Source organism: Nonomuraea solani (genome assembly GCF_900108335.1).
Taxonomy (GTDB): domain Bacteria; phylum Actinomycetota; class Actinomycetes; order Streptosporangiales; family Streptosporangiaceae; genus Nonomuraea; species Nonomuraea solani.
In genome coordinates, this window is record NZ_FNVT01000028.1 from 1 (window position 1) to 57671 (window position 57671).

Consider the following 57671-nt stretch of genomic DNA (forward strand, 5'->3'; position numbering starts at 1 on the left):
GAACTGACCGGCCGCGCCATCCAGGGCGTGGGAGCCGCACTGATCGCCCCATCCGCACTCACCCTGCTGATGATGCTGTTCGGCCACGACCCCAAAGAACTGACCAAGGCCCTGGCCCTGTACGGCGCCGCCGCACCCGCGGGCGGCACCGCCGGCGTGTTCCTCGGCGGCCTCATCACCGAATACCTGAGCTGGCCCTGGATCTTCCACATCAACATCCCCATCGCACTCGCCGCACTCCTGGCCACCGGCCCGCTGATGCCCGCCGGCCGATCCCAGCGCGGCCCCATCGACGTACTCGGCACCCTGACCGTCACCCTCGGCCTCGGCACCGCCGTCTACGCCATCGTCCGCGCACCCGAGACCGGCTGGGCATCGGCCCAGACATGGACCACCCTCGCCATCGCCCTGACCCTGCTCACCGCGTTCCTCGCCATCCAAGCCCGCCACCGCGAACCACTGATGCGCCTGTCCATCTTCCACACCCCCAACCTCGCCGCCGCCAACCTGACCCAACTCCTGCTCGGCGGCGCGTGGATCCCCATGTGGTTCTTCCTCAACCTCTACCTGCAGCAGGTCCTCGGCTACAGCGCCTTCCCCAGCGGCGCCGCGCTGCTCCCGATGACCGTCCTCATCATGATCGGCATGATCACCCTGGCACCCCAGGCCATCAACCGCCTCGGCCCCAAACCGACCACGATCACCGGCCTGCTCCTACTCACCGCCGCAATGGCCTGGCTATCCCAGATCAGCCCCAACGGCGACTTCACCACCGACGTCCTGCCCGCCAGCCTCCTCGCCGCCCTCGGCATGTCACTGGCCTTCATCCCCTCCCTCGGCACCGCCATCTCCTCCGCCCGCCCCGAGGAAGGCGGCCTCGCCTCAGGCATCGTCAACACCAGCTACCAAGTAGGCTCCGCACTCGGCCTGGCCGCCATGACCGCCCTAGCCGCCGCCAACGGCTCCAGCCGGACCGGCGACCTGCCCGCACTGACCAACGGCTTCTCGGCCGCCTTCATCGGCGCCGCCGGCATCGCCCTCACAGGGGCCCTGATCGCCGCGGCGACCCTGCGTACCCGCACCACCGCCCCGGCCGATGCGGCCGGTGGCTGACCCGCAGGATCGTGACCGTGCCCCGGCTCTGGGTGAGAGCCGGGGCACGGTCACGTCACGAGTCCACGGCGCCGCAGCCGGCGGCCGCGAACGCCTCCTTGATGAGCTCCTGGTCCAGGCGGCCGTCGGCGAGCACGCTCACCCGGGAGCGCGCGGGCGTGACGTCCACGCCCACGACGCCCGGGACCTGGATGAGCTCGGACCTGACGGCCGCCAGGCAGTGCTCGCACGTCTCCGGGGTCAGGCTGCTGACGTCGTACGCGACCAGACTGTACGCGGTGGTGATCAACCGGATTCCTCCTTCAGCACGGGACGCCGATGGGATCTCGCGCCCTCAGTCGGGATCGTGCCGCACAACGGGAGGCCGGAGGGGCCGCGGAGGCTTCCGGGAGACGCCATGGCGGAAACCGGAAGCGGCTCAGCGTGATGTCTCAGGCGCCCTGGTCGCGCGCGTTCAAGGGGAGGGACGGGAAGCGCAGGACCCAGCGGCGTTGCCATGGGGTCTCGATGGCCCGGTGATGGTGGTGGGCGCGTGTCCAGGTGACGGCGTCGGCCGGGGCGAGGCCGGCCAGGATGGCGAGGCAGGCGACGACCGTACCGGTGCGGCCGATGCCGCCCCCGCAGGCGACCTCCACCGCGGCGCCCGCCCGCGCCCGCTCGTACAGCGCGTGGATTCGCCGCACGGCGAGATCGCGGTCGCGGGGCAGCAGGAAGTCGGGCCACTCGATCCACTCGTGCGACCAGCGCAGCTCACCCTCGTGGTGGCGGCGGAGCCGGTCGGAGCCGAGGTACAGCCCGAAGGCGGGGGTCGGCCCCTCGGGCAGCGGATGGCGCAGGCCACGGCCCCGGATCCAGGTTCCGTCCGGGAGTTGGAGGGCGCCGGTGAGCGGCGGCGTCGCGCTGTCTCTTGGGTTCCGCATCAGTTCTCCCGTCACTGTGACTTTCACTCGGTGAGGCTGCCCAGCCGGTTCCGTGCGCGGTGGTTGGCGACATTGAGCCGGTTGCCGCACAGGTCGGGCGTGCAGTAGACGCGGCGTCCTCCGCGGCTGGTGTCGACGAACACGCCGCGGCAGCCCGGGGCGACGCAGGCGCGGAACCGGCCGTGGCCGAGGGCGCGAACGGCGCCGAGCAGGCCGACGCCGATGACCGCGGCCAGTTCCCCGGCGATCGACGCGCCCCGCGCGGTCGGGACGTACCACTGCCACTGACCTGCGGGATCGCGGTCCAGCACCGGGCTGAGGCCGGCCCGCCCGGCCAGGACGGCGGCACCCGCGACGGCCTGGTCCTCCGTCTCGGTCTCCACGACGCCACGCGCCTCGCGGCGCAGCAGGTGCACCTCGCGGACGTCGTCGCCGGTCGGCGGCCGCCCGTCCGCCAGGGCATCGAGCCGCAGGCCGTGCCCGTCGAGAAAGCGGATCAGCGCCTCCGGGGTCGGCAGGGCGTCCCCTGTGGCGGTCTGCACGGTGGGAGAGGTGTTGGCCAGGTCACCGGCCACCGTCGCCCCCACCGCATAGTCGGTGATGGAGATCCGCATGCCTCACCACCTTCCGTGTAACCGAATAAAAGCGAATATACCCCTTACGTCCTGCTGCGCGGAACTACCGCGAGCGTCTGAGGAAGGTTCAACCTCAGGGTTGACGACATGGGAAGCGGCGCCCAGCACTCTTGACGGGTCGAACCTTGAACCTCCTGATGTCGATGGAGAGCTGAGCTGTGGTGAGAGTCCCGGACGAGAGCGACGAGAGCGGACGGGCTCGGTCGCTCATGGAACGGGTGCATCTCGGGGAGTGCGACCACGCGGCCGACGCCCTGGCCGCCGAGCGCGAGGCCATCGCCATCTACCGGCGGCTGGCCGCGGCCTCCCCCGAGCCCTACCTGTACGAGCTCGTCATCTGCCTGATGACACTCGGCGTGACCCTCTCCGAGCTCGACCGGCACGACGAGGCGTTACACGCCGAGCAGGAGGCGATAGCCCTCTACCGGCGACTGGCCGCAGTCTCCCCCGGCCGCCACCTGGCCGACCTCGCCGACGCGCTCATCAACCTCGGCACGACCCTGACCGCGCTGGACCGGCCGGCCGAAGCCCTGAGCGCCGGGCAGGAGGCGATCGCCATCTACCGGCGACTGGCCGCGACCTCCCCCGACCGCTACCTGGCCGACCTCGCGGAGGCGCTCGTCGACCTCAGCCTGATCCTCACCGAACGCGGCCAGGCGGCCGAAGCGCTGCCCCTGGCGGAAGAGGCGGTGAGCATTCGCCGGCGGCTGGCCGCGGACTGCCCCGAACGCCGCCACATCGACCTCGCCCACTCCCTGACCGGCCTCGACATCGTCCGCTCGGCGCTCGGCCACGACCGGGAAACACACTAGCCTCGGCTGCGGGACCCGTACCGGCTCGCGCTCCAGGACGCGCTCGGCGAGCCGGAGCACCGGGTCCTGTTCTTCATCGACGTCATCGTCGGAACGCTGCTCCACCGGATGGGCATGACCGGCGAACCGATGGCCGACGCCGACGTGCCCGCGCTCGTCGAAAGGGTGCTGTCACACTTCGCCGAACGGCGGGTTTCGTGATGACGGGCATTTCCGGCTTCGAGCCGGACTTCCTCGTCGGGCTCGAAGCAGTCCGCGAGGCGCACGGGCCCGGTCTGGCCGCGCTTGAGGGGCGGCGGCTGACCGGGTTCGCCGTCGTGCGTTTCGCCGAGGACGGGGATCGGTACGCCGACTGCCCGGTCGTCCTGGACTTCGACGGTGTCCAGGTGGAGATCTGCCACTCGAAGCTCGATGAGCTGTCGATCGGCTGGAACAGCAGCGACACGACGGCCGCGATCAGTGGCTGGGAGTGGTACGAACCGACGCCGGTGTGGTCCGGCGCGGACGAGCGGCTTGAGCCGTTGGCCGGCCGGGAGCTCCGCGAAGTCGCGCTGCTCGAGTGGCGGCCATCAGGTCTCGACCTGGCGGAGGGCACCGGCGCCGTGGAGTTCGTCTTCGACGTGGGCCGTTTTCACCTCGGTAACGGCCTCGACGAGAACGTCATCGATGTCGGCGAGCCCCATCCAGATTTCGTACGACACCGGCCGGGCGCGGCCTGACCAGACCGGCCGCCCGGGGCGCGGGTCATTTCCGGAGCCAGGTCTGCGAAGCGCTAGCCTTGCAGGACCACTGGATCGCGGCCTTGCCCTTGCGCTTCTCGCCGTTCCCGATGGCCAGGCACATCTTCGTGGCCTCGTTCTTCAGGTGCGTACCGGTGTAGTTCCACACCTGCGCCAGCCCGCCGTCGGTGCACGGCCACTGGATCGCGACCTTGCCCTGCTTCTTCTCACCGCGCCCGATGGCCAGGCACATCCCGGTCTTGACGTTCACGAGCCGGCCGCCCCGGTAAATCCAGCGCTGCGACTTGCTCCCGATGCACGGCCACTGGATCACCTGCTTGCCCGCCCTGGCCTCTCCCCTGCCGACGGCCAGGCACATGCCGGTCGCGCCATTGACGTACGCCCGGCCGGCCGCGGCCGCGGCCGTGGTGGCCGTGGTGGCCGTGGTGGCCGTGGCGGACGTGGCGGACGTGGCGGGCGCCAGGGACAGCAGGGTCAGGGCGGTCACGGCCACGGCGGCGGCCTTGGAACTCGTACGCATGGATGTCCTTTCGAGGGTGATCGATTCGGTCGCCGGCTTCGGTCAGCGAGCAGGCCGGGACAGGGCCACGCGTCCGTGTGCCGGCCCCCGCGATTGCGGCGGCATACGGTTCCGTGGCCGCGGCACCATCACGCCGACCAGCCTTCCCCGTCGCGCATCGCTCCCCCACCGGGAACGAGACGACATTCCGCCAACGTACAGATCGGCGAGCGGCGTGAAATCAACCCGGCGATGGACATCGGAGTCAACTTTGGCGGTAGTGAGGCGTCCTGGCCCACGGGTGACATGGCGGGCGCCGGGGAGGCACACTACGAAGCATGCGGACCCCTGCCGTGGTGATGTTGTCGGTCCTGATCCTTACGGCATCGGTGGCGTGCGCGCCCGCCGCGCCGACACCCTCCGGGGCGGCTCCTCAAGGGGTTCTCCGGCAGACGGAGGACCAGATCGCCCGTACGGCGGCCAGCCTGCGCCGGCTGGACGACATGCCGCTGTTCGAGATGACCTACCACGGCGGCTACGACGTCGAGGCACCGCTCACCGACGCGGAGCTGGCCAGGAAGGGCGACGGCTGGGCGTGCTCGCTGTTCCACCGTCCCGGCGAGTTCGGCAGGAACTTCGACTGGGACCCCAACCCGGCCATGGTCATCCACTCCCGCCCGCCGGACGGCTACGCCTCGCTCTCCCTGGCCGACGTCTCCTACTTGTTCCCGCCGGGGGCCCGGCCGGATCTGAGCGCCGCCCAGGACCGGCGGCGGCTGGCGCACGCGGTGCTGACGCCGTTCGACGGCATGAACGAGAAGGGGCTCGCCGTCGGCCTGGCCCAGGCGCCCGACGCGCGGTTACCCGCGCGCACTCAGGGACGCACCGTCGTGAGCGGCGTACGGATCATCCGGCTGATGCTCGACCGGGCCGCCACCGTGCCTGAGGCGATCGACCTGATGCGCCGCTACGACCTCGACTTCACCGGCGGCCCGCAGCTCCACTACCTGATCGCGGACCGGGCCGGCAGGGCCGCGGTCGTCGAGTACGCCGACGGCCGCATGAACGTCATCGACGACCGCTACCTCACCAACATCACGATGTACGGCGCCGACCGCGCCACCAAGCTGGCCGACCGCCGCTACCGCCTCCTCACCGAGGGTGGCGGCACGGAGGCGATGGAGTTGCTCAAGAGGGTCGCTCAGCACCACACGCGGTGGTCGATCGTGTACGACCTGGAGAACGCGACCGCCAAAATCGTCACGGCGCAACGGTGGTCCCGTGTGCACGATCTACGCCTTTCCGCGGACGGTTAACGCGTACGCGCATTCCCTGGGCGATTAACTTATTCGGCGGGCCACCGGGCGTGGCCCCCGAGAAATCAATTCGAGAATTCTTTTCCCGGTGAATAAATGCACAATCCGTTCACCGGGCCTGGACCGCGCCTGAGTGGCGGCTCAATCTTGCACGTCGAGCCGGAGTTTCGGCATGTCCCAAGCCCGGATTAGGGCGGCAGGACAATCGGACCGGCCAATATTTGAAAGATTCATTGCCACTTGACAAGGCGGGCGACAAACGAGTCCGGAGGCGTGTGTACGTCCTGCAAGGCACCGGCGATCTCGAGCACCCGAAGGGCCTTCTCGCACGGCCCTATTGGCGCGGCGCCGCACTTCGACAGGGACATGCCGTCCTTCGAGAGGCCTGCGACAAACACCCCAAACCGGATAGAACCCATCAAACATATCGAAACTTCGTTCGGATGAGGTTTCGGTCGCCCAAATCGTATTTACGGTCATTTTGGGATGCGAACCGCACATATCATCGCAGGTCCAGCGATGCAAGAGGCATTTGGGGGCGGACTTTACTTACCTTCCAACCGGCCGCAAGCACCGCTAATCGCGCCGTTGACTCCACCCGGCAAACATCGATATAAGAGTTAATGTCGTGCAACGGCGTGAGATCACACGCCATGTCAGACAGTTCGCACAGCTCCCTATTTCGATGTTGTTACGAGGAAATTGTCGAGGAGCGCCGTAACATGGCGGTTGACGACCTCTGTATTCAGCGACGAATCCCCCAATCCGCATCCTTCCCCCGGCCGCGCGCGCCGCGTACGGCGACTCCCCGCAGGGGAGGTGCTGGGCGATCAGCGGCCAGCTAGCCGCGGCAGTGCAGGATTCCCACCCCATGGATCCACGCCCTGTCCGCACGATGTTCTGCCTGCCCTACGCCGGAGGAGGCGCCGGCGCCTACACCGGACTCCTCCGCGAGCTCGCCGATCTCACCGTGGTCCCCGTCCAGCTTCCCGGCCGGGAGAACCGCATCGCCGAACCGCCGGCCTTCACGATCGCCGAGGTCGCCGACGAGGTGGCGGCCGCCACGGACGAGCCGTACGCCCTGTACGGCCACAGCATGGGCGCCCGGCTGGCCTTCGAGGTGGTTCGCGAGCTGCGCCGGCGCGGTCTGCCGGCGCCGTCGAGGCTGTACGTCGGCGGGGCGCATCCACCGGACCGCCGGGTGCCGCTGGCGGCCGCCGTGGACCTGCCCGACGACGCCTTCATCGACCAGCTCATCCGCAGGTCGGGGGCGCTGTCGGAGCTCAAGCACGTGGCTGAGCTGCGGGAGCTGATGATGCCGGTGCTGCGGTCGGACTTCGCCTGGATCAAGAACTACGTGTTCGCTCCCGAGCCTGCGATCGGCTGTCCCATCGTGGCCTTCACCGGGGTGGACGACGGGGAGGTCGGCGCGGCGGAGATGCTCGGCTGGGCCAGGCACACCAACGCCGGTTTCCGCCTGCGTACGTTGCGCGGCGGCCATCTGTTCGTCAAGGACCGGCCCGCCGAACTGGCGGCGCTCATCGCCGCTGATCTGGCGGGCAAGCGCCCTCTGCCCGAACCGGACGAACTCCACCTCTGGCTGGGCCGGCCCGCCGACCACACCACAGTCCTGCGCCACTACACCGGCCGGGCCACGGTCGCCACAAGCCACACGAACGACCTGACCCTGCTGGCCGCCATCGCCCCTAGCCACGCGGACGGTCCTGGTCACGCGGAGGGTCCTGGTCACGCGGAGGGCCCAGACGATGCGGACAACCCGGGTCACACGAACGGCCCGACCCACCAGAACGGCCCTGGTCACACGGATGGCCCGACCCACGCGAACGGCCCGATCCACGCGAACGACCCCAGCCGCCGGGACGGCGCGAGCCATGCGAACGGCCTCGGTCTTGCGAACGGCGCGGGCCCGGCGGTGGGTGCCGGGCATGAGGCCGGAGCAGGAGCCAGGGTCAGGGTCGGGGTGTCCATTCTGCGTGGGCTGGATCTCGAGGGGCCGGATGGCGGACTGGCCGAGTTGAGCGAGGACGAACGCGAGCAGATCGAGGACGCCGCCGAGGAGGACCGGCGGTGGCTGGCGGTGCGCGCCGTCGCCGCGAAACGGGCGTTGATGGCCGCCGACGGCCGGCGGACCGATCCAGCGGTGGTCGGCTTTCCCGACCTCACCGATCCCGGCCCCTGGCATGCCCAGTGCGGGCCGGAGCTGGATCGGCTGGCCCGGTGGCAGGTCGTACACCTGCCGTTGCACACCTCACGGGGAGAAGCGTTGGGAGCAGTCGCGGTGCCGCACGACAGGGTGCGGCTGAGATTCGACATACCGGCAGAACAGGCAGGGTAACGGGGGGACAGGGTGACCAACGGGGCGCTTCTTCATGACCTCGTCCTGGCTCAGGCCGGGCGCACTCCGGACGCGACGGCCGTGTCGCAAGGAGACCACGGGCTGACCTATCGCGAGCTGGTGTCCGCGTCGGCGGCGCTGGCCCAGCGGCTGCGCGACCTCGGGGCCGGGCCCGAGGTCCGGATCGGCATCTGCCACCGCCGCACTCCTGACCTGCTGGTCTGCGTGCTCGGCGTCCTCATGTCGGGAGGCGCGTACGTACCGCTGGATCCCTCACACCCGCGCCGGCGGCTCGAAGCGATCATCGAGGACGCCGGGATCACCACGTGCGTCGCCGACGAGACGGGCATCGGCCTGCTGGCCGGGCTCCCCGTCCGACTGGAAACGGCGCGCCGGCCGAACAACGGCAAGCCACCCGCGCCCATCCCACCCACGGGCCAGGCCACGCCCGTCACATCCACCGGCCGGCCCATGCCTGCCACACTCACCGGCCAGAACGTGCAGGTCACGCCCTCCGGCCTGGCACATGCGCACGTCGACGTCGCGACCAAGCCGCCCACGCATGTCACGGGGGCGGGCGCGGCCGAACCGACCGTACGTGCCATCCCTCCGGGCACAGTCGATCCGCGTGTGACACCACCGGACAGCACAGTCGATCCGACCGCGCGTGCCACACCACCAGGCACAGCCGATCCGACCGCGCGTGTGACACCCCTGGGCATGGTCGAGTCGCCGTTGCGTCCCACACCATCGAACGCGGCCGCGCCACCCCCGGGCGTCACCCTGCCCGATGCGGCGGCCTATGTGCTCTTCACCTCCGGCTCGACGGGGCGGCCCAAGGGGGTGGTGGTGAGTCATGCCGCGGCGGTGTCGTTCGTGACCATGGCGGGCGAGGTGTTCGGGCTGGACGCCGGGTGCCGGTCCATCGGGTTCGCGGCGCTCGGGTTCGACGTGTCGGTGCTGGACGTCTTCGCCCCGCTGGCACGAGGCGGGTCCGTGATGTTCATCCCCGACGAGGACCGCGTCGACCCCACCCGGCTCCAGCGCTTCCTGGAACGGCACCAGGTGACCTGGGGCACGATCCCACCCGCCCTGCTCCCGCTGCTGGAGCCGGACCGGCTGCCCTGGCTGCGCGACCTGCTCACTGCGGGCGAGCCGGCCGGGCCCGAGCAGGTGGCCCGCTGGGCGACGGGCGGGCGGCGCTTCCACAACTGGTACGGCCCCACCGAGACCACGGTCTGCGTGGTCGGCACCGAACTGACGGGCGTCTGGGACAGGCCACTGCCCATCGGGTACGCGCTGCCGGGCTGCCACGCGTACATCCTCGACGACCTGCTCCGGCCCTGCCCGCCCGGCACCCCAGGGGAGCTGTGCATCGGCGGCCCGCAACTGGCGCGCGGTTACCTGGACCGGCCGGGGCTGTCGGCCGAACGGTTCGTGCCGAACCCGTACGGCGGGCCGGGGGCTCGGATGTACCGGACCGGGGACCAGGTCGTGCTGGAGGACGACGGCCGCATCGGTTTCCTCGGCCGGCTGGACCGGCAGGTGAAGGTCCAGGGCCAGCGCGTCGAGATCGGCGAGGTCGAGGCGGTGCTGCGCGCGCATCCCGGGGTACGGCAGGCGGTGGCGGACGTGACGGCCGGCCCGGCGGGCCTGAAGGAGCTGACCGCCTATCTGGCGCCGGAGGACGCGCCCGGCATCGATGGCGTGCGGGCCCACTGCCTGGAGAGCATGCCCGCGTACATGGTGCCGACCAGGGTGATACGGCTGGCCGTGCTGCCGCTGACTGTGGCCGGCAAGATCGACATGGCGGCCCTACGCGCCCACCGCGCCGCGTCCCTCGCGAACGGTGCGCCGAGCACGAGCACGGACTCCGGGACACGCGGCACGCACCCACCGCAGGAGGCCGGACCGGACCGGCACGCAACAAGCGAAACCAGGCCAAAGCGGCCCGCAGTCAGGGAGCCCGGACCGGACCAGCTTGCCGCGAGCGAGAGCGGTCCAGAGCCGCTCGCCGCGAACGAGACCAGGCCGGAGCGGCCCGCGGCAAGAGAGATCGGGCCGGCGCGGTCCGGGGATGAGGCGGCGGGCGAGATTGAGCGTCGTGTCGCGGCGGCCTGGGCTGAGGCGTTCGGGACCGGGGAGCCGGGGCCGGATGACGACTTCCTGGCGTCCGGTGGGCACTCGCTGGTGGCGATGCGGCTGACCGCGCTGCTGCGTACCGGGCTCGGCAGGGAGATCGAGGTCGGCGACGTGCTCGCGGGCCGTACCGTGGCCGGCATCGCCCGCCTCGCCGAGCAGGCCCCGCCAGTGCGGGACGAGCCGCTCGCCGTGGCGCCGGCCGCGCTGTCGGCGGTGCAGCGGCGGATGTGGTTCGTGGAACGGCTGGCGCCCGGGACGCCCGCGCACAACATCGCGATGGCGCAACGTCTGTCCGGGCCGCTGGACGTCGCCGCCCTGCGCGCCGCCCTGGCGGTGGTGGCCGAGCGGCATGAGGTGCTGAGGTGGCGCGTCCCGCAGTCGGACGGGGTGCCGGCCGTCGCCGTGTCGCCGCCCGGCCCCGTACCGCTGCCGGTGGAGGACGTGACCGAGGCGGAGGTGGGCGAGCGGCTGGAGGCCGAGGCCCGGCTCGCCTTCGACCTGGCGACGGGGCCGCTGTGGCGGGCCAGGCTCCTGCGCGTCACCGACAAGAAGGCCGGCGAGGGGACCGACGAGAGGGGCGGGGAGAGGGCCGAGGAGGGCATCAACGAGAGGGCCGGCGATGGGGCCGATGGAGGGGTCGGTGGAGAGGCCGATGAGGGCGTCGGCGGAAGGGCTGGCGAGGAGTATGTGCTGGCCATCACGGCGCATCACCTGGTGTTCGATGGCTGGTCGCAGCAGGTGCTCTATGACGATCTCGGCCGCGCCTACCGCCGCGCGGCGCTCACGCCGCTGCGTACGTCCTTCGGCGGGTACGTGGCCTACCTCGACGGGCGGGACAAGGAAGCGAACCTGGAGTGGTGGCGGGACCATCTGGAGGGCGCGCCCACCGTACTCGACCTGCCGCGCGACCATCCGCGCCCGGCCGTGCAGACGTTCGAGGGGGCCGGCGCCACCGCCGAGGCCGATGCCTCCGTCAGCGCCGGGGTCCGCACGCTGGCCGCGCGCTTGGGTGGCACGCCGTACGCGGTGATGCTGGCGGCGTTCGCGCAGGTGCTGCGGCGGCTCACCGGGCAGCGGGACCTGATCGTCGGGGCGCCGGTCGCCGATCGGCGCGATCCGGCCTTCCATCCGCTGGCCGGGTGTCTGGTGCAGGTGCTGCCGGTACGGCTGCGGGTCGAGGACGGCGAGACCTTCGAGGCGCATGTGACGCGCAGCCAGGAGGCGTTGTCCGGTGCGCTGGCGCATCTCGACGTACACCTGGAGCGGCTGGTCGACCGGCTCGGGCCCGGCCGTGACCTGTCCAGGAATCCGCTGGTCCAAGTGCTGTTCAACATGTACGACTTCACCGAGCCACGGCTGGAACTCCCCGGTGTCACGGCCGTCCCGCTGCCGCCTGGGCTGCCGGGGGCGTTGTTCGACCTGACCCTGTACGTCGGGGAACGGGACGGGCGGTATGTGCTGCAGGCCGTGTACAACCCGCGGCTGTTCCGGAGGGAGCGGATCGAGGAGCTGCTCGCGGGTTACCTCGGGATTCTCGGTGACCTGGTGGCCGTTCCTGAGCGGGCGGTCCGGCGCGCGTCCCTTCGCAGCGGACCGAGCGGGATGACGCTGCCGGACGGGACCGGTCCGCTCCCCGGCTGGGACGGCCCCGGGGTTGTGGAACGCGTCCTCGCACAGGCCGCCGGGCTGCCTCCTTTACGGGGCGTCCTCACACGGACGGACGGTGACCAGGCGCGGGACGCTCTCGGGCGGGCCGACGGTGTTCAAGCGCAGGACACTCCAGGGCAGGCCGGTGGTGATCGGGTGGCGGTCGCCGGTGAGAGTGGCGAGCTGACCTATGCCGAGCTGGTTCGCCTTGCGGTGGCGACCGGCGACGCCGTGTCCGCGACGGTGCGGCCGGGCGAGACGGTGGCGATCCTGGCCGCTCGCACGTGCGAGTTGCCCGCTCTGATGCTCGGCGTCCTGGGCGCCGGTGCCCGCTGGGCCGTGCTCGACTCCGCCCTGCCGCCCGCCCGCCTCGCGGCCCAGGCCCGCTCCGCCGACGCCCGCGCGCTGATCGCCTGCCCCGGCGTACCCGTCCCCTCCGAGCTGACCTGGCTCCCCCAACCAGCCGGACGTTCCGAGCCGGCCGAACCAGCCAAGACGGCCGGGTGGCGCGAAGTGGCTGGTCTGTTGGGGGCGGCCGGAACCGCTGGCGAGGTGGGGTTTCCGGTGCCGTTCGGAGGGCGGGGGTATCTGGCGTTCACGTCCGGCACCACCGGTGAACCCAAGCCGGTCCGGGCCGCGGAACGCCCGCTGGCCCGCTTCCTCTCCTGGTACGCCACCGAGTACGACCTGACCGCCGACGACCGGTTCGCGCTGCTGGCCGGGCTGGCGCACGACCCGCTCCTACGGGACGTCTGGACGCCGCTCACCCTGGGGGCGACGCTGCACGTGCCGGGCCAGGACCGGGTGCGGGACCCGGCCCGGCTGGCGTCATGGCTGCGCCAGAAGGGCATCACGGTCGCGCACCTGACCCCGCAGCTCGCCACCCTGATAGCCGCGGCCGGGATGGAGCTGCCCGATCTGCGGCTGGTGCTGTTCGGCGGGGACCGGCTGACGTACGCGGAGGTGGCGCGGTTCGCGGCGGTGGCGCCGAAGGCGCGGCTGGTCAACACGTACGGCACCACCGAAACGCCCCAGGCGCAGGCCGTGCACGAGATCATCGGCCAGGTGACGGGCAGCGACCCGGTGCCCGTCGGCCACGGCGTGGACGGGGCGGAGTTGCTCGTGCTGGACGCCGCCGGCGCCCCGGCCGCCGTCGGGGAACTGGGTGAGGTGGTGATCAGGAGCCGCCGTCTGGCGGAGGCGTACCTGGACGAAGAGCTCACCCGGCAACGATTCGCCCGCGAGCCGGACGGCGAGACGGCCCGCTACCGCACCGGCGACCTCGGCCGCCACGACCCGGACGGCCGGGTCATGATCGCCGGACGAGCCGATGGGCAGGTGAAGATCCGGGGCTACCGGGTCGAACTGGGCGAGGTCGAGGCCGTGCTGGCCGCGCACCCCGGCGTCCGGGCCGCCGCCGTGCGGGTGGCGGAGCAGCCGGCCGGCCGGGTGCTGCACGCGTACGCGGTGCCGGAGAGCGCGGCCGTCCAGGCGGGCGAGCTGCGCCGGCACCTCGCGGCCGGCCTGCCCGACTACGCGGTCCCGGCCGAGCTGGTGCTGCTGCCGGCGCTGCCGCTGACGCCGAACGGCAAGGTGGACCGGGCCGCCCTGCCCGCCCCGCCCCCGAAGGCCGCGGCGGGGCACGGACAGGAGCCCGCCACCGCGACGGAGCGCCTCGTCGCCGGCATCTGGCGGGAGGTCCTCGGCCTGCCGCGGGTCTCCGCCGACGCGAACTTCTTCGAGATCGGCGGGCACTCGCTCGCCACCGCTCAGGTCCAGGCCCGCCTCGCCGCCTCACTCGGGCGCGAGGTGCCGATCGTGGACCTGTTCCGCTTCCCGACCGTACGAACACTCGCGGCCCACCTCGACGGCGAGCGGCGCACCGCGGGAACGGAGCGCGCGGCCCGGCGGGTCGCGGCGCGCCGGGCACGACCCACAATTCGGCCCCACCGGGCCAGACGGGAGAACGAAGAATGACCGCTGCGCTGAACCACGAGGAAGAGGGGCCCGGCGTCGAGCCGATCGCGGTCGTCGGTCTGGCCTGCCGTCTGCCCGGCGCCGAGGACGTGTCCGCCTACTGGCGCAACCTGACCGGGGGCGTCGAGTCGGTGCGTTTCTACACGCGCGCGGAGCAGGAGGCGCTCGGCGTACCCGACTATCTGCTGGACGATCCGACGTTCGTCCCGGCGTGCTCCATCGCGGACGACTACGGCGCCCTCGACGCCGCGTTCTTCGGCATGTCGCCGCGCGAGGCGGAGTTGCGCGACCCGCAGCAGCGGATGTTCCTGGAGCTGGCCAGCACCGCGCTGGACGACGCGGGCTACGATCCCGCCCGCTACGCCGGCGAGATCGGGGTGTACGGGGCCATCGGGTCGGATGAGTACCAATGGCTGTACATCCGGCCGAACAAGAAGGTGTTCTCCTCCGTCGGGAACCTCGCCGTCTACACCGGTAACCACCCCGACTACCTGGCCACGATGGTGTCGTACAAGCTGGACCTGCGCGGCCCCAGCATCACCCTGCACACCGCCTGCTCCTCCTCGCTCGTCGCCCTGCACGTGGCGTGCGAGGCGCTGCGCACCGGCGAGTGCGACATGGCGCTGACCGGCGGAGCCTCCCTGGAACTGCCCGCCGAGTGGGGGTACCAGTTCCACCAGGACGGCATCTACGCCCCCGACGGGCACTGCCGGGCGTTCGACGCCGCCGCGGCCGGCACGATCTGGGGCGGGGGCGGCGGCATGGCCGTGCTGAAGCGGCTGTCCGACGCCATCGCCGACGGCGACCACATCCGCGCGGTGGTGATCGGCAACGCGATCAACAACGACGGCGCGACCAAGATGGGCTTCTCCGCGCCGAGCTCCGAGGGCCAGGCGGCGGCGGTCTCCCAGGCGATGGGGGTCGCGCAGATCGACCCGCGTACCGTCACCTACGTCGAGGCGCACGGCACCGGCACCTCGCTGGGCGACCCGATCGAGGTCGCGGCCCTGTCCAGCGTGCTCGGCGCCGGCACGGACGAGGCGGGCTGGTGCGGCATCGGCTCGGTCAAGACCAACATCGGCCATCTCGGCCCGGCGGCCGGCATCGCGGGCTTCATCAAGACCGTGCTCGCGCTGGAACACGGCATGATCCCGCCCAGCCTCAACTTCGAGACGCCGAACCCGCGCATCGACTTCGGCACCAACCCCTTCCGGGTCGTCTCGACGCTGACCAAATGGGAGACGAACGGCTTCCCGCGCCGGGCGGGCGTCAGTTCCTTCGGCATCGGCGGCACCAACGCGCACGTGCTCGTCGAGCAGGCGCCGCCCGCGCCGCTGCCGACCGCCCCGCCGCGCCCCGCCCACCTGCTGCTGCTGTCGGCCCGCACGCCGGCCGCGCTGGACGCCGCCGTCGCCCGGCTGGCCGGGCACCTCGAAGGGCGGGAGACCGATCTGGCCGACGTGGCGCACACGCTGCGTGCGGGCCGGCGGCGGTACGCGCACCGGGCCGCGGTGGTGGCCGCCGACGCCGCCGACGCGGTCACGGCGCTGACCACGCCGCGCCGGCTGGTCAAGGGCAAGGCGGGCACGGCCAAGGTGGCCTGGCTGTTCTCGGGTCAGGGCGCGCAGTACGCGGGCATGGGTGCCGGGCTCTACCGTACGGAGCCGGTGTTCGCCGCCGCGGTGGACGAGTGCACGGCGATCCTGCGCGAGGAGCTCGGCCTGGACCTGCGTACCCTGCTCTTCCCGGCCGAGGACGAGCGGGAGGCCGCCGACGAGCGGCTGCGGCAGACGGCGCTCACGCAGCCCGCGCTGTTCACGGTGGAGTGGGCGCTGGCCGCTCTGTGGCGCTCGTGGGGCGTGGAGCCGGCCGCGATGATCGGGCACAGCATCGGCGAGTACGTCGCCGCGACCGTCGCGGGCGTCTTCTCCCTGCCCGACGCGCTGCGCCTGGTGGCCGCCCGGGGCCGGCTCATGCAGAGCATGCCGCCCGGCGCGATGCTCGCCGTGCGCCTCGACCACGAGGAGGTGCGCCGGGACCTGCCGGAGGGCCTGTCGATCGCCACCGTCAACGGCCCCGGCACGTGCGTCGTCGCCGGCCCAGGCGAGCTGATCGCCGCCTACGCGGCCCGGCTCGGTGAGAGCGGCGTCGAGCACACCACGCTGCGCACCTCGCACGCCTTCCACTCCGGCATGATGGACCCGATTCTCGGCGACTTCCACGAGGCCGTCGCCGCCGCGGCCCGGCACGCGCCCGGCCTGCCCTTCCTGTCGAACGTGACCGGCACCTGGATCACCGCCGAGCAGGCCACGGACCCCGCCTACTGGACGAGCCACCTGCGTGAGGCGATCCGGTTCGGCGACTGCGTGGCGACGCTCGCCGCCGAGGGCGAGTGGCGGCTGGTGGAGTGCGGTCCCGGACGCCAGCTCGCCGGTCTGGCCAGGACCCAGTTGCCCGCGAACGCCCCGCGGCCGCTGACCAGCCTGCCCGGCCCCGCCGACGCCAAGTCCGACCTGGAGGTCCTCTACGCGACGGCCGGCGCCCTGTGGACGGCGGGCGTCCCGCTGGACACCGACGCGCTGGCCGAGCCCGCCCGCCGCGTCCCGCTGCCGACCTATCCGTACGAGCGCACGAACCACTGGGTGCACACCGACTTCGACCCGGAGCTCGTCTTCACCCGGCCGCCGAACACGGGCGCGCTGCCGCTGGAGGAGTGGTTCTCGGCGCCGGCCTGGCGCCAGGCGCCCGTGGCCCCGGCGGGGACCGCCGCGCTCGCCGGCCTGCGCTGCCTGGTGTTCGCGGGCCCTGCCGCCGAGCCGCTGCTGGACGGGCTGCGCGCGGCCGGCGCCGACGCCGTCCGGGTGGTGCCCGGCAGCGCGTACGGCACCGCCCCCGACGGCACGATCACCATCCGCCCGGCCGAACGCGACGACTATGAGGCGCTGATCGCCGAGACCGGGGTGCCGGCCCGCGTCATCCACGCCTGGACGCTGGACGGCACCCCGGCGACCACCCCCGAGCAGGCCACCGCCGCCCAGGATGTCGGCTTCCACAGCCTGCTGGCTTTGGTGCAGGCGCTGGCCGGCGCCGAGCGCGAGGCGGGGGTCCGGCTCGACATCCTGACCGCCGGCACGCAGGGCGTCACCGGCCAGGACGTCCACCGGCCCGAGCACGCCACGGTCGCCGGCATCACCGGCGTCGTCCCGCTGGAGGCCCGCTGGCTGACGGCCCGCCATCTCGACCTGGAGCCGGGGCCGTACGACGTGGGCAAGGTGCTGGCCGAGCTGGCCGCCGCGCCCGCCGAACCGGCGGAGGGCGAGCCGCCGTCCCCCATCGCGCTGCGGGCGGGTCACCGCTGGCTGCGCGGCTTCGAGCCGGTGCCGCTGCCGCCGCAGGACGACCCGCTGCGCCGGAACGGCGTGTACGTCATCACCGGCGGGCTCGGCGGCATCGGCCTCACCCTGGCCGGGGACCTGGCCGAGCGCGTCCAGGCCAGGCTGGTCCTGCTCGGCCGCTCCGGGCTGCCGCCCCGGGCCGACTGGGACGCGCTCGACGGGGCGCCGGAGCGGGTGCGGCGGGCCGTCGCCGCCGTCCGCCGCATGGAGCGGGCGGGCGCCGAGGTGATCGTGCTCGCCGCCGACGTGACCGACCCCGGGTCGCTGCGCCTGGCCAGGGACGAGGCGCTCGCCAGGTTCGGCCGCGTCGACGGGGTCGTGCACGCGGCCGGGGTTCCGGGCGGCGGCATGGCCGAGGTCAAGGAGCGCCGGGCCGCCGACGACGTCATGGCGCCCAAGATCGCCGGCACGCTGGCGCTGCGCGAGGTGTTCGGCGACCTGCCGCTCGACTTCGTGCTGCTCTGCTCCTCGGTGACCGCCGTCGCGGGCGGCTTCGGCCAGGTCGACTACTGCGCGGCCAACAATTTCATGGACGCGTACGCGCACGTCTGGCCCGGCCGGGTCCTGTCGGTGAACTGGGGAGCCTGGCTGGAGGTCGGCATGGCCGCCGAGGTGGCCGCGCCGGTGGCGTTCCGCGCCCTGCAGCGCGGCGACCGGGTGACCCGGCTGGACCACCCGGTGCTCAGCCACCGGCACGAGAGCGCCGGCCGCCAGCCCTGGTACGCCGCGACCCTGTCGGCCGGCACGCACTGGATCCTGGACGAGCACCGCGTGGCCGGAGTGCCCGTGATGCCCGGCACCGGCTACCTGGAGACCGCTCGGGCCGCGTTCGAGGCGGCTGTGCCGTGCCCCGGGCCCGGCCACGCGATCGAGCTGCGCGACGTCGCCTTCGTCGCGCCGCTGCCGGTCGCCGAGGGGGCCAGCGCGGAGTTGCGGGTGCTGCTCACCCCCACCGGCGACGGCGTGGACTTCGAGGTGGTCAGCGTCACCGGCGGTGACCCGATCCAGCACGCCCGCGGCTCGGCCGCCTGGGTGGCAACCGAGGAATCCGCCGAAAGCCTCGCCGAAGCGCGGGCCCGCTGCACCCACGACACCGGCGGGGCCAACCCGTTCGCCTCGGCGTCGGGGCTGGTCACGTTCGGGCCGCGGTGGAACAGCCTGCGCGCCGTACGGCTCGGCCAGAACGAGCAGCTCGCCCACCTGACGGCCGGTCCTGACGTCGCCGCCGAGCTGGCCGTCCTGCCGCTGCACCCGGCGCTGCTGGACGAGGCGACCGCGTTCATCGCCGTCTCCGGTGAGCACAGCTACCTGCCGCTCGGCTACGGCCGGATCACCGTGCACGCCCCGCTCCCGGCCGCGCTGTGGAGCCACGCCCGGCTCCGCGACACCGGCGGCGGCGAGGTGCTGGCCGCCGATCTCACCCTGTACGACGACGCCGGCGAGCGGGTGGTGAGCGTCTCCGACTTCGTGCTCAGGCGCATCGACCCGCAGGCGATGACCCGAACCGTCGGCGAAGGGGCCAGGCACGCGGCCGAGGACGTGACGGTGAAGGAGGAGTCCGCGGCCGCGGGCGTCGCCCTGGACCTCGACGGGGCCAGGCGCGGCATCCCGCCGGCGGACGGCGCCGAGGCCTTCCGCCGCCTGCTCGCCACGGACCTGGGCACCCAGGTCGTGGTGAACGCCACCGCGCTGCCCGAGTTCGTGGCCGGGGTACGCGAGCTGACCCAGGACACCGTGGCCGACGAGCTGGCCGCCGCCTCCGCCGCCGGCGACGCCGAGGCGGTCTCCGACGATCATGTCGCCCCCCGCAACGACCTGGAGAGCATGCTCGCCGGGCTGGTGGGCGAGGTGCTCGGCGCCCGGCGCGTCAGCGTCGAGCAGGACTTCTTCGACATGGGCGGCAACTCGCTGGTGGCGGTCCAGCTCATCGCCCTCATCAGGAAGCAGATCGGCGTCCGGCTGCCGATGCGCAGCCTCTTCCAGGTGCCCACCGTGGCCGGCATGGCCGCGCTGGTGGAGGAGCTGCGCGGCCAGGGCGCCCAGAAACCGGCAACGACGATCACCCGGCTCCCCCGAGAGGAAAGGCGCTGACATGCGGGACGGCCAGTACAAGGTCGTGGTCAACGACGAGGAGCAGTACTCCATCTGGTTCGCCGAGCGTCCCCTGCCGCAGGGGTGGCGGGAGGCCGGCTTCGAAGGGGAGAAGCAGAGCTGCCTCGACCACATCGAGCAAGTTTGGACGGATATGCGCCCGCGCAGCCTGCGCGAGGCCATGGAGCCCCGGTGAGCGGCACGTACGCCCTTCCCGCCTCTTTCGCCCAGGAACGGATGTGGTTCCTGGCCAGGCTCGATCCCGGCGCGCCCGCGTACCACGTCAATGCCGTGATCGAGCTGCCCGAGCGGGACGATCCGGACCGGTGCGAGCGCATGCTGGGCGAGCTGGTCCGGCGGCACGAGACGCTGCGCACCGCCCTGGCGGTCGAGGACGGGGGCCTCGTCCAGATCGTCCAGGTCGAGCTGCCGGTCACCCTGCCCCGGACCGACCTGCGCGACCTGCCGCCGGAACGGGCCGAGCGCGAGTTCCGCGCGCTGGCCCTGGCGGCGGCGCGGCGGCCGTTCGCGCTGGATCGGGCGCCGCTGTGGCGGGCGCACCTGGTGCGGATGCCGGGCGGCGGGCAGCGGCTGGTGTTGGTGGTGCACCACGCCGTGTTCGACGCCCGCTCAGGCACCAACCTCGCGGAAGAGCTCCGGGAGCTGAGCGACGCCTTCGACGAGGGCCGCCCGGCGCGGCTGCCCGATCTGCCCGTCCAGTACGCCGACTACGCCGCCTGGCAGCGCGAGCAGCTCGGCCAGGGGCTGCTCGCCGACCGGCTCGGCCACTGGCGGGACCGGCTGGCGGGCCTGCCGCCCGACCTCGGGCTGCCCGCCGACCGGCCCAGGCCGGCCGTCCGGGGGCACGCGGGGGCCGAGCATCACCTGGCGCTGCCCGCCGGCCTGGTCGACGAGCTCGAAGCGCTGGCCAGGCGGCGCGGCGCGACCCTGTTCATGGTGCTGCTGGCCGGGCTGAAGGCGCTGCTCTCCCGGTACGCGGACCAGCGGGACGTCGCGGTGGGCACGCCGGTGGCCGGGCGCGACCTGCCCGAGTTCGAGCCGCTGATCGGCATGTTCATCAACACCCTGGTGCTGCGTACCGACCTGGGCGGCGACCCGTCGTTCGGCGAGCTGCTCGACCGGGTGCGGGAGACCGTCCTCGACGCGCTGGACCACGCCGAGGTGCCGTTCGACCGGCTGGTCGAGGCGCTCCAGCCGGTCCGCGACACCAGCCGCACGCCGCTCTACCAGGTGGGCTTCAACCTGCTGCCGACGGAGTCGCGCGCGCAGTTCCCGAACGGCACCGCCCAGCTCGACCTGAACCTGGACGTCGTCAGGACCGCCGAAGGCGCCGGCGTCTACCTCGAATACAGCACCGACCTGTTCGACGCCGCCACCATCGCGCGGCTGGCCGACGCCTACCGGCTGGTCCTGGAGGCCGCCGCAGCCGATCCAGAGACGCGGTTGTCCGAGCTGCCGTTGATGACGGTGGCGCGGCAGCGGGAGGTGCTGACCGGCTGGAACGACACCGACGCGCCCTACCCGGAGCGGACCCTGCACGAGCTCGTCGCCGAGCAGGCGGCGCGCACCCCCGGCGCGGTCGCGGTCCGCGCCCCGGACGGCGAGGAGCTCACCTACGCCGAACTCGACGCCCGCACCGAGGCGCTGGCCCGGCGGCTGGTGGCCGAAGGCGTGCGGGCCGAGACGTGCGTGGCACTGTGCCTGCCGCGCGGCGTGCACCAGATCGTCGCGCTGCTCGCGGTGCTGCGGGCGGGCGGGTGCTATCTGCCGCTGGACGCGGCGTACCCGGCGGAGCGGCTGGCCTACCTGCTGGCCGACTCGGGGGCCGCCCTGCTGCTGACGGACTCCGCCCACCGCGACCGGCTGCCGGCGGAGTGTCCTCCGGAGCTGCTGCTGGACCGGCCTTTTGATGAACCAGAGGTGCGGCTGCCGTCGGTGGGGCCCGACAACCTGGCCTACCTCATCTACACCTCCGGCTCCACCGGCCGGCCCAAAGGGGTGCAGGTGCCCCATCGCGGCGTGGTCAACCTGGTCACCGATGTCGTCAGGCGGCTGAGCGGCGGGAGCGCGCTGTTCATGACCTCGCTGTCGTTCGACATCGCGGCTCTGGAGATCTTCACGCCGCTGCTGTCCGGCGGCACCCTGGTGATCGCCCCCGAGGACGCCGCCCGCACGCCCAAGGAGATCCGCCGGGCCGCCGAGGACGCGGACCTGGTCCAGCTCACCCCGTCGGTCGCGAGCGTGGCGCTCGACCATCTGCCGTCCGGGCTGCCGCGCGTGATCCTCGGTGGCGAGCCGTTGCCGCTCGACCTGGCCGCGCGACTGCTCACGGTCACGGACGAGCTGTGGAACTTCTACGGGCCCACGGAGACGACGATCTGGTCGACCGCCTACCGGGTGCCGCACTCCCCCGCCACGATGCTCATCGGCCAGCCGGTGGCGAACACGACCGCTTACGTCGTGGACCACGACCTGCGGCCGGTGCCGGTGGGGGTGCCGGGCGAACTGCTGCTCGGCGGGGCCGGGGTCACCCGGGGCTACCACGGCCGGGCTGGGCTGACGGCCGAGCGTTTCGTGCCGGACCCCTTCGGTTCGCCGGGTGGACGCCTCTATCGCACCGGCGACCTGGCCCGATGGCATTCCGACGGCACCCTGGAGTGCCTGGGCCGGCTGGACGACCAGGTCAAGGTGCGCGGCGTCCGGATCGAACCCGACGAAGTCGCCGCCGTTCTCGGCGAACACCCCTCGGTGCAGCGAGCGGTGGTGGCCGTCCGCGACGACGCCCCGGGTGGACGCGGACTGGTCGCCTACGTCATCACCACCGCCGAGGAAGGCGAGCTGCGGGCACACCTGCGCGCCCACCTGCCCGAAGCCATGATCCCGGCCGCCTTCGTGTCGGTCCCGGACTTCCCCGTGCTGCCCAGCGGCAAGCTCGACCGCGCGGCGCTCCCACCACCCGCCGGTGCCACGACCGCCGCGTACGTGCCGCCGCGTACCCCGATGGAGGAGACCCTCGCCGCCATCTGGGCCGACCTGCTCGGCCGGGAGCGCGTCGGGGTGAGCGACGACTTCTTCGCCCTGGGCGGCCACTCGCTGCTGGTGGTCCGGCTCATCGGCCGGATCGACGACGAGTTCGGCGTGGAGCTGCCGCTGCGCCGCTGCTTCGACGCCACGACCGTGGAGGAGCAGGCGCTGGCGGTGCTCGAAGAGGGATTGACGGATGCGGATCTGCTGGAACTTCTGGAGGAGGAGCGGTGAGCGACGGGAACGCGGTACGCGCGCGGCTGGCCCGGCTCAGCCCGGAACAGCGCGCCGCGCTGGAGGCCCGCCTCCCGCGTGGGAAGAAGCACGAGTCCTTCCCGCGCGGCCCGGCCCAGGACGCCGTGGGGCTGTCCGCCGCGCAGCGCCGCCTCTGGGTCGTCGACCAGCTCGACCCGGGCAACCCGGCCTACACGTTGTCGTGGGCGTACCGGATCACGGGTGACCTGGACGCCGCCGCGCTGGCCACGGCGTTCGACGCGCTCGTGGACCGGCATCCGATCCTCGGGTACGTGGTCGAGACCCGCGACGGCGAGCCCCGCCAGACCCCCGGCCGGGTCCGGCCCGCGCTGCGCGTCGAGACGATGTCCGCCGACGAGGCCGACGCCGTCGCCCGTGAGGAGGCCCGGTTCGCCTTCGACCTGAGCGCCGGCCCGCTGACCAGGGCCCGCCTGGTGCGCGTGGCGCCCGGGGAGCACCGGCTGATCCTGACCCTGCACCACATCCTGGCCGACCGCTGGTCGGTGGCGATCCTGTTCGGGGATCTCTTCCGGCTCTACGCCGGTGAAGCTCTGCCCGCGCGGCCGGTGTCGTACGCCGACTACGTGGCGTGGCAGCAGGACAGGCCGCCACGGGAGCGCGACCTGGACCACTGGCGCAAGGCCCTCGACGGCCTGCCCGACGTGCTCGACCTGCCCGCCGACCGGCCGCGCCCGCCCATGCAGTCGAACCGGGGCCGCCGGCTGCTGTTCGAGCTGGACGACGAACTCACCGCCGGGCTCCGCGACCTGGCCGCCGGCGAACGCGCCACCCCGTTCATGGTCCTCGTCACCGCCCTGCAGGCGCTGCTCGCCCGCTACACCGGGCAGCCCGACATCCCGATCGGCACACCGATGTCCGCCCGGCCGCATCCCGCCCTGGACCAGACCGTCGGCCTGTTCCTCAACACGGTGGTGCTGCGCGGCGACCTGTCCGGCGACCCGTCCTTCACCGAGCTGGTACGGCGTACGAGGGAGCGGACGCTGGCCGCGTTCGACCATGCGGGCCTGCCCTTCGAGACGCTGGTGGAGGAGCTGTCCAGCGGCCGGGACCTGTCCCGCAACCCGTTCTTCCAGGTCATGCTCGCCTACCAGAACACCCCCGACCTGCCGGGCGACCCGCGCGGCCTGCGGCTGGAACGCCTGGACGTGCGCCCCGGCACGGCCATGTTCGACCTGGACCTCATCGTGGAGGAGCGCCAGGACGGGTCGCTGCTGTGCGTGCTCGACTACGCCACCGACCTGTTCGACGACGACCGCGCGCAGCGCCTGGCCGCGCACCTGCGTACGCTGCTGGGCGCCGCTGTCGCCACCCCGGACCTGCGGCTCTCCGAGCTGCCGCTCATGGACCCGGCTGAGCTCCACGACACCCTGCGCGCCTGGAACGACACGGCGGCCCCGTACCCCTCTCGTGGCCTCCACCACCTGGTCGCCGAGCAGGCGGCGCGCACCCCCGGCGCGGTGGCGGTCCGCGCCCCGGACGGCGAGGAGCTCACCTACGCCGAGCTCGACGCCCGCACCGGAGCGCTGGCCAGGCGGCTGGTGGCCGAAGGCGTGCGGGCCGAGACGTGCGTGGCACTGTGCCTGCCGCGCGGCGTGCACCAGATCGTCGCGCTGCTCGCGGTGCTGCGGGCGGGCGGGTGCTATCTGCCGCTGGACGCGGCGTACCCGGCGGAGCGGCTGGCCTACCTGCTGGCCGACTCCGGCGCCGCCCTGCTGCTGACGGACTCCGCCCACCGCGACCGGCTGCCGGCGGAGCGTCCTCCGGAACTGCTGCTGGACCGGATCGGCCCCGGACCGGAAGGACCGCTGCCGTCGGTGGGGCCCGACAACCTGGCCTACCTCATCTACACCTCCGGCTCCACCGGCCGCCCCAAAGGGGTGCAGGTGCCGCACCGCGGCGTGGTCAACCTGGTCACCGATGTCATCAGACGGCTGGGCGGCGGCAACACGCTGCTCATGACCTCGCTCTCCTTCGACATCGCGGCCCTGGAGATCTTCACACCGCTGCTGTCCGGCGGCACCCTCCTGATCGCCCCCGAGGACACCGCCCACACCCCCAGCCGGGCTGCCAAGGACGCCGACCTGATCCAGCTCACCCCATCGGTCGCCGGCCTGGCGGTCGAGCACCTGCCGCCCGGCCTGCCCCGCGCCATCCTCGGCGGCGAACCGCTACCCCTCGACCTCGCCACTCGGCTGCTCACGGTCACCGACGAACTGTGGAACTTCTACGGACCCACCGAAACGACGATCTGGTCCACCGCCTACCGAGTGCCGCACTCCCCCGCCACGATGCTCATCGGCCGGCCGGTGGCGAACACGACCGCGTACGTCGTGGACCACGACCTGCGGCCGGTCCCGGTGGGCGTGCCGGGCGAACTGCTGCTCGGCGGGGCCGGAGTCACCCGGGGCTACCACGGCCGGGCCGCACTGACGGCCGACCGCTTCGTACCGGACCCCTTCGGCTCGCCGGGCGGACGCCTCTACCGCACCGGCGACCTGGCCCGATGGCACCCCGACGGCACCCTGGAATGCCTGGGCCGCCTCGACGACCAGGTCAAGGTACGCGGCGTCCGCATCGAACCCGACGAAATCGCCGCCGTCCTCGGCGAACACCCCGCCGTCCAACGAGCCGTAGTGGCCGTCCGCGACGACGCCCCCGGCGGACGCGGCCTAGTCGCCTACGTCACCACCACCGCCGAGGAACGCGAACTACGGGCACACCTACGCGCCCACCTGCCCGAAACCATGATCCCAGCCGCCTTCGTCACCGTTACCGACTTCCCCGTACTGCCCAGCGGCAAGCTCGACCGCGCCGCCCTCCCCCCGCCGCGGGCCGGGGCCCCGACCACCGCGTACGTGCCGCCGCGTACGCCCGCCGAACGCGTCCTCCACGCGATCTGGGCCGAGCTGCTCGAACGCGACGACATCGGGGTCGAGGACGACTTCTTCACCCTGGGCGGCCACTCCCTGCTGGCCATGCGCCTGGTGGTCAGGCTCAGGGAGACCCACGGCGCCGAGGTGACGCTGCGCCGCTGCTTCGCGACCCCGACCATCGCGGGCCTCGCCCCGCTTCTCTCCGGCACGGGGGACCTGGCCGCGATCCCGTCATCGTCCGGCGAGCCGGTGCCCTCCCACGCGCAGGCCCGTCTCTGGTTCCTCGACCAGCTCGACCCCGGCAACCCCGCCTACAACGTCGCCTGGGCGGAGCGGCTGACCGGCCCGCTCGACGTGGCCGCGCTGACCGCCGCGTTCGACGACCTCGTGGACCGGCACGAAGCCCTGCGGCTGGTCATCGTGGCCGACGACGGCGAACCCGCGCTGCGGGAAGGCGCTCACAGGGCGCGGCTGGCCGTGCGCTCAGGCCCTGACGTGGGACTGGAGGAGGCGCGGCACCGGTTCGACCTGGCGGCCGGGCCGCTGGTACGGGCCGCCCTGGTACGGCGTGGCGAGACGGAACACGAGCTGTACCTCACTCTCCACCACGTCATCACCGACCGGTGGAGCCTGTCGATCCTGCTGCGCGACCTGATGGAGCTCTACCGGGCACGGGTCACCGGCGCCCCGGCCGAGCTGCCCGCGCTCTCCATCGGCTACCGCGACTTCGCCGCCTGGCATCGGACGCGGGTGTCCGAGCGGACGGCCGACCTGGCGTACTGGAAGGACACGCTCGCCGATCTGCCCGCCACCCTGGACCTGCCCGCGGACCGGCACCGCCAGGGACCGGCGAGCATGGCCGGGCGGCGGCTGACGTTCCCGATCGACGCCGGGACGATGGCGGCGGTGCGCTCGCTCGCGCTGGAGCGGCAGGTGACGCCGTTCATGGTGCTGCTGGCCGCGTTCCAGGCGGTGCTGGCCCGCTACACGGGGCGTACCGACATCCCCGTCGGCACTCCGATCTCCGGCCGGGCCCACCCGGACGTGGAGGAGATGGCCGGGCTCTTCCTGAACACGCTCGTGCTGCGCGGCGACCTGTCCGGCGAGCCGAGCTTCGCCGGTCTGCTGTCGCGCACCCGCGAACGCGTCCTGGACGGGCACGATCACGCCGAGCTGCCGTTCGAAGTGCTGGTGCAGGAGCTGGCCCAGGAGCGTGACCTGGGCCGCAACCCGCTGTTCCAGGTGATGCTCGCCTACCAGAACGTGCCGCCGGCGCCGCCGGACGTCGCGGGGATCTCTCTGCGGACCCTCGACATCGACCCGGGGGTGGCGCAGGCGGACCTGCACCTGGTGATCGAGGAGGCCGGCGACCGGCTCACGGGGGTGCTGCACTACGCGAAGGACGTGTTCGAGCACGACCGGATGGAGCGCTTCGCCGACCACTTCCGGGCGTTCCTGGCGGCGGCCGTGGCCGAGCCGGAGCGGCCGGTCGCCGACCTGCCGCTGCTCACGGCGGCCGAGCTGGACCTCATCCAGCGGGCCAACGACACGGACGCGCCCGCCGCCGACGCCACCCTTCCCGCGCTGGTCGCCGAACAGGCCGCCCGTACGCCGTCCGCGCCCGCGCTGAGCTTCGAGGCCGGGCCCTGGCTGACCTACGCGGAGTTCGCCGGACGGGTGAATCGCCTGGCCAGGCGACTGCGCGCGCTTGGGGCCGGCCCCGGCCAGGTCGTCGGGGTGTGCCTGGAGCGCGGCGCGGACCTGGTCATCGCCGTCCACGCGGTCGTCGCCGCCGGCGCGGCGTACCTGCCGCTGGAGCCCGACCATCCGGCCGAGCGCCTGGCGGGCATGATGGCCGACGCGGGCGCCCGCCTGGCCATCTCGATCGAACGCCACGCCGACCGGCTGGGCGGCGTTGAGACGGTGCCGCTCGATCGCGATGCCGAGGTCGTCGCCGCTGAGGACGGCGGGCCGCTCGGGGTCCGGCCGCATCCCGACTCCCTCGCGTACGTGATCTTCACGTCGGGTTCCACCGGCCGCCCCAAGGGCGTCGGGGTCTCGCACCGGGCGATCGTGAACCGGCTGCGCTGGATGCAGGACGCCTTCCGGCTGACCGGGGACGATCGGGTGCTGCACAAGACGCCGTTCTCGTTCGACGTGTCGGTGTGGGAGCTGTTCTGGCCGCTGATGACCGGGGCCGGGCTGGTCGTCGCCCGGCCCGGCGGGCACGCCGACCCCGCCCACCTGGCCGGCCTGATGGCGAGCGAGTCGATCACCACCGCGCACTTCGTCCCGTCCATGCTGGACGCCTTCCTGGCCGAGCCCGGGCTGCGGCTCGGCGCGCTGCGTACCGTGGTCTGCTCGGGGGAGGCGCTCGGCGCCGACCTGGCCGCGCGGTTCGCCGCCGCGCTGCCCGGGGCGGGCCTGCACAACCTGTACGGGCCGACCGAGGCGGCGGTGGACGTGTCGTGGCACGCGTGCCGGGCGGGTGACGGCACGATCCCGATCGGGCGGCCGGTGGCGAACACCCGGCTGGAGATCCTCGACGACCGGATGAACCGCGTCCCCGTCGGCGTGCCGGGCGGCCTGTGGATCGGCGGCGTGCAACTCGCCCAGGGGTACGCGGCCCGTCCCGCGCTGACGGCCGAGCGCTTCGTCCCCGACCCGTACGGTCCGCCGGGCGGACGGCTGTACGACACCGGTGACCTGGCCCGATGGCGGCCCGATGGCGAGATCGAGTATCTCGGCCGGTCCGACCACCAGGTCAAGATCCGTGGCATGCGGGTGGAACCGGGCGAGATCGAGGCGGCCCTGGCCGCCCTGCCGGGCGTCCGCGCCGCCGCCGTCCGCGCCATCGAGGACGGCGCCGGCCTGCGGCTGGCCGGCTACGTGGTGCCCGCCACGGCCGAACAGGCGGGCGACTGGGAGCGGATGCTGCGCGACACGTTGCCCGACCACATGATCCCCAAGGTCTGGACCGTACTCGGCGAGCTGCCCCTCAACCGCAGCGGCAAGCTCGACAGGAACGCCCTCCCCGACCCGCGCACCCCTTCGGCCGTCCGCCACGCCGAGCCCGAGGGGGTGGCCGAGCTGGCCGTCGCCGCCGCCTGGCAGGGGGTGCTCGGGCTGGAGCGGGTCTCGGCCCACGACAACTTCTTCGCCGTCGGCGGCGACTCGATCCGCAGCCTCAAGGTGGTCGCCCGGCTGCGGGCGGCCGGTTACGCGATCCGGCTGGAGCAGCTCTTCAGCCACCAGACCGTCAGGGAGCTGGCCGCACGGCTCCTGCCCGCGGCGGCGGCCGGGCCACCCGAGGTGCCGGAGACGCCGTTCGGCCTGCTCAATCCCGAGGACCTGGCACGACTGCTGGAAGGCGAGACGCGATGACGGTGACGACGGGGGCCGCGCGTGGCCTGGAGGACGCCTATCCTCTGGCCGCGCTGCAGGCGGGGATGCTCTACCACAGCGCGTACGAGCCGGATTCGGCCACCTACCACGACCTGACCACGATCACCTTGCGCGGCCGGTTCGACGCGGGGGCGTTCGAGGCGGCGCTGGCCGAGGTGACGGCCCGGCATCCCGTGCTGCGCACCTCGATCGACCTGACCGGGTTCAGCGAGCCGCTGCAGCTCGTCCACCGTGCGGCCACGCTGCCGCTGGAGGTGACGGACCTTTCGGGCGATCCGGCGGCCGCGCACCGGCTGGCCGCATGGTCGGAGGCGGAGAAACGGCGGCCGTTCGACTGGGCGTCGCCGCCGCTGGCGCGGGCGCACGTGCATGTGCTGTCCGGGGAGCTGTTCGCGTTCAGCCTGAGCTTCCACCACGCCATCCTGGACGGGTGGAGCGTGGCGTCCCTGGTCACCGAGCTGTTGCAGCGCTACCACGGGCACCTGACCGGCGACCGGGTGCCGGTCGCCCGTCCCGGCGCGGCCTTCCGCGAACTGGTGGCCGCCGAACGCGCCGCCGTGGCCGCACCGGAGACCCGCGACTTCTGGCACGCCCAGGTGTCCGACGCCCCCGACACCCGGCTCCCCCGCCTGCCGGGGAAGCTCGACCGGGGGCAGCACGACCCGGGGCCGCACGACCCGGGCCCGCACGACTCGGGGCAGCACAGCGAGGCGGGGGCCGAGGTGCTGCGATTGCCGTTGGCGGCGGAGGTGGTGGACCGGCTCGGTGCGGTGGCCAGGGAGCTGGCGGTGCCGTTGCGCACCGTGCTGCTGGCCGTTCACCTGCGGGTGCTCGCCCTGGTCACCGGCGAGAGCGAGGTGATGACCGGCCTGGTCACGCACAGCCGGCCGGAGAGCGAGGCCGGCGAGGAGGTGCTCGGCCTGTTCCTGAACACCGTGCCGCTGCGCCTGGACACGACCGCTCCGACCTGGGCGGCGCTGGCGCGCAGGGTGTTCGAGGCGGAGGTGGCGCTGCTGCCGCACCGGCGCTATCCGCTGTTCGAGATCCAGCGGGCGGCCGGTCGCTCTCCGCTGCTGGACGTGCTGTTCGACTTCCGCGACTTCCACGTCTACCGTGGCCTGCCCGGCGTCGAGATCGTGGACCAGGACTTCTTCGAGGAGACCGACGTGCCGTTCGCGGCCGCGTTCAGCCGTTCGCGGGAGCACGGCGGCTTCGATCTGACCCTCACCTACGACCGGGCCCAGTTCGGTGCCGGCCAGGTCGGCCGGATCGGCGAGCTCTACCTGACCGCGCTCCGCCAGGCCGCCGATCCCGGCTCCGACCCGCGTCCGGCCGATCCGTACCTGGCTCGCGACGCCGCCGCGATCGACGGCTGGAACGCCACCGCCCGGCCGTACCCGAGCGCGGCGCTGCACGACCTGATCGGCGAGCAGGCCGCGCGCACGCCCGCCGCTCCCGCCGTCTGCTACGACGGGATCTGGATCACCTACCGGGAGCTGACCGCGCGGGCCGGTGACGTCACCGCCCGGCTGCTGGCCGCCGGCACCCGGCCGGGCGATGTCGTCGGTGTCTGCCTCGAACGCGGCCCCGACCTGCTGCCCGCCCTGCTCGGCGTGCTCGGCGCCGGGGCCGCCTACCTGCCGCTGGAGCCCGGTCTGCCGGCGGAGCGGCTGGCGTACATGATCGAGGACGCCCGGGCCCGGACGGTGCTGACCGATCCGGCGGTAACGGCGGCGCTGCCGGACGGCGTCGCGCTCCCCCTGACCGGCCCCATCCCCGACGCCACCGCCGCGCCGCCGCGCGTGCATCCCGACGCGCTGGCGTACGTGATCTTCACCTCGGGTTCCACCGGCCGCCCCAAGGGGGTCGGTGTCTCGCATCGGGCGATCGTCAACCGGCTGCGGTGGATGCAGGAGACGTTCGGGCTGAGCGCGGGCGAGCGGGTGCTGCAGAAGACGCCGCTGTCGTTCGACGTGTCGGTGTGGGAGCTGTTCTGGCCGCTCATGGTCGGCGCCGGGCTGGTCGTGGCCGAGCCGGACAGCCACCGCGACGGTGCCAGGCTGGCCGCCCTCGCTTCGGGCCACAACGTCACCACCATGCACTTCGTACCGTCCATGCTGGAGCTCTTCCTCGACGAGCCCGGCCTGCCGGCGCTGCGCCGGATCATCTGCTCCGGCGAGGCGCTGGGCGCCGAGCTGGCCGCCCGCTGCCACGACCGCCTCCCGGACACCGAGCTGCACAACCTGTACGGCCCCACGGAGGCGGCCGTGGACGTCACTTGGCACCCCTGCGAACCGGGCGAGCGGCTGATACCCATCGGCCGGCCCGTCGCCAACACCCGCCTGGAGGTCCTCGGCGCCGACGGGCAGCGGGTTCCCGTCGGCACCCCGGGCGAGCTCTGCCTGGGCGGTGTCCAGCTCGCCCGCGGGTACGTCAACCGGCCGGAGCTCACCGCCGAGCGCTTCGTGCCCGACCCGTACGGCCCGCCCGGCGCCCGCCTCTACCGCACCGGCGACGTGGCGCGCTGGCTGCCCTCCGGCGAGGTCCAGTACCTCGGCAGGACCGACTTCCAGGTCAAGATCCGTGGCCAGCGGGTGGAGCTCGGCGAGATCGAGACGCTGCTGACCGCCGACCCGGCGGTCCGCGCCGCCGTCGTGGTGCTGCGCGGCGAACGGCTCGTCGGCTACGTCGTCCCCGAGGGTGACGACCTGCCCGATCTGGCCGCCGCGCTGCGCAAGCGGCTGCCCGACCACATGGTCCCGTCCGCCTGGGTGCGCCTCGACGCGCTGCCCGTCACCGCCAACGGCAAGCTCGACCGCGCCGCCCTGCCGGATCCCGGGGACGCCGGGCGCGCGCCGTACCTGCCGCCCCGCGACCCGTTCGAGGCCAGGCTGGCCACGCTGTGGGAGGAGACGCTCGGCGTCGACGCGGTCGGCGTGCACGACGACTTCTTCGCCCTCGGCGGCCACTCCCTGCTGGCCCTGCGCCTCACCATGCGGCTGCGCAAGGAGCTGGGCCGCGACGTGCCGCTGTCGAGCGTCCTCACCGCCCCGACCGTCGCGCAGCTCGCCGCCGAGCTGCGCCGCCCCCAGGACAACGACGGCGCCCCGCAACGGATCGTGCCGCTGCGGGGCACCGGCGACCGCGACCCGGTCTTCCTGTTCCACGCGCTCGGCGGCCAGGTCTTCCGCTACCTGCCGCTGACCCGCCACCTCGGCTCCGACCAGCCCGTCTACGCCATCCAGGCGGCCGGTCTCGCGCCGGGTGAGGAGCCGCACGCCACGCTGGCGGAGATGGTGGACGACTACACCGCCCACCTGCGCAAGATCCGCCCGCACGGCCCGTACGTGCTGGGCGGCTACTGCATCGGCGGCAACATCGCCCTGGAGACCGCCCGCCGGCTGCGCGAGCTGGGCGAGAAGGTGCCGCTCGTCGTCCTGTTGTACTCCGACGCGAACGAACCGGTGCTGCGCGCCTCGCTGGAGGACGACGCCGTCCTGCTCACCCACGCCCTGGCCGGCGGCAAGGTCCAGGTCGACCTGGACGACCTGCACCGGATGAGCCCGGACGAGCGGCTGCTGGCCGTGATCGACGCCGCGGCCCGCGCCGACACCCTGCAGCCCGACACCGCCGACCTGCGCCAGGCCCGCCGTTTCGTGGACGTCTTCCGCGCCAACGCGCACGCCGTCGGCCACTACCGGCACGACCCGTACGACGGGGACGTCCTGCTGTTCTCGCCCGCCGCCGAGGGCGTCCCGCCCGACGACATGGGCTGGCGGGACGTCATCACCGGCCGCCTGCGCATCTCGCCCATCCACGGCGAGCGTTTCACCGTCATGTACGAGCCCCGGGTCGCCCTCGCGGCCGCCGAGTTGAGGAGCAGCATCGACCATGGCCTCACCCCCCGCGACTGATCCCCCCACGGCGGAGCCCGCCACGCTGTGGAAGAACCGCGACTTCCTCAAGCTGTGGAGCGGCGAGAGCCTGTCACTGGTCGGCTCCCAGGTGACCGTGCTCGCCATGCCGATCGTCGCGTACCTGTGGCTGCACGCCTCCGTCGCCGAGATGGGCGTGCTCGGCGCGCTGGCCAGGCTGCCCATGGTGCTGTTCTTCGTCGTGGGCGTCTGGGTGGACCGGATGAGGCGCCGGCCCGTGCTCGTCTGGAGCGACGTCATCCGCGCGTTCATGCTGGCCACCGTGCCGCTGCTGTTCGTCATGGACCTGCTGACGCTGTGGTGGCTGTACGTGGTCGTGTTCGTGATGGGCGTCTTCGGGGTGCTGTTCGAGATCGCCTACCGGTCGTACCTGCCGGTGCTGGTGGCCCCCGAGCACCTCGGTGACGGCAACAGCAAGCTGCAGCTCAGCGACTCGATCTCCAAGGCGGTCGGGCCCAGCCTGGCCGGGTTCCTCATCGCCACCCGCTCGGCGCCGCTGGTCATTCTGGTGGACGCGGTCAGCTACGTGCTGTCGGCGCTCTTCCTGGTCTCCATCCGCAAGCGTGAGGACCCGCCGCCGCCCGACAGCGGCGGCACCATGATCGCGGCGATCCGCGCGGGCTTCGGCTGGGTGATGGGCCACCCGGTGGTCCGCCCGCTGGCCATCGCCAGTGCCGTCTACTCCTTCTTCGACATCGGCATCCTGCAGACCCTCTACATCCCGTACGTCATCGACGGCGCCGGCGTGCCGGCCGGCTGGGTCGGGGCCGTGCTGGCGGTCGGCGGGGTCGGCGCCGTGGCCGGCGCGTGGCTGTCGGTGCGGCTCATGAAGGGGGTGGGGCCGGGGCCCACCATGTTCTGGTCCACGGTCGTCGGCAACAGCGCGCTCATCCTGGTGCCGCTGGCCGGCGGGCCGCTCTGGCTGGCGATCGGCATGCTGGCCCTGTCGCAGCTCCTGGTCGGCCTGTGCGCGCAGGTGTTCGTGGTCAACAACATCACCGTGCTGCAGTCGGCGACGCCGCGCGAGCTCGTCGGCCGGGTCATCGCCACCATCTGGGCGATGGGGCTGGTGCCCGCGCCGCTCGGCGCCCTGGTGGCCGGGCTGCTCGGCCAGGCCGTGGGCATGTGGCCGGTGGTCCTGGTGGCGGCGGTGATCGGCGCGGTCGTACCGATGATCGTGCTCGCGCTGTCGCCGATCCCCCGCATGCGCGAAATCCCCCAGGCCCCGGCCACGACCTGAGCCCGGCCGGGCTCAGGTTCACGCGTTGAGTTCGGCCAGCCAGCCGAGCTGCTCGGCGCGGTCCTCCGCGGTGGGCGCGTTCAGGCCGACGATCAGCCTGGTCGCGCCCGCCTTGCGGTACGCCTCCAGCCGCTCACGCACCCGCGCCGGCGTACCGCACAGGGCCAGGGCGTCGACCAGCTCGTCGGGCACCTCCTCCATCGCCTCCCCCAGGTCGCCGTCGAAGTAGGCGTCCTGGACACGCGCCGCCGCCGGCCCGAACCCGAGCCGGTGCGCGAGCCGGTTGTAGAAGTTGACCCCCCGTGTGCCCATGCCGCCCAGGTAGAGCGCCAGCATCGGCCGGATCAGGTCACGCGCGTAGTCGGCGTCGTCGTCCACCATGGCCATGACCATCGGTGAGACCTCGACCCGGGACGCGTCGCGCCCGGCCAGGGCCGCCCCGGCCCGCAGGTGCTCCATCGACTCGGCGAGGTGCTCGGGCGGGAAGTGGATCGGCAGCCACCCGTCGGCGATCTCCCCGGCCAGCGCCACCGCCTTCGGACCCATGGCCGCCAGGTGGATGGGCAGCGGCTGCCGTACCGGCGAGACCGTCATGCTCAGCGCCTTGCCGCGGCTGTCGGGCAACGGCAGCACGATCTCGGGGCCGGGGTGCTCGACCGGGCGGCCGTCCAGCGCGGTGCGTACCACGGCCACGTAGTCGCGCAGGTGGGCCAGCGGCCGCGCGTACCTCTGCCCGTGCCACCCCTCGGCCACCTGCGGGCCGGACGCGCCCAGCCCGAGCAGGAACCGGCCGCCGGACACCCGGTCGATCGTGGTCGCGGCCATCGCCGCCGAGATCGCGGTGCGGCCGGTCACCTGGATCACGCCGCTGCCCAGGCCGATCCGCTCGGTGCCGGCCGCCAGCCAGGCCAGCGTGGTCGCCGGATCGACCCCGTAGCCCTCCGACGCCCACACCGAGTCGTAACCGAGCCGCTCCGCCTCGCGTACCAGCGTCAACTGGGCTTCATGCGTGGCCGCCACGGGGCCAAGGGTGCCGATGCTGAATCCGAGCCGCACAGCCGCCTCCTCATAGGCCGATCTTGCTCCACTCTCCCGCAGAAGCCGCGCGGAGACCAGAGGCCGGCCGTCAGAGCAGCGGCTCGATGGACTCCCAGGCCGGAGGCTCGGGCCAGTCGTCCCCGGCGGCCTCCAGGCCGATGACCGCGCAGGCCAGCAGGTGCTCGCCGGGCGCGAGCTCGCCCTTCAGCGTGGGGATCGTGGTGTGCGGGACGAGGACGTTGGTGCCGGGCAGCGCCGTGATGAGGGCTCCCTCGCGCCGGCCGGACAGGTCCTCGATCACGCACAGGCCGCCCGGCGAGTCGAGCCGCGCCCGGCCGGGCCCGAGGTCGACCCGGTTCGGCGGCAGGTCCCGGTCGACCGCGAAGCCGCCCTCGGCCGTGTGCAGCGCCCGCCCGGTCCTGATCCGGTGCACCCGCACGTGCCACGGGGACCGGGCCACCAGCCAGGTCTCGATCTCCACGTCGTCCCAGGGCGTCCAGCGCGCGTGCAGCACGCCGTCGGAAGCGGAGACGGCGTCCGGCAGCTCGCACGGCCGCCAGCGCAGGCCGTCCTCACTGAGCGCCAGCGTGCTGTCGAAGGCGCCCTGTTCGAGCATGAGCGTTCCGGCGGGCACGCTGAAGCCGAACCGCGTGGAGTAGGCGAACTTGGCGTATTTGGCCGCGCCGTGCCGGGCCCACTGGTTGCGCTGTCCCGCGCTCAGCAGCACCACGTGCCGTCCCTCCTCGCAGCGCATGAGCGCCACGCCGGCCTGCGGCTGGGTGCTGACCTCGGGCAGAGGGGGCGCCTCGGCCTCTTTCGCGGTCCAGAACGGGTGCTCGGCGGGCAGGGCGAGCGGCAGGAACGCCTTCATGGCCCAGTAGGGCGAGCCGGGCGCGTTGTACTGCTCGGCCATGTGCGGCTGGGGGTAGCCGTAGCCGATGGTCAGCAGCCCGGCGGCGTCACGGATCGGCCGGCTCTCCCACCAGCGCAAATTGCGCAGCAGATGCCCCTTGGTGACCTCCCACGGCAGCGCCTCGACGTCGGCGAAGGCCAGCGCGCCCCAGAACGCCGACTGGGCGAAGCGGTAGGTCAGGCTCCTGCCGAACGGGACGGCGACGCCCTCGCTGGTGAACCAGTGCTGGAAGTCCTGGGCGAACGCCGCCGCCCGATCACGGAAGCGCCCGGCCCTGGCCTGGTCGGCGCCGAGCGCGGCGTAGATGAGGCCGTAGTAGTGCATGGCGAACGGGATGTAATAGTCGCGCTGCCACGTGGGCCCGTCGGAATACCACCCGCGCCCCAGGTCGAACGCCTCCAGCCGGTCGAGCCTGGCCGTGTTGGCGTCGTGGTCGTGGGCGACCCCGACGCGGTCGAGGCCGAGCCCCACCAGGACCGGGAAGAACAGCCAGTTGTTGTTGTTCGGCTCCACGGTGACCGCGTGCCGCAGCCAGGCGGCCACGGTGTCGCGCTGGCGGCCGGTCAGCGGGTCCCAGACGTGCTCGGGGGCCAGGGCGAGCGCCAGGCCGATGGCGGCGGTCTCGACCAGCCGCTGGTTGCGGTCGAAGACGGCGCCCCAGTGGTCGGGGTGGTCGGGGTCGGTCCCGGCGGCGAGCCCGTCGCGCCAGAGCTCCCAGTGCTCGAAGTCCATGCCGCCGGCCGCCAGCGGCGCGAGCCCCCACAGCGGGCGGGCGTACGCCTCCAGCTCGGAGGCCGCCTGGTCGTAGTGCGCGGTGTTGAACCCCAGTCGCAGCCGCCCGCCACCAGGGCTGAACCGGGAGGTCAGCGGCGCGACCAGGTCCAGGACCTGACGTCCCAGGTCGTCTCGATCGTTGTTGATAGGCCGTCCTGTGCGGTCGTCGGTGCTCAAAGGCCCTCTTTCATCCGTTCTGTACGGGCGGTGCGGTGCTTTCGCGTACGTGCAGCTCCATCGACAGGTACACCGGCTCCCCGTCGTGCCCCTCGGTCATGAGGCTCTCCAGCATCTCGGCCGCCTGCTTACCGAGCTGCCCCCTGGGCACCGACACCGTGGTCAGGCTGGTGTGCGCCACGTGGTCCAGCTCGATGTCGTCGAACCCGACCACCGACAGCTCCTCGGGCACCCGCACCCCGAGCTCGCGCATCCGGGTCACCGCCCCCAGTGCCACGAGATCGTTGTACGTGGTGAGCGCGGTGGCCCCGGTGCCGGCCACCCCGGCGGCGGCCTCGTACCCATGGCGGCTGGACGACCCGCACGGCAGGATCGTGACCGAGAGGCCGAACGCCTTGGCCGCCTCCAGCGCCCTGATCCGCTCGGCGTTGGCCCAGGACACCTCGGGCCCGCTCAGGTAGGCGACCCGGGTGTGGCCGAGCTGCGCCAGGTGGCCGCAGATCAGCATCATGCCCCCGAAGAAGTCGGCGGAGACGGCCGGCGCGGCGATGCCGGGGACGATCCGGTCGAGCAGGACGAGCGGATGGTCCCGTGCGGACAGGACGGCGAGGTCCGAGCGGTCCATGCGGGAGGAGCAGAGCAGCACCCCGTCGCAACTGCGCATCAGGTCCTCGACCAGGTCGTGCTCGATCGAGGGGTCGTCGTTCGACTCCATGACCATCACGCGCCGCCCGTGGGTACGGGCGACGGCCGAGACGGCCTTGAGCACGTCGGGGAAGTAGGGGTTGGCCAGGTTGGGGACCAGCACGCCGATGGTGCCCTTCTCGCCTCGGGCGAGCCCCTGCGCCGCGGCGTTGGGCCGGTAGCCCAGCTCCCTGACCGCGTCGTGAACGCGCGCCGCCAGCGCGGGATCGACCTTCGCCGTGCCGTTGAGCACGCGGGAGACCGTCGAGGCCGACACTCCCGCGGCCTCCCCGACGTCGCTGATCGTCACCCTGGCCGGGCGGCCCTGCCGCACGTTACGCACCTGCTCCTCCTGCCTCCGTGGACCCTCCGTCAGCCGAGCAGGCCGCGCAGGTGGTCCATGTCCCGCCGTAATGCCGCCGCCGGGTCGGCCGCCGGGTAGTGGACGTGCAGCGACAGCGGCCCGGTGTAGCCGCGTGCGCGCAGCCCGGGGATGATCTCCGGCCAGGGGACCACTCCCCCGTCGGTGAACGGCCCCCACTCGCACACCCAGCCGTCCGCGGCGGCGCGCCACACGGCGTTCTTCACTCCCATGCAGGCCATCCGGTCGCCGAACAGGTCGGCGTTGAGCGCCCATGCCTCGCTGCCCTCCTTGGCCTGGTTGCCGGGGTCGGCGTAGAAGCGCACATCGGGCAGGTCGCCCGCGAGTGCGAGGGCGAGCGAGGCGGACGGATGGATCGTACCGTGATGCAACTGCAGTGCCAGGCGCACGCCGTGCCGGGCGGCGAGGCCGGCCAGGCGGCCCAGCGCGGCCCTGGCCTCCTCCACCTGGCGGCGGTATCCGATGGCGGGGTCGTAGCGGTAGAAACCGACCCGCATGAGGGGGACGCCGCTGCCGGCGCAGGCGGCGATGATCCGTTCGGCGTCCGGGCCGGCGTCGAGCAGGTCGGTGGTGACGACGTCGAGGGTGAGGTCGCGGCGCTTGAGCTCCGCGGCGACGTCGGCGATGCGGCCGGGGTCGGCGGGGGCGACCGTCTGTCCCTCGCGTACGAGGAGGTCGGCCCCGTCGGCGCCCACCGAGGCCAGGGCCTCGGCCAGCGGGGCGACGTCGATGGGGCCGAAGGGTTTGGTGAAGGCGAGCAGGCGCACACATACTCCCAAAAGTTCAGAAAGCGCTTGTCGTGCTTCGCTGAAATAGCCGACCACAGCAACCTTGCTCCCTGAAACCGCTTTCTCACAAGTCTTGAATCGGCCTGTGACCCGCGTTACAGTCGTCCCACTCTCGGGTAAGCGCTTACCCGCTTCCTGGCACCCCTCTGGCCTCCGCCTCTACGGGAGGACCCCCGAATGAACCTTCATCGGCGTGGCACCACCGCGATGATCACCATGGCCCTGGCGTCACTGCTCGTGGCGGCCTGCGGCACATCGCCCGACGGCAGCAGAAGCGGCGGTGGTGGCTCTCAGACCACGCTGCAGATCTGGGACTTCTCCGCCGAACAGGTGAAGTTCCACAAGGACGTCGCCGCCCAGTTCAACAAGGAACATCCCAACATCAAGGTCGAGTGGCGTTCGATCACCCAGGCCGACTACATGAAGACCCTGCCTCTGGCCTTCCAGAGCAACCAGGCGCCCGACATGTTCTACTGGAACGCGACCGGGCTGGCCCAGCTCATGGACCAGAAGTGGATCCGCCCGCTCAGCCCGGACGGCACCGTCCCCGCCGACTTCACCAAGCGCTGGCCGGACGGGTCCTTCCTCGAAGGCATCAACATGCAGGACGGGAAGACCTACGGCTTCCCGTTCTCGGAGAACCTCTACTGGGGCTCCGGCTACATGTTCCTCAACAAGGAGGTCTTCCAGCAGGCCGGGCTCGACGTCAACAACCCGCCCAAGACCTGGACCGACCTCAAGAACGCCTGCGCGCAGATCAAGTCCAAGACGAAGGCCGAGTGCATCGCCGCCCCCACCAAGGGCGTGGACATGCAGCGGATCTGGTTCGGGCTGATCAGCAGCGTCTCGACGGACGAGTTCTTCGACTTCAAGACGGGCAAGTTCGACCTGACCGAGCCCAGCCAGGTCAAGACGTTCGGCTTCATCCAGGAGCTGAAGAAGGCCGGTTATCTGGCGCCGGGCACCAACGACAAGAACTTCTCCCGCCAGCAGTTCGCCGCGAACCAGGCCGGCATCTTCTTCGACGGCACCTGGATGCCGAGCGTGTGGGCCAGCCAGGGCTTCAGCAGCGACAAGTACGTGGTGGCCCCGCGCGTCGACCCGGACGAGGGCCGGACCGGCGCGGCCGGCCGCGGCTACGACGACAACAAGTACTGGGTCAGCTCTCAGACCAAGAACGCCGACGCGGCCTGGACGTTCATCCAGTGGATGACCGACCCTGACGGCTACTTCGTCCAGCAGTACTACAAGAACGCCTTCGGCACGCTCTCGTACGTCGACAACCAGAAGATGGTCAGCGACCCGGCGCTCAAGCAGATCATGAAGATCGGCGGGGCGCCCGGCTACCGGGTCCAGCTTCCCGTGCCGCTGCTCAAGTGCCCCGACATCGCCAAGTCCAAGGCGTACGTCAACGCGATGGCGCGCAACCCGGAAGGCGAATGGGAGGCGATGAGCGAGGCGCTGGTCAGCGGCCAGTCCCTGGCGACCACCGGCGCCGCCATCGTCAAGCAGCGGCAGGCCGCCCTGGAGGAGGAGCTCAAGAAGGAGGCGGCGGCCGGGCTGAAGGTGTCGATGGACTGCTACACCTTCCCCGACTGGGAGTACACCAAGGACTACACCTCCGACATGTACAAAGGCTGACCGGAGAGGACCTCCATGACTACCACCGACACCGCCCCCGCCCCCGGCGGGGAGAAGGTGACGGACAGGCCCCGGTCACCGGCCGCGCGAGCGCCCGAACGCGCCGATCACTCCCGTGAGCGCGTTCGCGGCCTCGACAGGATCTGGCTGATCGTCTTCCTGGCCCCCTTCCTGCTGCTCTACCTCGGCTTCACCCTCTGGCCGCTGGCCGCGACGATCTACTACTCCTTCTTCGACTGGTCGGGCCTCGGCCCGGTCGAGGACTTCGTCGGAGCCGGCAACTACGGCACGATCCTGGCCGACCCGCTCTTCTGGGTGTCGGTGGTCAACACGCTGATCTTCGCCCTGCTGACGACCGTCATCAAGCTGCCGATCTCGCTGGTCGCGGCGATCGTGCTCACCCGCAAGTGGCTGCGCGGCAAGCGGTTCTTCCGGACCATGTTCTTCGCGCCGCTCATCATCCCCGTCGCCATGGCGGGGCTGGTCTTCACCTACCTGCTCAACCCGTCCAACGGCGCGCTGAACGCGATCCTGCGCGACCTCGGCCTCGTCGACCAGGGCTTCGACGTGTTCGCCAACCGGTGGAGCGCGCTGCTGGTGCTGGTGCTCGTGTCCATCTGGCAGATCTTCGGCCAGTACATGATCTATTGGATCGCGGCGCTGCAGAACGTGCCGGAGGAGGTCTACGAGGCGGCCGCCATCGACGGTGCGAGCGAGTGGAAGAAGCTCACCCGCATCACGCTGCCGATGATCAAACCCGTCGCGGTGATCATCACCCTGCTCGGCCTCGTGAACGCCATGCACGTCTTCGGCCTTGTGGTCACGCTCACCGCGGGCGGGCCGGGCACCAGCACGTACATGATGTCCTACTACATCTACCAGAACGCCTTCGGCTCGGTGCCGTTCGCCTACGGCTACGCCTCGGCCGCGGCCCTGCTGTTCTCCGTCATCGCGTTCGTCCTGGTCTCCGCCCAGGGCATCGCGGTCCGGCGGGCGCAGCGGCTCAGGAAGGAGTACGGCGTCTGATGACGACGATCGTCACACCCGTCAAGCCCGCTCGCCGGAGCCACGCCGTCCGCGCCAACCTGATCGCGTTGCCGATTCTGCTGGTCATCGGGCTCGTGTGGGTCTATCCCTTCCTCTGGACGATCTCGGCCGCGTTCAAGACGCAGGCCGGGATGTTCACCAGCGGCGCGAGCCTGGTGCCCGACCAGTGGAGCTTCGAGAACTTCACCCGGGCGTGGGTCAACGCCGGGTTCTCCGGCTATTTCTTCAACACGGTGCTGTATTCGGCCGCCTCGACCCTCATCGAGCTGGTCAAGGCCGCCCTGTGCGGCTATGTGCTGGCCAGGTACGAGTTCCCCGGCCGCACCCTGCTCTACCGGATGATCGTGGGGACCCTGTTCATCCCGGTCGCCTCGATCATCGTCCCGCAGTTCGTGCTGATCGAGAACCTCGGCCTGCTGAACACGCGGGCCGGGGTCATCCTGGCCATGTCCGGCGGCGCGGGAGCGCTCTACGTCCTGCTGTTCGTCGGGTTCTTCTCCAGCGTCCCCTCCGACCTGTTCGAGGCGGCCAAGCTCGACGGGGCCGGTTTCCTCAAGACCTTCCGCCTCATCCTGCCGCTGGCCAAGCCGGTCATCGCGGTGGTGGTCATCTTCCAGTTCATCAGTAGCTGGAACGAGTTCAACGTCCCGCTGGTGTTCACGCTCGGCCAGCCCGACCTGCAGAACCTGGCCGTCGGGATGCTGTCCTTCCAGGGCGAGCACGCCACGGACTGGACCGGGTTCGCCGCGGGAATGACGATCTCGTTCCTGCCGATGTTGATGATCTTCCTTTTCTTCCAGAACTACTTCACGCGCGGCCTGGCCGGCGCGACCAAGGGGTGATGGTGAGGCACGGTACGTTCGCCTACACCTGGGACATCGTGGGCGATCCCGCGGCGGCCGAACGCATCGCCGGGCTCGGCGTGAGCACGGTGACCCTGCAGGCCGCCTACCACTCGGTCCGGGCCACCACCCCGTGGCATCCCCGGCACCGTGTCGTGCAGGCGGACCACGCGGCGGCCTACTTCCGGCTCCGTCCCGAGCGCTGGCGTGGGCGGCTCCGGCCGTACCCGCCGGGCTGGGGGGTGCCCGACGAGGACAGGTTCGGCACGGCGCTGGCCGCGCTGACCGAGGCCGGGCTGCGCGCCGAAGCCTGGCTGGTGCTCACGCACTCGTCGGTGCTGGGCCGCGACGCGCCCGACCTGACGGTCAGGAACGCCTACGGCGAGTCCTACCCCTACGCGCTCTGCCCCGCCCAGCCCGCCGTCCACGACTACGCGCTCACCGTCGTGCGCGAGGTGTGCGAGCAGTACGACGTGCCCGCGCTGATGCTGGAGGCGTGCGGCTGGCTCGGCATGGACCACGTCGGCCACCACGAGAAGACCTCCGGCGCGGGCCTGTCCGCCTGCGGCCGGGCGCTGATGTCCCTCTGCCTGTGCCCGGCCTGCCGCACCGCGCTGGCCGGGCGCGGCGTGGACACCGGCGAGCTGGCCCGCGACGTGCGCGCCGCCGTGGACGGCGAGCTCCAGCGGGACGTCCCGGCCGGGACGAGCCTGGACGAGGCACTCGGCCGCGAGCGCGCCCAGGCCGTGTACGACCACCGCGACCAGGTCATCTCCGGCCTGGTCCGCGCCGTGGCGGAGCTGGCCGGCGGCCGCGAGCTGCTGCTCATGGCCACCGACGACCCGCAGGTCACCGGCCCCGACGTGGGGATCGACCTGGCCGGCTTCGACGCGCCGGTGGACGCGTACGTGCTCAAGTGCTGGGGCTCGGAGGAGGCGGCGCTGGCCCAGGTGAAGGCCGCGGCGAGCCGTACCGAGATCCCCCTTGTCGCCAACCTCACCGTGCTGGAGGACGGGCACGCCCGGATTCCGGCTCTGGCCGCCGACCTCGTCGCCGAGGGCGCGCGGCAACTGCGTTACTACCACGCCGGGCTCGGCTCACCCGCCCGCCTGGCCAGTGTCCGGGCGGCGGCCCGCATGAAGGAGAGAGAATGCTGAACGGCCTGTACGTGATGGACCCCAACCGCTTCGACGACGTCTACGGCCCGGAGGCCAGGGCGGCGATCGAGCGGCACCTGACCATCACCTCGCCCCCGCTCACCGCCGACCGGCTCACCCCCGACGTCCTGGAGAACCTCGATGTGCTGGTGACCGGCTGGGGCGCGCCCAAGCTGGACGCCGAGCTGCTCGCCGCCGCACCCAAGCTCTCCCTCGTCCTGTACGGCGCGGGCTCCATCCGCCCGATGGTCACGCCGGAGTCGTGGGCCAGGGGCGTGCGCGTCACGTCGGCGGCCACCGCCAACGCCACCCCCGTCGCCGAGTTCGCGCTCTCCCAGATCCTCTACGCGCTCAAGCACGGCTGGCGCTACGTGCTGACCGCGCGCGCCAACGCCGCCACGGCCCCGCGCGGGAACGAGATCGGCGTCTACGGCGCGGTGGTCGGGCTGCTCTCGCTCGGCGCGACCGGCCTGGCCACGGCGCGGCTGCTCGCCCACCACAATCTCGTCGTGCAGGCCCACGACCCGTACGCCGACCCGGAGAAGGCCGCTCAGGCGGGGGTGCGGCTCGTCGGCCTGGAAGAGCTGTTCGCCACCTCCGACGTGGTCAGCCTGCACGCGCCGCTCACCCCCGAGACACACGGCATCGTCGGCGCCACGCTGCTGGAGTCGATGAAGCACGACGCCACCCTGATCAACACGGCGCGCGGCACCCTCGTCGACGAGGCCGCGCTCGTGGACGTGCTGAGCCGGCGGACCGACCTGTTCGCCGTCCTCGACGTCACCGACCCGGAACCGCCGGTCGCGGGGTCGCCGCTGTTCACGATGCCCAACATCGTGGTCACCCCGCACGTCGCGGGCAGCCTGGGCCACGAGCGGCGGCGTCACGGCGAGGCGATGGCCGAGGAGCTCGCCCGTTACGTCGCCGGTGAGCCGCTGCTCTACGAGATCAGCGAGTCCGGCCTGGCGAGGAGGGCGTGAGCGGTAGCACCCTGGTGCTGCTGCCGCCGCACGAGCCGGAGGTCGCGGGCTGGCGGGAGCGGCTGGAGCAGGAGGTGCCCGGCCTCGTCGTGCTCCAGCCGGAGACCCGGGAGGAGGCGGCGCACGCGCTGGCGGAGGCCGACGCCGCCTACGGCACGCTGCCCGCGGACCTGCTGGAGCGCGCCGGGCGGCTGCGCTGGCTGCAGGCCCCGCAGGCCGGGCCGCCTCCGGGGTTCTACCATCCGGCGCTGGTCGAGCACCCCGTCCAGGTCACCAACATGCGCGACACCTACACCGACCACGTGGCCGCGCACACGCTGGCGCTGGTGCTCGCGCTGGCCAGGGGCCTGCCCCGCTACGCCCGCGACCAGGCCGGCGCCCACTGGGCTCCCGACTGGGACCCCGGCGCCGTGCTCGCCCTGAACGAGGCCACCGCCCTGGTGGTGGGGGTGGGCGCGATCGGAGCCGAGGTCGGCAGGCTGCTGGCCGCGTTCGGCACCACGGTCGTGGGCATCGACGCCCGGCGGGACGGCCCCGTGCCGGGCTTCGCCGAGGTGCTGCCGGCCGGCGCCCTCGACCGGCGGCTGCCCGGGGCGGACCTGATCATCCTGACGGTCCCGCACACCCCGGCCACCGAGGGCCTGCTGGACGCGCGCCGGTTCGCGCTGGCCAAGCCCGGCGCGTACGTCGTCAACGTCGGACGCGGGCCCATCCTCCGGCTCGACGACCTGACCGCCGCCCTGACCGCCGGACGGCTGGGCGGCGCGGCCCTGGACGTGTTCGAGACCGAGCCGCTGCCCGCCGGCCATCCGCTCTGGCGGCGGCCCGACGTGCTCATCACGCCGCACGTCGGCGGCGTGGGGCCGCACAACGAGGAGCGGCGCTTCGCCGTCCTGCTGGAGAACGCCCGGCGTTTCGTGGCCGGGCGGGAACTCATCAACCTGGTCGACAAATCCGAATGGTACTGATGAACCGGATAGCACGTGTAGAGACCTTCACCGTGGCCCTGCCCTCGCTACGCGACTTCGCCGTCGCGGGCGGGTCCGTCGTCCAGGGGGGCCGCCCGGCCATCCGGGTGCTGGTCAAGGTCACCGCCGACGACGGCACCACCGGCTGGGGCGAAGCCACCCCGATTCCCTCCTGGACGTACGAGACCACCGAGTCCATCGTCTCCACCATCGACGGCTACCTGGCACCGGCGGCCGTCGGGCGCCCGCTGTGGGACCTGGACGGGCTCTGCCGCGCCTTCGACCGCACGATCAGCAAGGGCTTCTCGATCGGCATGCCGCTGGCCCGCGCGGCGGTGGACGTGGCCTGCCACGACGCCTACGCCCGCAGCCTGGGCGTGTCACTCGGCGAGCTGTGGGGCCGGCGCAGGCGTGACACCATCGACCTGGCCTGGATCGTGGCCCCCGGCTCCGCGGCCGAGGCCACCGACTCGGTGGCCGAGGGCCGCGCGCACGGCTACCGCCACGTCAAGGTCAAACTCGGCCTGCACACCGAGGACGAGGACGTGGCCATCGTGACCGCCGTGCGCGCCGCCGCGCCCGACGCCGTGCTCTGGGTGGACGCCAACCAGGGCTACACGGCCGCCGCCGCGCTCCGGGTGGCCGGGCGGCTGGCCGATCTGAACGTCGCCGTCTTCGAGCAGCCCCTGCCGTCCAACGACATCGCGGGACTGCGCCGTCTGCGGGACGCCAGCCCCATCCCGGTGGCCGTGGACGAGAGCCTGCGCCACCCGAGCGACCTGGCGACCTTCGTCCGGCTCGACGCCATCGACGTCGCGGTCGCCAAGGTGCAGCGGTGCGGCGGGCTGACCCTGGCGCTGCGCCAGTGCCAGCTCGCCGAGGACAGCGGTCTGGAGATCATGGGCTCGGGGCTCACCGAGTCCGACATCGGGCTGGCCGCCTCGCTCCACCTGTTCGCCGCGTTCGGTGTGGCGACGCCGGTCGACCTCAACGGCCGGCAGTTCATCACCAGCCCCTACGCCACGGATCCGGTCATCACCGTCACCGACGGCGTCGCCCACGTGCCCGACGGGCCCGGTCTGGGGATCGGCGTGGACGAGGAGGCGGTCAGAGCGCTCACCGTCTAGAAATATTCCTTGACACGAATATTCGTTGCCGTGAATACTTCTCGGCATGGACGCACTCCTCGCCGCGCTGGCCGACCCGGCCCGCTGGCGGCTCGTGGGGCTGCTGGCCGAGCGGCCCCGGCCGGTCGGTGTGCTCGCCCGGCTCGCCGAGGCCCGCCAGCCTCAGACGACCAAGCATCTGCAGGCCCTTGAGCGGGCCGGCGTCGTCACCTCCCAGCGCTCCGGCCAGCGCCGCGTCTACGCGCTCCGGGCCGCACCGCTGCGGGAGCTGGCGGCCGCGCTCACCCGGCTGGCCGACACCGCAGACCAGGCCGGTGGCTCGCACGAGACCTTCGACCGCTACGGGCTCAGCCTCGAAGCGGAGCGGCCGGCCGCCAAGGAGCCGGGGTGGGCCGACGGCCGTTCGTTCAGGTTCCTCCGGTCGCTGGCGGCGCGGCCGGAGGAGGTCTGGCGTCACCTGACCGAGGCCGCCCTGCTCGCCCACTGGTGGACGCCCGACGACCTGCGCGTCTCCGAGCTCGTCTTCGAGGCGCGGCCGGGCGGGCGGATCGTCCACGAATACCGCGACGCCGAGGACACCGACGGCTCCGACCTGGTCGCCGGGCGCGCGCTCGGAGCCGTCGAGGACGTACGACCCGGTGAGCGGCTGACGTACCGGCTGTCCCCGCTGCTCGCCGACGGCGGCACCGCCTTCACCGCCCACCTGGAGCTGGACCTCCGGCCCACCGGCACCGGCACGGAACTCGACGTGCACTTCGGGATCACCGGCAGCACGGTCGAGTCCGCCGACTTCATCGCGGGCATCGAGATCGGCTTCGGCCAGAGCCTCGACAAGCTCGCGGCCACCCTTTCCCCCACGAGGAGCACGAAATGACCAGCCGCAAAGTGACCGCGAACCTGAGCCTCACCCTCGACGGGCGTTACCACGGCCCCGGCGGGCCCGGCGACTTCGCGCCGTTCGTCCCCTATGTGACCACCGACGTCGCACGCGACCACATGAACCGCATCTGGGAGAACGCCACGACCGCACTGCTCGGCCGGATCAACGCCGAGGGGTTCCTGGGCTACTGGCCGTCGGTCGCCGAGGACGACAACGCCGACCCGCGTGATCGCGGATACGCCAAGTGGCTGGTCGACACGGAGAAGGTGGTCCTGTCGACCACCTTGACCGACTCCCCGTGGGGCCGTACCCGCGTGGTGAACGCCCCCGCCGCCGACGTCGTCGCCGACCTCAAGGCCACGGGCGCGGGCGACATCCTGGTCAACAGCAGCGCCAGCATCATCAAGCCGCTGCTGGCGGCCGACCTGCTCGACCGGCTCTACCTCATGATCTTCCCCGAGATCGCCGGAGGTGGAGGGCGGCTGTTCGACGACGGCCTGCCGGCCACCAAGTGGACGCTCACCCACCAGGAGACCGGCGCTCTGGGAGAAATGGCCATGGTCTACGACCGGGCCCGCTGAACCGGGCCGGTCAGCGCACCAGGTCCAGCAGCCGGGGCGACTCCTCGTCAAGGGCCATCGCCGTGGCGTGGGCGCGGATCAGGGCGTGGAACCGATACCGTCCCGCGATCGGCTCCTGCAGGAGGTGCACCTCCTGCAACCGGTCGAGGAGCACCGAGGCCCGATCCGCGGTGGTCGCCAGCAGCGCGGCGGCCGCGTCCGGAGCGAAGTCCGGCGCGGTGCGCAGGCCCAGCACCCGGTAGGCCCGCCGCTCGTCGGCGCCGAGCCTCCAGTACGACGTGTCCAGCGCGGCGGTGACGCTTCGCTCCCCGGCACGCAGTTCGCTCAGCAGCCGCCGGTGCTCGTCCAGCCGCTCCAGCAGATGGCTCACACTCCACGCCGGATGGGCTGTCAACCGGGCCGCGGCCAGGCGGATCGCCAGCGGCAACAGGCCGCACCGCCGTACCACGCCGGCCAGCACCTCCCATGGCACCCCCGCGACCCGCCCCTTCCCGGCGGCGCCGATGAACAGCCCGATCGCGTCCGCGAGCGGCAGCACGTCCACCGACACCGTGCGGACGCCGTCCAGGCCGGCCAGCCGCCGCCGGCTGGTGACGAGCGTCGGACAGCCGCCCGCGCCGGGCAGCAGCGGCCGTACCTGCTCCTCGTCGGCGGCGTCGTCCAGGACGATCACCATGCGGCGGCCGGCCAGCACGCTGCGGTAGAGCGCCGCCCGGTCATCGAGATGCCGCGGAATCGACTCGCCCGGCACACCCAGGACCTCCAGCAGCCGGGCGAGCGTGTCGGACGAGTCGGCCGCCGCCCTGCCCTGGGTGTGACCGTGCAGGTCGACGTACAGGTCCCCGTCGGGAAAGCGCGAAACCAGCCGATGAGCGGCATGGACGGCCAGCGCGGTCTTTCCCGCCCCCGCCATGCCGTCGATGACGGTGATCGTCCCCGCGATCTCTCCCAGAACGGCGAGTTCCCGCGTCCGGCCGACGAACGCCGCCACATCGGCGGGCAACTGCCGCGGCGTCGTGCGTACCGGGCTCGAGATCTCAGGCACGGTGATCGCGGCGCTCAGCAGCATCGACAGCTCCGCGCCACCCAGGCCCAGCGCCGTGGCCACCGACCGCATCGACGTGCCGCGGGGGCGCCCCAGCCGACCGGCCTCCCACCGGCGGACGGTCCTGACGTTCAGGCCCGCCCGCGCCGCGAGCTGGTCCTGGGTCAGCAGCGCCCGTTCACGCCACGACCGCAGCAGCTCGCCCAGATCCGGCTTGCCGTTCTCGACGACCCGGTCGGTCATGATCGCACCTCCTTCGGGGGCTCAGCCGTAGGCTTCGATCTCGGCCAGCTGCATGTGGAAGGCACCGAGCGGGTCGCTGCCGAGCTTCGTCCCGGTCACCTTGACGTAGCGGGCCTCCACCGCCGGGAAGGAGAACGTCTGCGCGCCGGCCCCCGGGCGGGGCTGGTTCGTACGGGAGGCCACCGTGCTCCACGAGGTGCCGTCGGCCGACACCTGCACGGTGAAATCGACGGGGAACCCCAGGCCGGTGTTCGCGCCGTCGGAGCGCGGGAACAGATCGACGCGACTGAGCGACCGCTTCGACTGCAGGTCCACGCTGATCCACTCGGTACGGTCGGCGGACGTGCCGGCCGCGCTGGTCCAGCCCAGCGAGAGCGGAGTCGACGACTGGATCCCGTCCACGGCCGCCGTCGCATGCCAGCCGTCCGCGGAATAGCTGCTGGAGGTGGTGACGGGCCTGCCGTCGGCCAGGTTGTCGTCCGGGTTGGCGGTGAAGTTGTCGAACCGGACGCTGGCCCCGCCGGTCACCAGGGCGAGATGTCCCGCCGGGAAGGCGTTGTCGGTGACGCTGACGACGGGCTGCGGATTGTTGCCGAGGAAGGCGCTGATCTTGTTTCCGAACGCCATGACCCGCAGCCGGGTATAGGTGCCCGGCCGGTAGTTTCCGGCCACCGCCTTGGCCAGCGTCTGGCCGGAGCGGTAGATGAAGACCTCGCCGTTGTTGCGCACGGCCACGAGGTAGCCCGTGTCCATGTCGGTGGCGTTGGAGCCGCGGACCACGAGGCCGGCCCAGTTCGCGTTGCCGCCTTCGGCCGTGTTGACCGAATCGATCTTCAGGTCGACGGAGGCGACCACGTCGCCGTACGAGCTGGATTTCGGGGTGGAGGTGAAGTCCCAGCGGGACTTGTCGGTCTGGAGGTACTCACCGGTCGGCGCCACCGACCAGGAGCCCTTGCCGGGCTGCCAGTTGGTGTGGCCCGCGCTGAAGTTGTCGGTGTAGGGGAAGCGCCGGTCCGGGCCGTTGTCCACGAGGAGTTCGAGCAGCATCTTGTGGCGGTCGTCCACGAGGGCGCCGGAGCGGGTGTAGGTGACCGTGTCCGTGATCAGGCTCGACGCGACCAGCCGGGCCAGGAGGGGCTTGGTCTTGGCGAGCAGGTTCAGCAGCTCGTAGTCCTCAAGGCCGTCGAGTTGCGTCTCGCTGCGCAGGCTGTCGTAGATGTCGTATTTGTCGCTGTTCGGCCGGACCAGCCAGGCGTCACCGGTCTGCCGGACGTCGAAGGTGTTGACGATGGTGTCCGGGTTCTTGGCGTCGTGCCAGTAGTTCCAGCCCCAGTGCAGATAGCCGGTGCCGCCGATCTTCCAGGTCAGCCACGGGGTGAGCCGGGTCTTGGCCAGGTGGTAGCTGATGAACCTGTTCATCTGCGAGCCCTCGGGGACGATGCAGTTGTACAGCCACAGCTCGGTGCCGTTGGCGCGCAGGTTCTGGTAGTAGCCGATGTTCTGGTCGTAGTGGCCCAGCACCGGCGTGATCGTGGTGAGGTCGCCGGCGAGGCCGGCCAGGACGGTGTCGTGCGCCTCGTTGGTCCGATGGGCCGGGAAATACTTGCGGTACTTGCCGTACAACCAGTTCGCGTCCTGCGCCTGCTCCTGGGTCTCCGGCTCGTCCACCGCGCTCATGTAGAACCGGTCGGTCCATCCCTTGAGGTCAAGGTGCGCCTTGAGAGCGGGGAACACCTTGTCGTAATAGGCGTTGGCCTCCGCGCTCTCCGGCTCGACCAGCACCCGCTGGACCACGCCGCCGACGTTGCGCAGGATCTCCGCCTTGACCGGGTCGGCCGAAGCCGGCCTGGGGTTCTCCAGCAGGGTCGGCGTGTAGATGTACTGCAGGGCTTTCGCGGTCTCGAACGTCTCGATGAACCGGTCGAAAACGTCCCAGCCGAACTGCAGCTCGCCGCCGGGGCCGACCTTGCTGCCGGGGATCAGCAGGGCCTGGAAGTCCGCGTAGATGACGTTGTTGCGGTGCCGTTCGTGGTTTCTGGCGATGCTCTCGATCACCTTCCACCAGTTGTCGCTGTACATCTCCGCGTTTCTGTACTGCTGCGGGATCGCCCTGATGGTGCCGGTGTAGTCCCAGCCGGCGGAGGTGAACCAGTTGTTCATCTTGAACGTGGACTCGTTCGGCTCCGGCAGGGTCACGTCGTAGACCACGACCCGCACGTTCACCGTGGCCGTGCCGGCGTTGCGCGTGCTCACGGCCACGGTCCCGGTGTAGACGCCGGGCGTCTGCCCCTTCGGCACGGTGACGCTGTAGTGGTAGGGCTGGGTGACTCCGCCGTCCAGGGTGAGCGGGCGGTCCGCCTCCACCAGGGCGTCGGGGTAGATCGTGCCCCCGCCGGGCGGCTGCTCGACGTCGCCCCTCATCACCACGACGTCCCGATGGTGGTACGCCCGCCGTAGCAGAATGTCCGACGTCGGGATGCTCGCCCCGCCGGGTCCCGTGAGCGCGCTCACGGTCAGCAGCACATCGCCGAGCGCCTCACTCGTGGACGACCGGACCGCGATCTGGGCGGCCTCCTGCTCGCCTCGGGCCGAGTACAGGTCGATCGAAGTCGGTGCCGACGACGGCGGTGGCGAGGTGGAGAACACCCGGTCCGCCGCGCTGGCCGTCCATATCCGTAACCCGGCCGCCGCGTGGGCCGGGGCGACGGCGATCAGTTCGAGCAGAACGAGCACGGCCACACATAACGGTAGTAAGCCCCTGCGTGGCGTTCTTCTCTGTGGCACTACTGCGCTCCTTAGTCGACGCGGTCCACGGTTTCGTCGATCTTGTAGGGCCGGACCGCCTCCGTCGTGATGGCGATCGCTTCCCTGGTCTGTTCGAACGTTCGTTGCGCGATGGCGATGTACAGCACGTCCAGGACGGCCAGTTGAGCGTGGCGGGCGAGGATGTTCTCGGTGTCGGAGCTGCCCATCTCGTACACCGCGGTCGCCAGCGCGAGTTCGGCCCGGCGGGCGACGGGGGAGGCCAGGTCGTTGGTGACGGCGATCGTCCGGGCGCCGTGCGAGCGGGCTTCGTCGGTGAGGTCGCAGACCTCGCGGGTGCGTCCGTTGTGGGAGACGACGACCAGCACGTCGCCGCGGGTCATCAGGGCGGCGCCGGCCAACGCCACGTGAGTGTCGGTGTCGAACCAGGCGGGCACGCCGATCTGGTAGAGCCGTTGCTGGAACCCCAGGGCCGTCGTCGCGCTGCCGCTGACCCCGTAGACCATCACCCGCCGCGCGGCGGCCAGCAGGCTCGCCGCACGATCCACGGCGGCCAGGTCGAGGTTGCCGATCGCCTCGGCGACGACGCGTCCGATGTTGGCCGAGATGACGTTGGCGACCCGCCGGATGTCGTCGCCCTCGGTCACGTCCGTTCCGATGTGCGCCGCCCAGGTGCCCCCGCCGATCCGCCCGCTGTCGGAGGCGAGCGCGATCCGCAGCGCGGCGTACCCGTTCATCCCCAGGGCCCGGCAGAACCTGGTGATGGTGCCGGTGGACACCCCGCACCGCTCCGCCAGCTCCACGATGGTCATCCGGGCCACGGCCGCGGGATCGCCGAGCACGAGCTCGGCCAGCGACCGCTGGGCGTCCGGCATCGTGGGCAGCAGCCCGCGGATGCGCTCGATGATGCCGCTCGACGGCTGGTAGGTCGACATTCCAACTCCTCACTCCTGGAGGGAAATTATTCTTCATAACTGGGGTCGTCAACGCTATAGAGCGAAAAATTTTTGTCCATGCAAGTGTCCGCCAAACGTCCGGTCACCGCCCTGGTCACCCCGGGCGCGAAGCGAGAGAGTGCCTTGACATGGAGACGGAACCGTCGGCGGCGCTCATGTCAGCGATCGTGACCGAGCATTTCGTGCTGCAGTCGGGGGCCGGCACGACGGTCAGCGAGGCACTCGGGCGTTCGTCGTTGTATCTGTCGGCGCTGTCCAGCAGCCTGATCGCGCTGGGGTTCGCCGCGCAGACGCCGGGCCTGCTGCTGCCGTTCGCCGCCGCCGCGCTGCCGACGGTCTTCGTGCTGGGCGTTTTCACCATGGTCCGGCTCGTCGGCACCGGCGTGCAGAACATGCTGTACCTGAGCGGCATCTCTCGCATCCGGGGCTACTATCGCACGCTCGACCCGGAGGCGGCGCGCTACTTCGCCCGGTGGGGCGCGGGCGACGGGGAGACCGACGACGCGCTCGGCTCACTGGCGGTCAGAGGAGGTCCGATGGCCGGGCTCTTCACCGCCGCGAGCATGATCGCCGTCATCAACGGCGTCCTGGCGGGCGTGGGACTGGCCCTGCTGACCTACTACGTGGTGACAGATCACCACCTGCCGGCCGCTCTGGCCGTCGGGCTCGTCGCCATGACCGCCGGCCTCGCGATGTTCTTCCGCTACCAGCACCGCTGCTACCTGAGGGTCCAGCGCTGACCGGACAGGAGATCACCCATCAGACAGCGAATGAGCGTCATCACTCTCGGCGTCGCCGACGTCGCGCGGTCCACCGCCTTCTACCGGTCGATGGGCTGGCACGCCGACGTCGGTATCGACGATGAGAACGACCAGATCACCTTCTTCCAGGCCGGGGGGACGATCGTCTCCCTCTGGGATCGCGCGAAGCTCGCGGCCGACGGCCGGGTCACCGACGGGGGCGGCTGGGGCGGCGTGACACTCGGGCACAACGTGAACTCACCGGAAGAGGTGGACGAGATCCTCGCCGCCGCGAAGGCGGCCGGCGCCACGATCACGCGGCCGGGCGGGACGATGTTCTGGGGCGGCTACTCGGGCGTGTTCGCCGACCTGGACGGCCATCCGTGGGAGGTGGCCCACAACCCGGCCTGGACGGTACGCGAGGACGGTTCGGTCGCACTCTCCTGAATCCGCGTCCGGGCGTGGGCCGAACTAAGGAGGGCCCGAGGTTTCCCCAGCGCGCGAGGAGTGCCATGTCCCTGCGATCGCGTCCCGATCCGGCACTGGTCGAGCGCGCGGAGGCCGAGGCGATGTACCGGCTCGGATCGAGAGCCCCCGCCGCCGCGCGGGAGGCGCTGGGCCTCGAATGCGTCCGGCTCGCCGGCGGCGTCGTCCTGGCGATGCGCGACGACCCGGTGAACTACTGGAGCAGGGCGCTGGGGTTCGGCTTCGACGGGCCCGTCACCGCGGAGCTGGTCGGCGAGATCTGCGACTTCTACCGGTCGAGGTCCGTCCCGTCGGCCGTGCTGCAGGTGGCGCCCGCGGCCCTGCCGGCCGACTGGGCGGAGATCTGCGCGAAGTACCGCCTGGAGCGCACCTCGTCGTGGGTGAAGTTCGCCCGCGACCTGACCGACGTACCGGAAAGGGACGCCGGGCCGGCCGTCGAGCGGATCGGAGCGCCGGGCAGGACGGCCCGGGAATGGGCGTCGGCGCTGATGCGCGGCTTCGGCATGCCGGCGGAGCCACTCATCCAGATGACCGCGGCCCTCACCGGGCACCCCCGTTTCCACGCGTACCTGATCAGGTCCGGCGGGGAGGCGGTGTCCGCGGCCGGCATGTACGTGCACGGCGAGATCGCCCATCTCGTCGCCGCCGCCACCCTCCCGCCCCATCGCGGGAGGGGCGGCCAGTCCGCCCTGCTGCGGGCGCGGATCCGCGACGCCGCCTCCGCCGGGTGCCGCTTCTCCGTGGCCGACACCCAGATCGAGCGGCCCGGCACGCACAACTCGTCCCTGCACAACCTGGGACGAGCGGGCTTCACCCGGCTGTACGTCCGCGACGACTGGACCTGGACCCTCGCCAATGACACGGCCGGATGTCCAGAGTGAACGGCCGCGCGATGGTGATCACCAGCCCGAACACCACCCACCTGCGATTCAAGGTGACCAAGCTCTGATCAGCCCGCCCTCAGTTGCCGTCGATGAACCGCTGAGCCAGGGTCCTGCCCAGGTTGACGGCCTGCGTGTGATGCTCCCTTCTCGCTACGAGACGTCGATGTAGTCGACGTTGGGGCCACCGCCCGCCGTGGTGGCGGTGGCGCGCACGGTGTTGGCCCCGGCCGTCAGCGGCAGCGTGAACGTGTCGGTCGCCCAGGTGGCCCAGGCGCCGGTGCCGTTGTAGTCACGCGTGATCGTGGTGCCGCCGGTGGTGATCGCCATCGGCCGGTTGGCCGTCGTGCCGTTGGCGTAGCGCAGGGTGACGGTCGCGTTCCCGGCCTGGGCGGCGTTCACGGTGAACTCGACGTAGGAGCCGACCAGGTTGTCGTAGTTGACGAAGCCGGTGCCGGAGTAGCTCGCGTGGTTCGACTCGGCGGCGCCCTGCGAGATGGTCGCGTTCTCGGCCTCGTAACGCGGGACGGCCGTGGCCGGTCTCGCGCGGATGAGACGGGTCTCGCCCGGGCGCAGCGTGGCGCTGTAGGAGGAGGCGACGGTGCCCTCTGACGCGCCCGACCACAGGTTGGTGACGGCGGCCGGCCCGGTGAAACCGGCCTGCGACCAGGTGACACTGACCGTGGAGTTGCCGGACGTGCCGGTGTTGTAGAGCGCGATGATGTGGTCGCCGTTGGACTCGCGCTTGCGCCACACCTGGTTGACGCCGCTGTTGACGATCCGCTGGGCCGCGACGCCGTCCTGGTTGACCGCGATGAGCCGGTCGTTGGTCAGCATGGTCAGGTCGGTCGCGGTGAGCGCGGTCAGGTCGGTGCCGAGCAGCAGCGGGCTGGCCGCCATCGCCCAGTGCGTCATGTGCGAGCGGCGCTGGTCGGCGGTGAGCCCGACCTGGTCGCCGTTGCCGATCTCCAGCGAGTCGTAGTCGTTCCATCCGCCGGGGCCCGCGTACGGCTGCCAGGAGGCGGCCGAGTTGAACCGGCTGACCACGTGCGCCCAGTCGGTCAGCGGGAAGCCGCTGCCGTTGGGGCCCGGGCCGCAGTAGCACTCGACGTCGCCCTGCGTACGCCAGCTGTTGGCGAGCCGCTTCCAGGTCGTGGCCTGGGCGATGGGCAGGTTGTTGGACAGCGCGAAGTTGATCGGCCGGCCGGTCCGCCGCAGCGCCCTGTCCCACGCCTCGACGTCGGCGATCGTCGTCGCGTCCACGCCGTCGATCTTGAGGTAGTCGACGCCCCACGAGGCCATCTGGCCGGCCCACGAGTCGATGAACGCCTGCGCTCCCGGATGATCGAAGTTCAGCCGGTACATGTTCTTGCAGTTGTAGTTCTTGTGCGTGCGCGAGGTGTCGGCGATGTCCTGCGCGTGGTACGACGTCCCCTCGATGGGCCGGTTGGCCGTGACGGCGTTCTTGGCGATGCCCGGCGTCACGTAGAAGCCGAACTTCAGGCCCTTGGCGTGCACGTAGTCGGCCAGCGCCTTGATGCCGCCCGGGAACTTGGCCGTGTCGACCGCCCAGCGGCCGAACCCGTCCACCACGTAACCGTTGGCGTCGCACTTCTGGTAGAAGTCGTCGAGGTTGACGTAGACGTAGCCCTTGGCCGCCAGGCCGCTGCTGACCAGGGCGTCGGCCTGTGCCTTCATCTTGGCCTCGGTGGGCGTGCGCCGCACGAAGCTCCAGCTGCTCCAGCCCATCGCGGGCCTGATCGACAGGCCGTTGTCCGAGGCGGTTTCCATGACGGCGCCCGATGAGAGGTCGATGTAGTCGATGTTGGGGTTGCCGTTCGCCGTGGTGGCGGTCGCTCTCAGCGTGTTCGATCCGGCGGTGACCGGGACGGTGAAGGTGTCGGTCGCCCAGGTGGCCCAGGCGCCGGTGCCGTTGTAGTCACGCGTGATCGTGGTGCCGCCGACGGTGATCGTCATCGGCCGGTTGGCCGTGGTGCCGTTGGCGTAGCGCAGCCTGACGGTCGCGGTGCCGGTCGTTTCGGCGGGGAACGCCCACTGCACGTACGAGCCGGTGACGTTGTCGCCGTTGACGTAGCCCGTACCGCTGAAGCCGGTGTGCGTGTTCTCGAAGACGCCCTGCGAGATCGTCGCGTCCTCCGCC

At 72.0% G+C, this 57671-nt stretch carries 36 protein-coding genes (1 of these 36 running past the window's edge); 24 read left to right on the plus strand and 12 right to left on the minus strand.

Annotated features, from left to right (window positions below; all coding sequences use genetic code 11):
* A partial coding sequence (locus C4V41_RS52560) for an MFS transporter (RefSeq protein WP_103963612.1) occupies window positions 1–1113 on the plus strand: 1113 nt, incomplete at its 5' end.
* Between the two features lie 55 nt (window positions 1114–1168).
* On the opposite strand, the gene C4V41_RS52565 is transcribed toward C4V41_RS52560, so the two are convergent.
* From C4V41_RS52565 to C4V41_RS52575, 3 genes are all read right to left on the minus strand, one after another.
* Window positions 1169–1402, minus strand: a complete 234-nt coding sequence (locus C4V41_RS52565) for a heavy-metal-associated domain-containing protein (protein WP_103963613.1) — start codon at window positions 1400–1402, stop codon at window positions 1169–1171.
* A 142-nt stretch (window positions 1403–1544) separates the two neighbouring features.
* Window positions 1545–2033 carry a protein-tyrosine phosphatase family protein gene (locus C4V41_RS52570; protein ID WP_103963697.1) on the minus strand — a complete coding sequence of 163 codons (489 nt, stop codon included), beginning with the start codon at window positions 2031–2033 and terminating at the stop codon, window positions 1545–1547.
* A gap of 23 nt (window positions 2034–2056) precedes the next feature.
* Window positions 2057–2647: a CGNR zinc finger domain-containing protein gene (locus C4V41_RS52575; RefSeq protein ID WP_103963614.1), complete on the minus strand. Its 591-nt coding sequence runs from the start codon at window positions 2645–2647 to the stop codon at window positions 2057–2059.
* A 179-nt stretch (window positions 2648–2826) separates the two neighbouring features.
* On the opposite strand from C4V41_RS52575, the gene C4V41_RS52580 reads away from it, so the two are divergent.
* Entirely contained in the window at window positions 2827–3480 is a 654-nt protein-coding gene (locus C4V41_RS52580) for a tetratricopeptide repeat protein (RefSeq protein WP_160150704.1), read from the plus strand.
* Window positions 3481–3680: 200 nt separating this feature from the next.
* A complete protein-coding gene (locus C4V41_RS52590; RefSeq protein ID WP_200824858.1) occupies window positions 3681–4199 on the plus strand; it encodes a hypothetical protein in 519 nt (172 codons plus the stop codon).
* A 25-nt stretch (window positions 4200–4224) separates the two neighbouring features.
* On the opposite strand, the gene C4V41_RS52595 is transcribed toward C4V41_RS52590, so the two are convergent.
* On the minus strand, window positions 4225–4740 hold the full coding sequence (locus tag C4V41_RS52595; RefSeq protein ID WP_103963617.1) for an RICIN domain-containing protein: 516 nt from the start codon (window positions 4738–4740) through the stop codon (window positions 4225–4227).
* 317 nt (window positions 4741–5057) lie between these two features.
* Between C4V41_RS52595 and C4V41_RS52600 the strand changes: the two genes are divergently transcribed.
* The 9 genes from C4V41_RS52600 to C4V41_RS52650 all read left to right on the plus strand — a co-directional run bounded on the left by C4V41_RS52600 (window position 5058) and on the right by C4V41_RS52650 (window position 34417).
* Window positions 5058–6035 (plus strand): carcinine hydrolase/isopenicillin-N N-acyltransferase family protein, encoded by a 978-nt coding sequence (locus C4V41_RS52600; protein WP_235030938.1) that lies wholly within the window; start codon window positions 5058–5060, stop codon window positions 6033–6035.
* Window positions 6036–6906: 871 nt separating this feature from the next.
* On the plus strand, window positions 6907–8391 hold the full coding sequence (locus C4V41_RS52610) for a thioesterase II family protein (RefSeq protein ID WP_103963620.1): 1485 nt from the start codon (window positions 6907–6909) through the stop codon (window positions 8389–8391).
* 12 nt (window positions 8392–8403) lie between these two features.
* Window positions 8404–14157 carry an AMP-binding protein gene (locus C4V41_RS61325; RefSeq protein ID WP_146104147.1) on the plus strand — a complete coding sequence of 1918 codons (5754 nt, stop codon included), beginning with the start codon at window positions 8404–8406 and terminating at the stop codon, window positions 14155–14157.
* A complete protein-coding gene (locus C4V41_RS52625) occupies window positions 14154–19643 on the plus strand; it encodes a type I polyketide synthase (protein ID WP_103963621.1) in 5490 nt (1829 codons plus the stop codon). Before C4V41_RS61325 ends, C4V41_RS52625 begins: the two co-directional genes overlap by 4 nt.
* A 1-nt stretch (window position 19644) precedes the next feature.
* Window positions 19645–19839 carry an MbtH family protein gene (locus C4V41_RS52630; protein WP_103963622.1) on the plus strand — a complete coding sequence of 65 codons (195 nt, stop codon included), beginning with the start codon at window positions 19645–19647 and terminating at the stop codon, window positions 19837–19839.
* Window positions 19836–22922, plus strand: coding sequence for a non-ribosomal peptide synthetase (locus C4V41_RS52635; RefSeq protein ID WP_103963623.1), 3087 nt, complete (start codon window positions 19836–19838; stop codon window positions 22920–22922). The genes C4V41_RS52630 and C4V41_RS52635 overlap by 4 nt, the downstream gene beginning before the upstream one ends.
* Window positions 22919–29221: a non-ribosomal peptide synthetase gene (locus C4V41_RS52640; RefSeq protein WP_160150705.1), complete on the plus strand. Its 6303-nt coding sequence runs from the start codon at window positions 22919–22921 to the stop codon at window positions 29219–29221. Before C4V41_RS52635 ends, C4V41_RS52640 begins: the two co-directional genes overlap by 4 nt.
* Window positions 29218–33156, plus strand: coding sequence for a non-ribosomal peptide synthetase (locus C4V41_RS52645; protein ID WP_103963625.1), 3939 nt, complete (start codon window positions 29218–29220; stop codon window positions 33154–33156). Before C4V41_RS52640 ends, C4V41_RS52645 begins: the two co-directional genes overlap by 4 nt.
* Window positions 33134–34417 carry an MFS transporter gene (locus tag C4V41_RS52650; RefSeq protein ID WP_103963626.1) on the plus strand — a complete coding sequence of 428 codons (1284 nt, stop codon included), beginning with the start codon at window positions 33134–33136 and terminating at the stop codon, window positions 34415–34417. The genes C4V41_RS52645 and C4V41_RS52650 overlap by 23 nt, the downstream gene beginning before the upstream one ends.
* Before the next feature lie 18 nt (window positions 34418–34435).
* Here C4V41_RS52650 and C4V41_RS52655 read toward each other — a convergent pair whose 3' ends face one another.
* The 4 genes from C4V41_RS52655 to C4V41_RS52670 all read right to left on the minus strand — a co-directional run bounded on the left by C4V41_RS52655 (window position 34436) and on the right by C4V41_RS52670 (window position 39152).
* On the minus strand, window positions 34436–35473 hold the full coding sequence (locus C4V41_RS52655; protein ID WP_103963627.1) for an LLM class flavin-dependent oxidoreductase: 1038 nt from the start codon (window positions 35471–35473) through the stop codon (window positions 34436–34438).
* Between the two features lie 70 nt (window positions 35474–35543).
* Window positions 35544–37319 carry a DUF2264 domain-containing protein gene (locus tag C4V41_RS52660; RefSeq protein WP_235030939.1) on the minus strand — a complete coding sequence of 592 codons (1776 nt, stop codon included), beginning with the start codon at window positions 37317–37319 and terminating at the stop codon, window positions 35544–35546.
* 10 nt (window positions 37320–37329) lie between these two features.
* Window positions 37330–38346, minus strand: coding sequence for a LacI family DNA-binding transcriptional regulator (locus tag C4V41_RS52665; protein ID WP_200824859.1), 1017 nt, complete (start codon window positions 38344–38346; stop codon window positions 37330–37332).
* 29 nt (window positions 38347–38375) lie between these two features.
* Complete coding sequence (locus C4V41_RS52670) at window positions 38376–39152, minus strand: sugar phosphate isomerase/epimerase family protein (protein WP_160150706.1); 777 nt, start codon at window positions 39150–39152, stop codon at window positions 38376–38378.
* A 198-nt stretch (window positions 39153–39350) separates the two neighbouring features.
* On the opposite strand from C4V41_RS52670, the gene C4V41_RS52675 reads away from it, so the two are divergent.
* Genes C4V41_RS52675 through C4V41_RS52715 form a run of 9 tightly spaced genes read left to right on the plus strand, consistent with a single transcriptional unit; the run spans window position 39351 to window position 48396 of the window.
* The gene (locus C4V41_RS52675; RefSeq protein WP_103963630.1) at window positions 39351–40814 is read left to right on the plus strand and encodes an ABC transporter substrate-binding protein; all 1464 of its coding nucleotides are present in this window, start codon (window positions 39351–39353) and stop codon (window positions 40812–40814) included.
* Window positions 40815–40829: 15 nt separating this feature from the next.
* The gene (locus C4V41_RS52680; RefSeq protein ID WP_103963631.1) at window positions 40830–41840 is read left to right on the plus strand and encodes a carbohydrate ABC transporter permease; all 1011 of its coding nucleotides are present in this window, start codon (window positions 40830–40832) and stop codon (window positions 41838–41840) included.
* The gene (locus C4V41_RS52685) at window positions 41840–42703 is read left to right on the plus strand and encodes a carbohydrate ABC transporter permease (protein ID WP_103963632.1); all 864 of its coding nucleotides are present in this window, start codon (window positions 41840–41842) and stop codon (window positions 42701–42703) included. The genes C4V41_RS52680 and C4V41_RS52685 overlap by 1 nt, the downstream gene beginning before the upstream one ends.
* Window positions 42703–43860 carry an alpha-amylase family protein gene (locus tag C4V41_RS52690; RefSeq protein WP_200824860.1) on the plus strand — a complete coding sequence of 386 codons (1158 nt, stop codon included), beginning with the start codon at window positions 42703–42705 and terminating at the stop codon, window positions 43858–43860. The genes C4V41_RS52685 and C4V41_RS52690 overlap by 1 nt, the downstream gene beginning before the upstream one ends.
* On the plus strand, window positions 43854–44840 hold the full coding sequence (locus C4V41_RS52695) for a hydroxyacid dehydrogenase (RefSeq protein ID WP_103963634.1): 987 nt from the start codon (window positions 43854–43856) through the stop codon (window positions 44838–44840). The genes C4V41_RS52690 and C4V41_RS52695 overlap by 7 nt, the downstream gene beginning before the upstream one ends.
* The gene (locus C4V41_RS52700) at window positions 44837–45808 is read left to right on the plus strand and encodes a D-2-hydroxyacid dehydrogenase (protein ID WP_103963635.1); all 972 of its coding nucleotides are present in this window, start codon (window positions 44837–44839) and stop codon (window positions 45806–45808) included. Before C4V41_RS52695 ends, C4V41_RS52700 begins: the two co-directional genes overlap by 4 nt.
* Window positions 45808–46935, plus strand: coding sequence for a mandelate racemase/muconate lactonizing enzyme family protein (locus tag C4V41_RS52705; protein WP_200824861.1), 1128 nt, complete (start codon window positions 45808–45810; stop codon window positions 46933–46935). Before C4V41_RS52700 ends, C4V41_RS52705 begins: the two co-directional genes overlap by 1 nt.
* 46 nt (window positions 46936–46981) lie before the next feature.
* Window positions 46982–47809 carry a metalloregulator ArsR/SmtB family transcription factor gene (locus C4V41_RS52710; protein WP_103963637.1) on the plus strand — a complete coding sequence of 276 codons (828 nt, stop codon included), beginning with the start codon at window positions 46982–46984 and terminating at the stop codon, window positions 47807–47809.
* A complete protein-coding gene (locus C4V41_RS52715; protein ID WP_103963638.1) occupies window positions 47806–48396 on the plus strand; it encodes a dihydrofolate reductase family protein in 591 nt (196 codons plus the stop codon). Before C4V41_RS52710 ends, C4V41_RS52715 begins: the two co-directional genes overlap by 4 nt.
* Window positions 48397–48406: 10 nt before the next feature.
* Here C4V41_RS52715 and C4V41_RS52720 read toward each other — a convergent pair whose 3' ends face one another.
* From C4V41_RS52720 to C4V41_RS52730, 3 genes are read right to left on the minus strand one after another with little or no spacing between them, the layout of a single operon-like run.
* Window positions 48407–49684 (minus strand): helix-turn-helix domain-containing protein, encoded by a 1278-nt coding sequence (locus tag C4V41_RS52720; RefSeq protein WP_103963639.1) that lies wholly within the window; start codon window positions 49682–49684, stop codon window positions 48407–48409.
* A 21-nt stretch (window positions 49685–49705) separates the two neighbouring features.
* Complete coding sequence (locus tag C4V41_RS52725; RefSeq protein ID WP_103963640.1) at window positions 49706–52423, minus strand: glycoside hydrolase domain-containing protein; 2718 nt, start codon at window positions 52421–52423, stop codon at window positions 49706–49708.
* Between the two features lie 56 nt (window positions 52424–52479).
* Window positions 52480–53382, minus strand: a complete 903-nt coding sequence (locus C4V41_RS52730) for a MurR/RpiR family transcriptional regulator (protein WP_103963641.1) — start codon at window positions 53380–53382, stop codon at window positions 52480–52482.
* A 149-nt stretch (window positions 53383–53531) separates the two neighbouring features.
* On the opposite strand from C4V41_RS52730, the gene C4V41_RS52735 reads away from it, so the two are divergent.
* The 3 genes from C4V41_RS52735 (at window position 53532) to C4V41_RS52745 (ending at window position 55510) form a co-directional block, all read left to right on the plus strand.
* The gene (locus tag C4V41_RS52735) at window positions 53532–54143 is read left to right on the plus strand and encodes a hypothetical protein (protein WP_103963642.1); all 612 of its coding nucleotides are present in this window, start codon (window positions 53532–53534) and stop codon (window positions 54141–54143) included.
* 30 nt (window positions 54144–54173) lie between these two features.
* Window positions 54174–54590: a VOC family protein gene (locus C4V41_RS52740; protein WP_200824862.1), complete on the plus strand. Its 417-nt coding sequence runs from the start codon at window positions 54174–54176 to the stop codon at window positions 54588–54590.
* Between the two features lie 65 nt (window positions 54591–54655).
* Complete coding sequence (locus tag C4V41_RS52745) at window positions 54656–55510, plus strand: GNAT family N-acetyltransferase (RefSeq protein ID WP_103963644.1); 855 nt, start codon at window positions 54656–54658, stop codon at window positions 55508–55510.
* 153 nt (window positions 55511–55663) lie between these two features.
* On the opposite strand, the gene C4V41_RS52750 is transcribed toward C4V41_RS52745, so the two are convergent.
* Window positions 55664–57671: the 3' portion of a discoidin domain-containing protein gene (locus C4V41_RS52750; RefSeq protein ID WP_103963645.1), read on the minus strand. It continues 1757 nt past the right edge of the window; only the last 2008 of its 3765 coding nucleotides appear in the window; its start codon lies off the right edge, out of view; it ends in the stop codon at window positions 55664–55666.

What these genes read in the sequence shown, in the direction of transcription:
- C4V41_RS52570 (WP_103963697.1), bottom strand. Translation starts at nt 2,033, where the DNA reads ATGCGGAACCCAAGAGACAGCGCGACGCCGCCGCTCACCGGCGCCCTC.
- C4V41_RS52575 (WP_103963614.1), bottom strand. Translation starts at nt 2,647, where the DNA reads ATGCGGATCTCCATCACCGACTATGCGGTGGGGGCGACGGTGGCCGGT.
- C4V41_RS52590 (WP_200824858.1), top strand. Translation starts at nt 3,681, where the DNA reads ATGACGGGCATTTCCGGCTTCGAGCCGGACTTCCTCGTCGGGCTCGAA.
- C4V41_RS52595 (WP_103963617.1), bottom strand. Translation starts at nt 4,740, where the DNA reads ATGCGTACGAGTTCCAAGGCCGCCGCCGTGGCCGTGACCGCCCTGACC.
- C4V41_RS52600 (WP_235030938.1), top strand. Translation starts at nt 5,058, where the DNA reads ATGCGGACCCCTGCCGTGGTGATGTTGTCGGTCCTGATCCTTACGGCA.
- C4V41_RS52610 (WP_103963620.1), top strand. Translation starts at nt 6,907, where the DNA reads ATGGATCCACGCCCTGTCCGCACGATGTTCTGCCTGCCCTACGCCGGA.
- C4V41_RS52625 (WP_103963621.1), top strand. Translation starts at nt 14,154, where the DNA reads ATGACCGCTGCGCTGAACCACGAGGAAGAGGGGCCCGGCGTCGAGCCG.
- C4V41_RS52630 (WP_103963622.1), top strand. Translation starts at nt 19,645, where the DNA reads ATGCGGGACGGCCAGTACAAGGTCGTGGTCAACGACGAGGAGCAGTAC.
- C4V41_RS52645 (WP_103963625.1), top strand. Translation starts at nt 29,218, where the DNA reads ATGACGGTGACGACGGGGGCCGCGCGTGGCCTGGAGGACGCCTATCCT.
- C4V41_RS52650 (WP_103963626.1), top strand. Translation starts at nt 33,134, where the DNA reads ATGGCCTCACCCCCCGCGACTGATCCCCCCACGGCGGAGCCCGCCACG.
- C4V41_RS52675 (WP_103963630.1), top strand. Translation starts at nt 39,351, where the DNA reads ATGAACCTTCATCGGCGTGGCACCACCGCGATGATCACCATGGCCCTG.
- C4V41_RS52680 (WP_103963631.1), top strand. Translation starts at nt 40,830, where the DNA reads ATGACTACCACCGACACCGCCCCCGCCCCCGGCGGGGAGAAGGTGACG.
- C4V41_RS52685 (WP_103963632.1), top strand. Translation starts at nt 41,840, where the DNA reads ATGACGACGATCGTCACACCCGTCAAGCCCGCTCGCCGGAGCCACGCC.
- C4V41_RS52690 (WP_200824860.1), top strand. Translation starts at nt 42,703, where the DNA reads ATGGTGAGGCACGGTACGTTCGCCTACACCTGGGACATCGTGGGCGAT.
- C4V41_RS52695 (WP_103963634.1), top strand. Translation starts at nt 43,854, where the DNA reads ATGCTGAACGGCCTGTACGTGATGGACCCCAACCGCTTCGACGACGTC.
- C4V41_RS52705 (WP_200824861.1), top strand. Translation starts at nt 45,808, where the DNA reads ATGAACCGGATAGCACGTGTAGAGACCTTCACCGTGGCCCTGCCCTCG.
- C4V41_RS52710 (WP_103963637.1), top strand. Translation starts at nt 46,982, where the DNA reads ATGGACGCACTCCTCGCCGCGCTGGCCGACCCGGCCCGCTGGCGGCTC.
- C4V41_RS52715 (WP_103963638.1), top strand. Translation starts at nt 47,806, where the DNA reads ATGACCAGCCGCAAAGTGACCGCGAACCTGAGCCTCACCCTCGACGGG.
- C4V41_RS52720 (WP_103963639.1), bottom strand. Translation starts at nt 49,684, where the DNA reads ATGACCGACCGGGTCGTCGAGAACGGCAAGCCGGATCTGGGCGAGCTG.
- C4V41_RS52730 (WP_103963641.1), bottom strand. Translation starts at nt 53,382, where the DNA reads ATGTCGACCTACCAGCCGTCGAGCGGCATCATCGAGCGCATCCGCGGG.
- C4V41_RS52735 (WP_103963642.1), top strand. Translation starts at nt 53,532, where the DNA reads ATGGAGACGGAACCGTCGGCGGCGCTCATGTCAGCGATCGTGACCGAG.
- C4V41_RS52740 (WP_200824862.1), top strand. Translation starts at nt 54,174, where the DNA reads ATGAGCGTCATCACTCTCGGCGTCGCCGACGTCGCGCGGTCCACCGCC.
- C4V41_RS52745 (WP_103963644.1), top strand. Translation starts at nt 54,656, where the DNA reads ATGTCCCTGCGATCGCGTCCCGATCCGGCACTGGTCGAGCGCGCGGAG.